57 protein-coding genes (2 of these 57 cut by a window edge) are annotated in these 57,671 nt (G+C 41.8%); 35 read left to right on the forward strand and 22 right to left on the reverse strand.

What is annotated here, in order from left to right; translation table 11 throughout:
* Positions 1 to 486 carry the 3' end of an MFS transporter gene (locus tag B1K71_RS05380; protein ID WP_077324964.1) on the forward strand. Its footprint begins 813 nt before the window's first position, so only the last 486 of its 1,299 coding nucleotides appear in the window; its start codon lies off the left edge, out of view; the stop codon is at positions 484 to 486.
* Between the two features lie 79 nt (positions 487 to 565).
* On the opposite strand, the gene B1K71_RS05385 is transcribed toward B1K71_RS05380, so the two are convergent.
* Entirely contained in the window at positions 566 to 1,483 is a 918-nt protein-coding gene (locus tag B1K71_RS05385) for a zinc dependent phospholipase C family protein (RefSeq protein WP_077324965.1), read from the reverse strand.
* A 239-nt stretch (positions 1,484 to 1,722) separates the two neighbouring features.
* Between B1K71_RS05385 and fumC the strand changes: the two genes are divergently transcribed.
* Complete coding sequence (gene fumC, locus B1K71_RS05390; RefSeq protein ID WP_077324966.1) at positions 1,723 to 3,108, forward strand: class II fumarate hydratase; 1,386 nt, start codon at positions 1,723 to 1,725, stop codon at positions 3,106 to 3,108.
* 266 nt (positions 3,109 to 3,374) lie between these two features.
* Complete coding sequence (locus tag B1K71_RS05395) at positions 3,375 to 3,578, forward strand: alpha/beta-type small acid-soluble spore protein (protein ID WP_077324967.1); 204 nt, start codon at positions 3,375 to 3,377, stop codon at positions 3,576 to 3,578.
* A gap of 122 nt (positions 3,579 to 3,700) precedes the next feature.
* On the opposite strand, the gene B1K71_RS05400 is transcribed toward B1K71_RS05395, so the two are convergent.
* On the reverse strand, positions 3,701 to 4,798 hold the full coding sequence (locus B1K71_RS05400) for an ABC transporter ATP-binding protein (RefSeq protein ID WP_077324968.1): 1,098 nt from the start codon (positions 4,796 to 4,798) through the stop codon (positions 3,701 to 3,703).
* Between the two features lie 117 nt (positions 4,799 to 4,915).
* Entirely contained in the window at positions 4,916 to 5,791 is an 876-nt protein-coding gene (locus tag B1K71_RS05405) for a PucR family transcriptional regulator (protein WP_175631840.1), read from the reverse strand.
* Positions 5,792 to 5,947: 156 nt separating this feature from the next.
* On the opposite strand from B1K71_RS05405, the gene B1K71_RS05410 reads away from it, so the two are divergent.
* Together B1K71_RS05410 and B1K71_RS05415 are read left to right on the forward strand one after the other, a co-directional pair.
* Positions 5,948 to 6,310: a YlbF family regulator gene (locus B1K71_RS05410; protein WP_077324970.1), complete on the forward strand. Its 363-nt coding sequence runs from the start codon at positions 5,948 to 5,950 to the stop codon at positions 6,308 to 6,310.
* A gap of 72 nt (positions 6,311 to 6,382) precedes the next feature.
* Positions 6,383 to 7,153: an enoyl-CoA hydratase-related protein gene (locus B1K71_RS05415; protein ID WP_077324971.1), complete on the forward strand. Its 771-nt coding sequence runs from the start codon at positions 6,383 to 6,385 to the stop codon at positions 7,151 to 7,153.
* An 83-nt stretch (positions 7,154 to 7,236) separates the two neighbouring features.
* On the opposite strand, the gene B1K71_RS05420 is transcribed toward B1K71_RS05415, so the two are convergent.
* Complete coding sequence (locus B1K71_RS05420; protein WP_077324972.1) at positions 7,237 to 7,422, reverse strand: YhzD family protein; 186 nt, start codon at positions 7,420 to 7,422, stop codon at positions 7,237 to 7,239.
* 170 nt (positions 7,423 to 7,592) lie between these two features.
* On the opposite strand from B1K71_RS05420, the gene B1K71_RS05425 reads away from it, so the two are divergent.
* The 5 genes from B1K71_RS05425 (at position 7,593) to B1K71_RS05445 (ending at position 13,732) form a co-directional block, all read left to right on the forward strand.
* Positions 7,593 to 8,828: a metallophosphoesterase family protein gene (locus B1K71_RS05425; protein WP_077324973.1), complete on the forward strand. Its 1,236-nt coding sequence runs from the start codon at positions 7,593 to 7,595 to the stop codon at positions 8,826 to 8,828.
* A gap of 1 nt (position 8,829) precedes the next feature.
* On the forward strand, positions 8,830 to 11,793 hold the full coding sequence (locus B1K71_RS05430; protein ID WP_175631841.1) for an ATP-binding protein: 2,964 nt from the start codon (positions 8,830 to 8,832) through the stop codon (positions 11,791 to 11,793).
* Positions 11,794 to 11,868: 75 nt separating this feature from the next.
* The gene (locus tag B1K71_RS05435) at positions 11,869 to 12,420 is read left to right on the forward strand and encodes a GbsR/MarR family transcriptional regulator (protein ID WP_077324975.1); all 552 of its coding nucleotides are present in this window, start codon (positions 11,869 to 11,871) and stop codon (positions 12,418 to 12,420) included.
* Positions 12,421 to 12,501: 81 nt separating this feature from the next.
* A complete protein-coding gene (yhaM, locus tag B1K71_RS05440) occupies positions 12,502 to 13,446 on the forward strand; it encodes a 3'-5' exoribonuclease YhaM (protein ID WP_077324976.1) in 945 nt (314 codons plus the stop codon).
* Positions 13,447 to 13,528: 82 nt separating this feature from the next.
* The gene (locus B1K71_RS05445; protein WP_077324977.1) at positions 13,529 to 13,732 is read left to right on the forward strand and encodes a sporulation YhaL family protein; all 204 of its coding nucleotides are present in this window, start codon (positions 13,529 to 13,531) and stop codon (positions 13,730 to 13,732) included.
* A 39-nt stretch (positions 13,733 to 13,771) separates the two neighbouring features.
* On the opposite strand, the gene B1K71_RS05450 is transcribed toward B1K71_RS05445, so the two are convergent.
* From B1K71_RS05450 to B1K71_RS05460, 3 genes are all read right to left on the reverse strand, one after another.
* Positions 13,772 to 14,659 carry a peptidylprolyl isomerase gene (locus B1K71_RS05450; RefSeq protein WP_077324978.1) on the reverse strand — a complete coding sequence of 296 codons (888 nt, stop codon included), beginning with the start codon at positions 14,657 to 14,659 and terminating at the stop codon, positions 13,772 to 13,774.
* Positions 14,660 to 14,758: 99 nt separating this feature from the next.
* The gene (locus tag B1K71_RS05455; protein WP_077324979.1) at positions 14,759 to 14,944 is read right to left on the reverse strand and encodes a hypothetical protein; all 186 of its coding nucleotides are present in this window, start codon (positions 14,942 to 14,944) and stop codon (positions 14,759 to 14,761) included.
* Positions 14,945 to 15,148: 204 nt separating this feature from the next.
* The gene (locus B1K71_RS05460) at positions 15,149 to 15,694 is read right to left on the reverse strand and encodes a DUF3267 domain-containing protein (RefSeq protein WP_077324980.1); all 546 of its coding nucleotides are present in this window, start codon (positions 15,692 to 15,694) and stop codon (positions 15,149 to 15,151) included.
* A gap of 168 nt (positions 15,695 to 15,862) precedes the next feature.
* On the opposite strand from B1K71_RS05460, the gene B1K71_RS05465 reads away from it, so the two are divergent.
* Complete coding sequence (locus B1K71_RS05465; RefSeq protein WP_077324981.1) at positions 15,863 to 16,216, forward strand: DUF1878 family protein; 354 nt, start codon at positions 15,863 to 15,865, stop codon at positions 16,214 to 16,216.
* Here the strand turns inward: B1K71_RS05465 and B1K71_RS05470 are convergent, their stop codons facing one another.
* Positions 16,217 to 16,687 carry a GbsR/MarR family transcriptional regulator gene (locus B1K71_RS05470; protein WP_077324982.1) on the reverse strand — a complete coding sequence of 157 codons (471 nt, stop codon included), beginning with the start codon at positions 16,685 to 16,687 and terminating at the stop codon, positions 16,217 to 16,219.
* Between the two features lie 457 nt (positions 16,688 to 17,144).
* On the opposite strand from B1K71_RS05470, the gene B1K71_RS05475 reads away from it, so the two are divergent.
* From B1K71_RS05475 to B1K71_RS05485, 3 genes are all read left to right on the forward strand, one after another.
* On the forward strand, positions 17,145 to 18,359 hold the full coding sequence (locus B1K71_RS05475) for a quaternary amine ABC transporter ATP-binding protein (protein WP_077324983.1): 1,215 nt from the start codon (positions 17,145 to 17,147) through the stop codon (positions 18,357 to 18,359).
* Complete coding sequence (locus B1K71_RS05480; protein ID WP_077324984.1) at positions 18,352 to 19,197, forward strand: ABC transporter permease; 846 nt, start codon at positions 18,352 to 18,354, stop codon at positions 19,195 to 19,197. Before B1K71_RS05475 ends, B1K71_RS05480 begins: the two co-directional genes overlap by 8 nt.
* A gap of 83 nt (positions 19,198 to 19,280) precedes the next feature.
* Positions 19,281 to 20,228 carry a glycine betaine ABC transporter substrate-binding protein gene (locus tag B1K71_RS05485; protein ID WP_077324985.1) on the forward strand — a complete coding sequence of 316 codons (948 nt, stop codon included), beginning with the start codon at positions 19,281 to 19,283 and terminating at the stop codon, positions 20,226 to 20,228.
* Positions 20,229 to 20,393: 165 nt separating this feature from the next.
* Here B1K71_RS05485 and B1K71_RS05490 read toward each other — a convergent pair whose 3' ends face one another.
* Both B1K71_RS05490 and B1K71_RS05495 read right to left on the reverse strand, forming a co-directional pair.
* Positions 20,394 to 20,753, reverse strand: a complete 360-nt coding sequence (locus B1K71_RS05490) for a YtxH domain-containing protein (protein WP_077324986.1) — start codon at positions 20,751 to 20,753, stop codon at positions 20,394 to 20,396.
* A 289-nt stretch (positions 20,754 to 21,042) separates the two neighbouring features.
* A complete protein-coding gene (locus B1K71_RS05495; RefSeq protein WP_077324987.1) occupies positions 21,043 to 21,468 on the reverse strand; it encodes an HIT family protein in 426 nt (141 codons plus the stop codon).
* A 429-nt stretch (positions 21,469 to 21,897) separates the two neighbouring features.
* On the opposite strand from B1K71_RS05495, the gene B1K71_RS05500 reads away from it, so the two are divergent.
* Together B1K71_RS05500 and B1K71_RS05505 are read left to right on the forward strand one after the other, a co-directional pair.
* A complete protein-coding gene (locus B1K71_RS05500; protein ID WP_077324988.1) occupies positions 21,898 to 22,641 on the forward strand; it encodes an ABC transporter ATP-binding protein in 744 nt (247 codons plus the stop codon).
* Positions 22,634 to 23,845 (forward strand): ABC transporter permease, encoded by a 1,212-nt coding sequence (locus B1K71_RS05505; protein WP_077324989.1) that lies wholly within the window; start codon positions 22,634 to 22,636, stop codon positions 23,843 to 23,845. Before B1K71_RS05500 ends, B1K71_RS05505 begins: the two co-directional genes overlap by 8 nt.
* A gap of 241 nt (positions 23,846 to 24,086) precedes the next feature.
* On the opposite strand, the gene B1K71_RS19825 is transcribed toward B1K71_RS05505, so the two are convergent.
* From B1K71_RS19825 to B1K71_RS05520, 3 genes are all read right to left on the reverse strand, one after another.
* The gene (locus B1K71_RS19825; protein WP_077324990.1) at positions 24,087 to 24,269 is read right to left on the reverse strand and encodes an aromatic amino acid lyase; all 183 of its coding nucleotides are present in this window, start codon (positions 24,267 to 24,269) and stop codon (positions 24,087 to 24,089) included.
* Positions 24,270 to 24,609: 340 nt separating this feature from the next.
* Positions 24,610 to 25,785: a M20 family metallopeptidase gene (locus tag B1K71_RS05515; RefSeq protein ID WP_077324991.1), complete on the reverse strand. Its 1,176-nt coding sequence runs from the start codon at positions 25,783 to 25,785 to the stop codon at positions 24,610 to 24,612.
* A 171-nt stretch (positions 25,786 to 25,956) separates the two neighbouring features.
* Entirely contained in the window at positions 25,957 to 26,391 is a 435-nt protein-coding gene (locus tag B1K71_RS05520; RefSeq protein ID WP_077330049.1) for a ferritin-like domain-containing protein, read from the reverse strand.
* Positions 26,392 to 26,492: 101 nt separating this feature from the next.
* Here B1K71_RS05520 and B1K71_RS05525 point away from each other — a divergent pair, with 101 nt between their 5' ends.
* The 6 genes from B1K71_RS05525 (at position 26,493) to B1K71_RS05550 (ending at position 30,708) form a co-directional block, all read left to right on the forward strand.
* The gene (locus B1K71_RS05525; protein WP_428848856.1) at positions 26,493 to 27,140 is read left to right on the forward strand and encodes a phosphatase PAP2 family protein; all 648 of its coding nucleotides are present in this window, start codon (positions 26,493 to 26,495) and stop codon (positions 27,138 to 27,140) included.
* Between the two features lie 88 nt (positions 27,141 to 27,228).
* Positions 27,229 to 27,990, forward strand: a complete 762-nt coding sequence (gene liaF, locus B1K71_RS05530; protein ID WP_245799364.1) for a cell wall-active antibiotics response protein LiaF — start codon at positions 27,229 to 27,231, stop codon at positions 27,988 to 27,990.
* A 14-nt stretch (positions 27,991 to 28,004) separates the two neighbouring features.
* Positions 28,005 to 29,042 (forward strand): sensor histidine kinase, encoded by a 1,038-nt coding sequence (locus B1K71_RS05535; protein ID WP_077324993.1) that lies wholly within the window; start codon positions 28,005 to 28,007, stop codon positions 29,040 to 29,042.
* A 15-nt stretch (positions 29,043 to 29,057) separates the two neighbouring features.
* Positions 29,058 to 29,696 (forward strand): response regulator transcription factor, encoded by a 639-nt coding sequence (locus B1K71_RS05540; protein WP_077324994.1) that lies wholly within the window; start codon positions 29,058 to 29,060, stop codon positions 29,694 to 29,696.
* Positions 29,697 to 29,780: 84 nt separating this feature from the next.
* The gene (locus tag B1K71_RS05545) at positions 29,781 to 30,209 is read left to right on the forward strand and encodes a disulfide oxidoreductase (protein WP_077324995.1); all 429 of its coding nucleotides are present in this window, start codon (positions 29,781 to 29,783) and stop codon (positions 30,207 to 30,209) included.
* 1 nt (position 30,210) lies between these two features.
* Positions 30,211 to 30,708, forward strand: a complete 498-nt coding sequence (locus B1K71_RS05550; RefSeq protein ID WP_077324996.1) for a thioredoxin family protein — start codon at positions 30,211 to 30,213, stop codon at positions 30,706 to 30,708.
* A gap of 24 nt (positions 30,709 to 30,732) precedes the next feature.
* Here the strand turns inward: B1K71_RS05550 and B1K71_RS05555 are convergent, their stop codons facing one another.
* From B1K71_RS05555 to B1K71_RS05580, 6 genes are all read right to left on the reverse strand, one after another.
* Entirely contained in the window at positions 30,733 to 31,731 is a 999-nt protein-coding gene (locus B1K71_RS05555; RefSeq protein ID WP_077324997.1) for an aliphatic sulfonate ABC transporter substrate-binding protein, read from the reverse strand.
* Between the two features lie 63 nt (positions 31,732 to 31,794).
* A complete protein-coding gene (locus B1K71_RS05560; RefSeq protein ID WP_077324998.1) occupies positions 31,795 to 32,562 on the reverse strand; it encodes an ABC transporter permease in 768 nt (255 codons plus the stop codon).
* Positions 32,552 to 33,334 carry an ABC transporter ATP-binding protein gene (locus tag B1K71_RS05565; RefSeq protein WP_077324999.1) on the reverse strand — a complete coding sequence of 261 codons (783 nt, stop codon included), beginning with the start codon at positions 33,332 to 33,334 and terminating at the stop codon, positions 32,552 to 32,554. Before B1K71_RS05565 ends, B1K71_RS05560 begins: the two co-directional genes overlap by 11 nt.
* A 392-nt stretch (positions 33,335 to 33,726) precedes the next feature.
* Positions 33,727 to 34,329, reverse strand: coding sequence for a DNA-3-methyladenine glycosylase (locus tag B1K71_RS05570; protein ID WP_077325000.1), 603 nt, complete (start codon positions 34,327 to 34,329; stop codon positions 33,727 to 33,729).
* Between the two features lie 166 nt (positions 34,330 to 34,495).
* The gene (locus B1K71_RS05575; protein WP_077325001.1) at positions 34,496 to 34,795 is read right to left on the reverse strand and encodes a hypothetical protein; all 300 of its coding nucleotides are present in this window, start codon (positions 34,793 to 34,795) and stop codon (positions 34,496 to 34,498) included.
* A 115-nt stretch (positions 34,796 to 34,910) separates the two neighbouring features.
* The gene (locus B1K71_RS05580; RefSeq protein WP_077325002.1) at positions 34,911 to 35,411 is read right to left on the reverse strand and encodes an antibiotic biosynthesis monooxygenase family protein; all 501 of its coding nucleotides are present in this window, start codon (positions 35,409 to 35,411) and stop codon (positions 34,911 to 34,913) included.
* Between the two features lie 157 nt (positions 35,412 to 35,568).
* On the opposite strand from B1K71_RS05580, the gene B1K71_RS05585 reads away from it, so the two are divergent.
* The 4 genes from B1K71_RS05585 (at position 35,569) to hemY (ending at position 41,194) form a co-directional block, all read left to right on the forward strand.
* Entirely contained in the window at positions 35,569 to 37,698 is a 2,130-nt protein-coding gene (locus tag B1K71_RS05585; RefSeq protein WP_077325003.1) for a transglycosylase domain-containing protein, read from the forward strand.
* Between the two features lie 101 nt (positions 37,699 to 37,799).
* Entirely contained in the window at positions 37,800 to 38,834 is a 1,035-nt protein-coding gene (gene hemE, locus B1K71_RS05590; RefSeq protein ID WP_077325004.1) for a uroporphyrinogen decarboxylase, read from the forward strand.
* A gap of 27 nt (positions 38,835 to 38,861) precedes the next feature.
* On the forward strand, positions 38,862 to 39,800 hold the full coding sequence (hemH, locus tag B1K71_RS05595; protein WP_077325005.1) for a ferrochelatase: 939 nt from the start codon (positions 38,862 to 38,864) through the stop codon (positions 39,798 to 39,800).
* Positions 39,797 to 41,194, forward strand: coding sequence for a protoporphyrinogen oxidase (gene hemY / locus B1K71_RS05600; RefSeq protein ID WP_077325006.1), 1,398 nt, complete (start codon positions 39,797 to 39,799; stop codon positions 41,192 to 41,194). Before hemH ends, hemY begins: the two co-directional genes overlap by 4 nt.
* Positions 41,195 to 41,415: 221 nt before the next feature.
* Here the strand turns inward: hemY and pepF are convergent, their stop codons facing one another.
* Entirely contained in the window at positions 41,416 to 43,227 is a 1,812-nt protein-coding gene (gene pepF, locus B1K71_RS05605) for an oligoendopeptidase F (protein ID WP_077325007.1), read from the reverse strand.
* Positions 43,228 to 43,802: 575 nt separating this feature from the next.
* Positions 43,803 to 43,931, reverse strand: coding sequence for a protein YhfH (gene yhfH, locus B1K71_RS05610; RefSeq protein WP_077325008.1), 129 nt, complete (start codon positions 43,929 to 43,931; stop codon positions 43,803 to 43,805).
* Between the two features lie 107 nt (positions 43,932 to 44,038).
* Here yhfH and B1K71_RS05615 point away from each other — a divergent pair, with 107 nt between their 5' ends.
* From B1K71_RS05615 to B1K71_RS05630, 5 genes are all read left to right on the forward strand, one after another.
* Positions 44,039 to 44,770 (forward strand): MBL fold metallo-hydrolase, encoded by a 732-nt coding sequence (locus B1K71_RS05615; protein ID WP_077325009.1) that lies wholly within the window; start codon positions 44,039 to 44,041, stop codon positions 44,768 to 44,770.
* A gap of 140 nt (positions 44,771 to 44,910) precedes the next feature.
* The gene (locus tag B1K71_RS05620) at positions 44,911 to 45,906 is read left to right on the forward strand and encodes a lipoate--protein ligase (protein ID WP_077325010.1); all 996 of its coding nucleotides are present in this window, start codon (positions 44,911 to 44,913) and stop codon (positions 45,904 to 45,906) included.
* Between the two features lie 269 nt (positions 45,907 to 46,175).
* Positions 46,176 to 47,714, forward strand: coding sequence for a fatty acid--CoA ligase family protein (locus B1K71_RS05625; RefSeq protein ID WP_077325011.1), 1,539 nt, complete (start codon positions 46,176 to 46,178; stop codon positions 47,712 to 47,714).
* A gap of 90 nt (positions 47,715 to 47,804) precedes the next feature.
* Positions 47,805 to 47,942 carry a hypothetical protein gene (locus B1K71_RS19830; RefSeq protein WP_175631842.1) on the forward strand — a complete coding sequence of 46 codons (138 nt, stop codon included), beginning with the start codon at positions 47,805 to 47,807 and terminating at the stop codon, positions 47,940 to 47,942.
* Positions 47,943 to 48,066: 124 nt separating this feature from the next.
* The gene (locus B1K71_RS05630; RefSeq protein WP_245799172.1) at positions 48,067 to 48,600 is read left to right on the forward strand and encodes a competence protein ComK; all 534 of its coding nucleotides are present in this window, start codon (positions 48,067 to 48,069) and stop codon (positions 48,598 to 48,600) included.
* On the opposite strand, the gene B1K71_RS05635 is transcribed toward B1K71_RS05630, so the two are convergent.
* Entirely contained in the window at positions 48,548 to 48,937 is a 390-nt protein-coding gene (locus B1K71_RS05635; RefSeq protein ID WP_077325012.1) for a hypothetical protein, read from the reverse strand. The genes B1K71_RS05630 and B1K71_RS05635 overlap by 53 nt on opposite strands.
* A gap of 200 nt (positions 48,938 to 49,137) precedes the next feature.
* On the opposite strand from B1K71_RS05635, the gene B1K71_RS05640 reads away from it, so the two are divergent.
* From B1K71_RS05640 to addA, 4 genes are all read left to right on the forward strand, one after another.
* Positions 49,138 to 49,788 (forward strand): TVP38/TMEM64 family protein, encoded by a 651-nt coding sequence (locus tag B1K71_RS05640; RefSeq protein WP_077325013.1) that lies wholly within the window; start codon positions 49,138 to 49,140, stop codon positions 49,786 to 49,788.
* Between the two features lie 56 nt (positions 49,789 to 49,844).
* The gene (lepB, locus tag B1K71_RS05645) at positions 49,845 to 50,396 is read left to right on the forward strand and encodes a signal peptidase I (protein WP_077325014.1); all 552 of its coding nucleotides are present in this window, start codon (positions 49,845 to 49,847) and stop codon (positions 50,394 to 50,396) included.
* 84 nt (positions 50,397 to 50,480) lie between these two features.
* On the forward strand, positions 50,481 to 53,981 hold the full coding sequence (gene addB, locus B1K71_RS05650) for a helicase-exonuclease AddAB subunit AddB (RefSeq protein ID WP_077325015.1): 3,501 nt from the start codon (positions 50,481 to 50,483) through the stop codon (positions 53,979 to 53,981).
* A protein-coding gene (gene addA, locus B1K71_RS05655) for a helicase-exonuclease AddAB subunit AddA (protein ID WP_077325016.1) crosses the window boundary here: on the forward strand, positions 53,981 to 57,671 show its 5' portion. It continues 29 nt past the right edge of the window; only the first 3,691 of its 3,720 coding nucleotides appear in the window; its start codon is at positions 53,981 to 53,983; the stop codon falls past the right edge of the window. Before addB ends, addA begins: the two co-directional genes overlap by 1 nt.

Genomic DNA, 57,671 nt, shown 5'->3' on the forward strand with positions numbered 1-57,671 from the left:
GCAGCATTATTGATCACACAATTTGTTGGAATCCCATGTACTATTTTTTTCGGCTGGCTGGCAAAGAAGATTACCCCGAAACGTGCATTGTATATAACGCTGTATGCTTATTTGTTTATTGTTATACTTGGTTACTTCATGTCTTCTGCGCTCCATTTTTATCTGCTTGCAATATGCGTCGGGTTAGTGCAAGGCGGTGCTCAATCACTGAGCAGGTCAATCTTTGGCCGTATGGTACCTGAAAATAAACACGCTGAATTTTACGGTTTTTACGGTATCTCTTCCAAATTTGCTGCTATTTTTGGACCGTTTTTGTTTGCGTTCGTTGGCCAGTTGACTGGTTCGAGCCGATTGGGAATTGTTTCCCTTGTTATCTTTTTCATCGGCGGTATCATTCTGCTTCGTTTTGTCAATATTGAGCAAGGAATGCTGGAAGCACGAAAACAGTCAACTCCATCCGGTAAAGCTGGGGTAAACCCTGAATAGGATTTTGATAAGGAAAGAAACTAAAGAGGCTGAGAGCTCCGAAACGTTATTGATGTCTCAGCTTCTTAGTACCACAAGGTTATACAATCGGGTCGCTGTAATGGTTTTCCAGATTTAGGCTTAGCGGCTTCCCGGTATCATAGGAAATATTACCGATTAAATCAGCCAGGCGCTGTCTTGTTTCTTCAGCCGGTGATTTCCAGTATGAAAGCAATTCCGTCATGATCCCGATCCCTTCCGTTCGTGCTTGCTCATATAGATCAATAAAGCTTTTTGTGCTGGAGACATTTGTTGCGGGATGATGCCATGTAGCATGCTTTACATTTAAATAGTCAATATTATTTTTAATTGGTTGATGGGAATAGGAACCAATCAACGTTTTCAGTACTTTGTTCTTCCATCCATATGGATCAGCAAGCAGTTTCAATGCACGTTTCATATCTTTGTATGCCTTTTGAATGTATCTATCTGTTTCCGGTTTGATACCCGGATAGTATTCCTGGATGGTTCCATCCAATAAGCCTGTTATTTCTTTATTGAGGTTGGCTCCGACATCAATTTCCTTGTAGACCGGTACTTTCCATGTTTTTAGATTGCAGCACTTTTCCATCATCAATGTATCAATCAAGACTTCCAGCTTTTGATGATTGCTGCCTGCATATCCGGCACGATAATGAATATATGGATGTGTATTTCTGTCCAAAATATGATGCGTGACAAAACCGAATACATATGCCTGCACCTGTTTATCACAGCGTCGGGCTTTCTCAATTAAATCCATCAAAAAGGCGCCGCACTTCTCCGTGTGCAGGGCCATTCCTATTTCATGAACCGGCTCGTTTTTTATCCAAGGCCAGAAATTGTAATAAAAGAAAGGATCCGGACCTTGGGACCCTAATTTCATATAAGGTTCCAGTTCAGAAAGTGAATATGGATTATCGATGACAGCATCCACCACTTCCTCACTGAAAAGCATATGTGTCCATATGTTTGGCAATGTGAAATCCCCCTTGAATCAAGACGCTTATTAAAGAAGGTTTCTGTACGCAGCTAAAGGTTGTAATCGCGTCTCTCCACATCATACGTTATTTAATTGTATTATAATAGAAAAACGCTTGCTGTGATGGGCTGAGTCAGTAATATTTTGTGAATGAATCATGTTTCAATAACAACACACCGGATTGTTTTGGTACAATGGAAAAGGGTAAATTATTCATACATAAGGAGGCAATCATAATGGAATACCGGATTGAAAAAGATACTATTGGTGAAATAAAAGTCCCTAACGATAAATACTGGGGAGCTCAAACCCAGCGAAGCAAGGAGAATTTTCCGATCGGTGATGAGAAAATGCCGGTTGAGGTCATCAGGTCCTTCGCTATTTTGAAGAAAAGTGCAGCGAAAGCAAACAGTGAACTTGGGCTTCTTGATGCAAAAAAGGCTGAGGCTATTGCGTATGCAGCTGACCAGATTATTGAAGATAAGCTGCCTGAGCATTTCCCGCTTGTTGTATGGCAGACCGGAAGCGGCACGCAATCAAACATGAACGTCAATGAAGTGATTGCACATGTCGGGAACAAATGGCTTGAAGAACAGGGAAGTGAACTATCCCTGCATCCTAATGATGATGTCAACAAATCACAAAGTTCCAATGACACATATCCGACAGCAATGCATATTGCAGCTGTTCTGAAACTTGAAGATACTGTCCTGCCAGCCGTTAAAACATTGAAAGGCACGTTGAAGGAAAAAATGGATGCTTATCAGGATGTTGTGAAAATCGGTCGTACACACTTGCAGGATGCGACTCCACTTACACTTGGCCAGGAAATCAGCGGCTGGCACCGTATGCTTGAAAAATCGGAAACGATGATTGCCGAAAGCGTACAGCATGTGAAAGAACTTGCAATTGGCGGAACAGCGGTTGGAACAGGACTGAATGCGCATCCCGATTTTTCGGAAGAAGTATGTAAGGAAATAAATAATGTCACCGGCAAAGAATTTATTTCCGCGCCTAACAAGTTTCATGCGTTGACAAGCCATGATGAAACCGTTTATGCACATGGTGCGCTGAAAGGACTTGCAGCAGACATGATGAAAATTGCTAACGATGTACGCTGGCTGGCAAGCGGTCCTCGTTGCGGTATCGGGGAAATTATCATTCCTGCCAACGAGCCAGGCAGTTCCATTATGCCCGGTAAAGTAAATCCGACTCAGTGCGAAGCGGTAACAATGGTAGCGGCGCAGGTAATGGGAAATGATGCTTCGATTGGTTTTGCAGCAAGTCAGGGGAACTTTGAACTGAATGTGTTCAAGCCGGTTATTGCATACAATTTTCTGCAGTCCAGTCAACTCCTTGCAGACAGCATATTGTCATTCGATGAGCGTTGTGTACAGGGACTTGAACCAAACTATGAACAGATTGAAAAATATCTTAAAGATTCGCTGATGCTTGTTACGGCATTGAACCCGCATATTGGCTATGAAAATGCAGCTAAAATTGCCAAAAAGGCATACAATGATAATTCAACTTTGAAAGAAACAGCAGTTGAACTTGGTTTGTTGACTGAAGACGAATTCGAAAAATATGTAAATCCAAAAGAAATGACATATCCAAAATAAATGAAAAAGCCCACTGCGCTGTGCAGTGGGCTTTTTTGCCTGATAAATCCTTATAAGTGCCTGATAAATCCTCATAAGTGCCTGATAAATTTGTAAAGTGCCTGATAATACCTCCAAAGTGACTGATAAAGTCATCAATGTGGCTGATAAATCTAAACCATAACAGCAAACTTCCTGTAACCATATTTTTAAGCAACAATTACCAGTGAAAATCAGTGATAAGTTTTGCGGAATTGCTAACAATATGATTACAGGAGGTGATAAACATGGCTAGCAACAATTCAAACCAAATCCTAGTTCCTGGAGTGGAGCAGGCATTGGATCAAATGAAAGTTGAGATTGCACAGGAATTCGGCGTTAACCTTGGTGCTGATACTACTTCCCGTGCTAACGGATCTGTCGGTGGTGAAATCACGAAGCGTCTTGTATCAACTGCTCAACAACAATTAAGCGGACAACAACCTAAATAAACCCATGGCCTCTAAGGGGAAAACCCTTTAAAACAAGAGGGAAGTCGTAATGACTTCCCTCAAATTTTTGTCTTCTTCTATTGGTATTTTTTACATTTTCCGGAAAAGTATACATATGGAATTTAGCGAATCCGCTGTTCCGTTTCAGCGTCAAAAAATAGTGCTTTATTCATGTCAAAAGCAAGGCTGACCTCTTCACCGCCAGTTATATCAGATCGTGAGTCGACGCGGGCAATGAAGTCCTGCTCACCCAATTTTGAATAAAGATAGGACTCTGCCCCCATTAGTTCAGCAACATCAATAATAGCTGTGATTTTTGTATCCGGTGTTGATTCAATGAAAACCGGTTCGTCATGAATATCTTCCGGACGAATACCGAGCACAACCTCTTTGTTCAGATAGTTTTGTTCCCGCAATGCCTTCATTTTGCCTTCAGGAACTTTAACTTTCGTATCTCCCATTACAAAATTACCGTCCTCCAATGTGCCTGTTAAAAAGTTCATGGAAGGGGAGCCGATGAATCCGCCGACGAATATATTTTCCGGCTGATCGTAAACCTCTTTTGGTGCACCAACCTGCTGAATTACACCGTCTTTCATAACAACCAGTCTCGTAGCCATTGTCATCGCTTCAGTTTGATCGTGTGTTACATAAATTGTTGTCGTCTGCAGACGCTGGTGCAGCTTTTGAATCTCTGCACGCATTTGCACACGCAGTTTTGCATCAAGGTTGGAAAGCGGTTCGTCCATTAAAAAGACCTTGGCGTCACGGACAATTGCACGTCCCAGCGCAACACGCTGACGCTGTCCACCGGATAAAGCTTTTGGTTTTCGGTCCAAATATGCTTCCAGTCCAAGAATTTTCGCGGCATTTTGAACCCGCTGCTCAATTTCATCTTTTTTGAACTTCCGCAGTTTCAGCCCAAATGCCATATTGTCGTAAACGTTCATGTGCGGGTACAATGCATAGTTTTGGAAAACCATTGCAATGTCACGGTCTTTTGGAGCGACATCATTCATTTTGCGGTCATCAATATAAAGGTCGCCATTTGTGATTTCCTCCAGACCCGCAATCATGCGCAGCGTAGTGGATTTACCACATCCGGAAGGGCCGACAAAAACAATAAATTCCTTGTCTTGAATGTTCAAATTAAAGTCATCTACGGCGATAGCCTTTTTGTCATAAGATTTTTGGATATGTTCCAATTGTAATTCTGCCATAATTTCTCCTCCATTTATGTAAGCGTTTCATTTATTGTAGCGAATTTTCGTTACATTGGTAAATGGCAAACATGCACAAAAATTAAAGACTTCGTTGTGCATGTTTGGAACATGGCATTATTTTTTGATGGAGAGGATAGCGAGATATGCTGTTATTGCTTCGTGAAACTGTCTGATATCAATACCGGTTTTATCAGTGAATTTGTCCAGCCGGTATTGCAGACTGTTTCTGTGCATATACAATTCTTTTGCAGTAACGGAAATATTCAAATTGCACTTGAAAAACATCTCAATCGTTTTCAGAAGTTCTTCATCGTTTCTGAATTCCCCTAAAATAAGTGATGCGGTGTCCTCAAGGAATTGTGGGTCTGCCTGGTCCAGCACTATATAGGGAATGGCCTCAGTGTGGGAAATAACCGCTTTTTCTATATGTGGAAAAGTACTTGCTGCCGCATGCACGAGCATGTCATAATACTTTTTTGCATGGGCAAGTGAATCATGGAGCGCCCCAATCATAAACTTAATTTTCACATAAAGGTCACTCATGAGTACATCGATGATTTGTTCATACGAAAGGTCTTCATCCGGATCCGTCTCTACAATAATGCCTTCATGTTCATTCGTCCAGATGATTGGTATCTGTTTTGCAAAAAATGCCTGAATTGCTTCATTAAAAGATGCGGGTTCAAGCTGGTGTCTGGAAAAAGAGAAATAAATAAACCGAAATGAATCTGCCTCCATGGTTATTGGATAATTGGAATGAAGCAGACTATGCCATTTCTTTTCTTCGGCAGACATCTCAGGTGTTGTAATATGGTATGGACGTAAAAGAGCATTCAGAAGAGAAAGGTCCCTTTCACTTAGTTCTTCCTTGGCAATGCCGATGAGTTCATGATCATTTGTAAGGAACCAATTGTAGTTTTCAGTGTCTTCCGGATATATATCTTCAAAAAAAATTAATGAATCATAAATTTTACGGAGTTTTTCAATCATAAAATTGCCTCTTTCCATAGTCTTTTTTTCATTATAGCAGTATACTTTGTATCGAAAAACCGATTTTGAGTCTTTCGCTCGTTTCATATATGGGTATACAGGATTTCCTGCGTCTGATATAGTTGTTTTAGTTAGAATATTGAAGGAGGACATAACGTGGCAAATATTTATGATAGCGCGTACGATTTGGAAAAGGCAATTCGCGGCAGCGAGGAGTTTCAAAACCTGAAATCCGCTTACGACGCTGTAATGGCTGATGAATCTGCTAAGCAAATGTTCGATAATTTCCGCAACACACAAATGGAATTGCAAGAAAAGCAAATGCAAGGCCAGGAAATTACGGAAAAGGAAGTTGAAAAAGCACGCCAGGTTGTTGAACTGGTTCAACAGCATGAGGATATTTCCAAACTGATGGAAGAGGAACAGCGACTGAACGTGGTAATTAATGATGTCAGCCGTATTATTACAAAACCTTTGGAGGAACTTTACGGAAATCCTGACAACGAATCAAATGAATAATGAATTATCAGCTCGTATCTAACATGTTACGGGCTTTTTTTGGCATTTAAGATATGTAAGGGGGATGCAGGTATGCGTACTGTACAATATGAAAGTAAAAATAACATTACATATATTACGTTAAATCGCGCGGAACGGTATAATGCGTTGAACAAGGAAATGCTTGTAGAACTTCTGGATGCTTTGGAACAGGCGGAAAAAAATCATGATCGGACAGTTATTCTCAGCGGTCAGGGGAATGCTTTTTGTGCTGGCGGTGATATCGGCATGATGACTGACTTCGCTGATAAAGAATTTTATGAGGAAGTTATGAAAACCATTGAAGCGGTTGTTGTAAAGTTATATATGATGCCGAAGATTGTTATATCAGCCATCCAGGGATCGGCAGTTGGTCTTGGTTTAAGTATAGCCTTGACAGCAGATTATGTTGTTGCACAAGAAGAAGCGGCTGCAGGCATGCTGTTTGCCGGGGTTGGGCTTGCTCCTGACGGTGGAGGACATTTCTGGCTGAAAGAACGGATGGGAACCCATAAAGCAAAGCATTTTACTTGGGGAATGCGTCAGGTAAGCGGTGCTGAGGCGAAAGCAATGGGATTGTTTGATATTGTGACAAAGGAAAGCGCGCTTGATTATGCAAATAGGGTGGCTGAGCAGATGAGGCGTCAACCGCATATTGCAATGCTGAAAACAAAAATGATGTATCATAACCGAAACCTGGAAGAACTTCAATATTACTTGGAGTCTGAACGGAAATCGCAATGGGATCTCCGCAACACCGAGGATCATCAAGAGGGAGTCAGTGCCTTTTTGGATAAACGCAAACCAGTATTTAAAGGGAAGTAATATAATTTAAAGTTTAACCATATAAAAGTGGCAGATCCTCTGCTTGCGGAATAAGGATCTGCCACTGCCTTTTACAATTGGAACTAACGGTGGAACAGCACCAGTTTTGCTTCAGGTGAGACACAGCGGTGTGTATGTTCACTGTAGCCTTCCTCTTCTAGCCGAGCCTGCCCTACCTTTTTTGCTTCATCATTGTTAGCGGCCTCAAATGATTCATCCAGCAGTTTTTGACCGGATTTATCAAAAACCGTCAAATTATACGTTTTCATAACCAGATTCCTCCCCGAAGAATTAATTCTGTATCATTACATTTAACGTACCACAAAAATTTCATAGTGGGAAGTTTGATAAAAGGCTGTTTTTTGACCATTAGTCGAACGTGCATTCGTTTTTGTTATCTGATAAGATGAAAGTACAGAAGGAGAAGGGGACGAATCAAATGACGGAACAAATCACTTTTATTCATGCAGCAGATTTGCATTTGGATAGTCCGTTCAAAGGCCTATCCCACATACCGGAGCACATTTTTCAGGAAGTCAGAAAAAGTACATTCGATGCATTAACCAAACTTGTTCAAACAGCAATTGTCAGGCAGGTTGACTTTGTTCTGATAACTGGTGACTTATTCGATAATGAAAAGCAGAGTTTGAAGGCCCAGGTCAGGTTAAAGCGGGCATTTGAGGAGTTGCAGCGGGAGCAAATTGCCGTTTATTTGTCTTACGGGAATCATGATTTCATCAACGGAAATGTTCATCCTATCGAATATCCGGAAAATGTGTGCGTTTTTCCAGATGAAAAGGTCCGTGATTTTATTTTTGAAAAAAATGGTAAGCAGATGGCCTCTATTTATGGGTTCAGCTATGAAAACAGGTCAGTGACTGAAAATAAAGTTTCTGAATATCAGCCTATGAACGATTCCGTTCCATTTCATATTGCGATGCTTCACGGCAGTTTACATACGAACACAGACCATGATGTGTATGCACCTTTTCATATTAGTGATTTGGTTGAGAAAAACGTTGACTATTGGGCGCTTGGACATATTCATGTACGGGAAGTACTGAAAGAAAGCCCGGCAGTAGTATATCCTGGAAATATTCAAGGGAGGAGTCGAAAAGAATCCGGCGAAAAAGGTTGTTACCACGTGGTTATGAATGATGAAGGTACAACGATGAATTTTGTGCCGCTCCAGGCGATTCAGTTTAATGAACTCCATATCGATGCTGCGGAATTTACAGATCCACATCAATTAGAGACGAAGTTACAGCAGGAAGTAAATGATTTTCCTGGTAATACACCACAGCTTTTACAGTTGAATCTGAAGGATAGTGATCAAAAGCTGGGAAGGTGGGAAAATGATGGTTATATTGCGGATGTTATTGATCTTGTCAATGAATCAAATTCCAACCAGTCCCGCTGGAAGCTGATTTATCACTATCAGGTGGAAAAGACTAAATCGTATGATGAATCACAGCTTTCGAAGGGCCATCATTTTGTTGGTGAGGTTATCAGACATATTAATGCAACAGACATACAGAATCAATTAACGGATTTGTATCGAAATAAGCTGGCCAGAAAATATTTACAGTCTCCGCAGGCGGAAGATAAACAGGATATTAAAAAAAGGGCAAAACAACTGTTGATTGATGAACTGCTGAAGCATGGGGGGGATTAATGTGGAAATCAAACATGCACACATATACGGTTTTGGAAAATGGACCGATGTCACGATTGACCTTTCAACTGCTCCATTTATTTGTCTGTATGGTAATAATGAGTCCGGTAAATCAACAATCCAGCAATTTTTAATGTTTATGCTTTTTGGATTTCCACCGAAAAAACGTGCTTTCTACCGGCCAAAAAAAAGCGGGAAAACGGGTGGAAGGCTTACATTGTATGACGAGGATGCAGGGGAGTTTACGATTGAACGGATTGATGGCGTACGAAATGGTGCTGCCCTATGCTATTCACCTGATGGTCAATCTTTTGATGAAAAGTGGCTGCAGGAACGTTTATTTGGAATGACCCATGCAGCCTATCAGAGAGTTTTCACCTTTTCCGCTATGGATTTAACGGCATTACAGGATATGAAGGAAGAAGACGTTGGTGAAATATTACTAGGAATCGGACTTACAGCTTCTGCTAACCTACATGCAATTGAACGGGCACTAGACAGTAAAATTGACGCTTTATTTAAGCCCAGTGGAAGGAAGCCTGAGATTAATCGACAGTTGCAGGTACTTGATGATCTCGACAGATCCCTGAAGACATATGCCAATTCGGAGGAAACATATCGGGAAAAACAAGCTGCAGTAAATCAGCTGACCGAGGAAATTGAAAAACTGCAGTATTCTGTACAGCAAGATAAACGGAGGCTGACCCGGATTGAGCGGCAAAAACAGGCATTGCCAATTGTACAGGAATATCGGGAGACCAGGAACCATCTCACCCAATTACCGGAATCCATTCCATTTCCGGAAAATGGGTCGGAAAGGCTGAAAGATTTAAATTCAGAACTGCTGCCTCTAAAGAGTGAATTATCAGTTCTACAGGTTAATGAAAAAAAATATAAGGAAAAATTGAACTCGATTCGCACCGGTTTTTATGAGAAACATATATATTTGGAGGCCGATAAACTACTGAAAAAAGAGCAGTTGTTTCTGGAAATAAATCAATCCATGAAAGCAAGCCATGATTCAATCAGCAAGCTTGAATCTCAGTTGGATATCGAATTGGAGCAGCTGCAAATTGGAATTGGCCAATCAGATCTGGCCGGTTTGACATTGCCATTTCATCTTGAAAAATCATGGAGTCAATTGAAAGATAATAAAAAACAACTGGATAATGAAACAGAGCAGCTTTATGAGTCAAATAAGCAGATGAAAGCTAACCGTAACCATCTTAAGGAACAGGAATCCGAATTAACAAAGAACCTTTTACCGGGATCGAAACAAACGGAATTGGAAAACAAATTAAATGCTTACAAAGAACGGCAGTTAATGGAAAAAATGAAACAGGATGCAGTCCAGCAGCAAAATAGTTGGAAAAAGATGAAGGAAAATCAGGAAAAACAGGCCCGTCTTTGGTTGTCCGGAAGTATTGCAGCTGCAATTATATTTGTTCTTGTCGGTGCCCTGGCCGGAGAAACGATGTTTTATTTGATAGGTGCAGTAATAGCATTGCCTGGTATTTTACAGTGGTGGCTTGGAAATAAATCAAATGTGGAATTGGAATCGACTGTACCAAATAATGAGGTGCCATCAGTACAGGTTAGTGATATGGAAAAAGAAGAGGCGGCGCGGGTGCTTTCGAATCAGGAGCAACTAAGAAAGGAATTAACAAACGTTCAGGACAAGCTGCGTGACTTGGATATTACGCTGCTGCAGTGGAATGAAAAAAAACATGGCCTTGAACGGCGGAGAGAACGGATGGAAGAGCAAATTGCTATGCAACAAGAAGATTATCCTTTTTTGAGGCAGGTTGACCCCGATTTTTGGCCGGAACTGTATACTAAATTGAAAACGGTGTTGAATATTTATCGCGACCTGAAATTATCCGAGCAGCAGTATACGAAATTATCAAAAGAAATACAGCACTTGGATGACCAGTTAAACGGGTTTTATCAAACAACGAATTGGGTATCGGCAAAAAAGTCACTGGAAACGAAATTTCACGAGATGGAACAAGTTTTGGAAGACTATAAAGATAAATGTACCCTGGCCGCGCAGTATGAAAAATGGATAAAAGACAATCGTGAGCAGCAGCAGCAGATGACACAAAAAATGCGTGTTTATCATTCGAGTATAGAAGAATTATTTTCAATTGCCGGCGCAGTTGATGAAGAAGATTTTTTGAAAAAATCGAAGCTGTTGGAGGGGAAACAGCAAAATGAGGAAAAAATCAGGCAGCAAATGAGGCAGTTACACGCATTTATGGGGCAAGCGGAACGGAAATCATTATTGGAAGGAAATGTGCAGCACGAAGATCTGGAGCGGGAATATGAATCAACTGCAAGTAATATCGCCTCCATTGAAGAAGTTATTCATAAAAAACGCCAGAAACAGGCTGAAATCCATGCTGAACTTTCCGGAATGGAATCATCCGAATCCCAATCAGATTTGCAGCACCGGTTTTCGATGGAATCAGAACAACTTAAAAAGCTGGCACATGAATGGTCTGTATATAAAACTGCCAAAGAAATGCTTGCCGAATCGAAACGTAATTATCGCAATAAATATTTGGATGAAGTCATGGAAAGGACGGAAACTTATTTCGGAAAGATAACAAATCATTATTATCATGCTGTATATTTGCCATCCAGTGCAACACCGTTTCAAGTGGAGGCGAAGGATGGAATACGGTATACAGCCCGTGAGCTTTCAAAAGGAACAATTGATCAGTTGTATGTATCACTTCGTCTGGCGATTGGCGAGGTGATGAGTGAAAAGCATAAATTGCCCTTCATTATAGATGATGCTTTTGTGCACTTCGATGCAGTACGTACAAAACAGCTTATGGACATACTGACGGAAATTTCGGATTCACGTCAAATTATCTTGTTTACATGCAACAGAGATATTTCGGAAGCCGCACAGGAAATAAATGTCATGGAATTGAATAATTCTGTTCGCATAAATTAGTCATTAATGATAAACTGTTTTCAGATAAAATCGCGTGGGATATCGTGAAGAAAACTGCACGTGGAGGGACTTCCATTGCCAAAAAAAGATGCCAAAACTGATATTGAGTTATATGAAGAAACAATTGAAAAGTTCATTCAGGTAATCGCCAAAAATATGACATTGTACGGTATTACCCCTTCTGTTGGCAGATTATACGGAGTGTTGTACTTCTCTGATCAGCCGATGACACTTGATGATATGCGGGACGCACTTGAAATGAGCAAAACAAGCATGTCCACCGGTGTCCGTACATTATCAGAAATGAAGATGGTGGAATCTACGTTTAAGCGCGGAATCCGCAAAGACCTATACGAGTCGGAAGAGGACTGGTATAAGTCATTCACCTCTCTTTACGGAAATCGCTGGCGTCAGCATACGGAAACAAATATTGAGGAAGCCGATGAGGCGATTTGGGAATTAGAGGAGATTTTACAGCGTTCCACTGACGAAACGCTGCATGAAAAAATACAGCATGATATTGAACGGCTCCGTTATGCCCGGAATTATTATGAATGGCTGATGAAGTTTATTCAAGTAATTGAATCCGGTGAGATTTTTAATTATATACCAAAACATAATAAATAAAACAGAGCGAAAGTGGTTGGCACAAGATAAAAAATAGGGATTCTTTTGTCAATCCTTTTTCATACCCGGGGAGGATTCAGAATGAAAAAAGGGATAGGTCACCACAATATCGGAGATGCCTTTGATAACTTTATTTTGATCAAAGAAGCAACAAGGGGAGTGGCAAGTAATGGGAAGCCGTTTCTGACACTCATTCTGCGTGATACATCAGGTGAAATCGATGCAAAGCTTTGGGATGTGTCAAAAGAGGATGAAGAAGTGTTTGTCGGGGAACAGATTGTGCGAATATCCGGTGAAGTAAATCAGTTTCGCGGAAGGGCACAGCTGAAAATTCTTTCGATTCGTCCTGCACAGCCAACTGACGGTGTGAAAGTTTCGGATTTTGTGGAAAAAGCTCCCGTTGAAAAAGAAGAAATGATGGGAAAGTTAACGGAGATTATTTTTGAGATGAAAAATCCGGTAATTCAGCGGATTGTACGAGCATTTATTAAAAAATATCAGGAAGCGTTATTGACATATCCCGCTGCAACGAAAAATCACCACAATTATGTGTCCGGTCTTGCCCATCATATTGTCAGCATGCTCAGTGTAGCAAAAGAGCTGCACAAACTATATCCCGAATTGAACCGAGATTTGCTGTATGCTGGAATCATTCTTCATGATCTCGGCAAATTGAAGGAGTTGTCCGGAATTATAACAACTTCCTATACACTTGAAGGTAAACTGCTTGGACATATTCCAATGATGGTTGAAGAAATTGGACAAATGGCCAAAGAACTGCAGATTGATAGTGAAGAAGTTTTGATTTTACAGCATATGGTATTGAGTCACCATGGAAAAGCGGAATGGGGCAGCCCGAAGCCTCCGCTTGTCCGTGAAGCAGAACTTCTGCACCTTATCGACCTCATTGATGCCAAAATGAACATGCTCAACCGCTCCCTGGATAAAATAAAACCCGGGGAGTTTACGGAGCGTATATTTGCAATGGATAATCGATCATTTTACAAACCAACTTTTGAGAAATAAGACTGGAATAATCTTTTCATTCATGTTTTGTGCCCATCTGTCATATATTTGTGATAGATAAGATGGACAAGGGGGGCAGAACATGATTTTAGGAGTGCCTTGGTGGGTATTTTTGATGATTATTTTCATTTTTATTAGTGGATACATGGCATTTCGAGCCATGCGTGCTGAGCGGGAACTGGAATATCAGTTTATTGAAAAAGAAGGAAAAGTATACATGGACCGGCTGGAAGAACTTAGGGAAGAAAAATCCAGCAAGGAACGAAACCAGCATGGCTCTGAATAAAAAAGCGGCTAGTCCACATATGTGAACTAGCCGTAATTTTTATCCTTTTGCGTTTTGCTTTTTCTTATCCTGTTTAAACATATCTTCCAGACCATCAATTTTTACATCAATATCTGCGTCCTGCAGGATATTATTTATTTTTTCCCGTGCTTTGTTGACATCCATTCGCTTGTTCAGAATATCACGCCGGATGTCATCTTTATTCTCTTTAAAGGATCCGATATCTTCTTTCTTTTCCCTTTTGTCGGTAACTTTGATGATATGATAACCGAACTGTGATTTGACTGGATCACTGACTTCTCCCTTTTTCAGGTTGTAAGCAGCATCCTCAAATTCCGGTACCATATCACCGGTTGAGAAGTAACCCAGTTTTCCGCCTTTTTTCGCTGTGCCTTTATCTGTGGAGTATTCTTTTGCAAGTTTGGCAAAGTCAGCACCATTTTTCAGCTTCTTTTCCACTTCCTTAGCAGTCTTTTTATCCTTGACTAAAATATGCGATGCCTGAATCTCAGTTTTCATCCGTTCATATTTTTGTTTTAATTCTTTGTCAGATATTTTAATTTCCTCTGCGACAGCTTCTTCCTGAAGCAGGCTCAATTTTATAACGTTCCGGAAAGCATCTTCACTGTTGTACCCTTGCTGTTTTAAAACCGTTTCGAAATTATCCCCTAAACGTTCTTTTACTTTATTAACCTCTTTATCAACGTCTTCTTTGGAAACATCATACTTGTCATCAAGTACTTCAATGGTAACCAGTTCACGAAGAACAGTCTCACCATAACGATCTTTCATTGCTTCATAAAATTGGTCCTTGGTTACTTTACCTGCTTCAGTTTCTACCACGGCTTCCGAATTGTCGCCGGATGAACAGGCGGAAAGGCTGAAAACGGCTGCTGTAATTGTTGCAGCGGCAATTAATTTTTTCATGCATGAACACTCCCAATTTTTTTCTTTTATTTTTATATAATTGTTGAGTTGCCTTACAAAGATTTTTGGTTAAAACGAATGTAAACCAAAGCGTTCCAATCAGGTAATTTGATTCATCACTTTAACATAGGAAGAGATGAGCAGAACGAGTATCATAATATTAATGACCCGGAATACTGATGATTGTTTCTTATCTTTCATTTCCATTTTTGTGCAGAATTGCTGTGTCAGCGAATTAAAGATGAGTAAAATAAACACTGCATAAACCGGAAATAGTAATGACATTCCAAAACCCCCTTATCAAGCATACCACATAATCCATATTTAATACTTTATCAAAACTTGTCCATAATGAACAGACCTAAATTGAATCAATATCGGGATGTTCAGGTATATCTTTAGTCCTTATTTACAGTTACACGAAATTATAGGTTGTGCAGAAGAAATAAATAAAGACAGCCATCGGCAATAATTGCCGATGGCTGTCTTTTAGTCATGTGCCTTGATCAGAATCGATATTTCATCGTTGGAATTTTCAATATAGGAATGCTTCGGTGCTTGCAATATATTGATCACATAAAGGAAATCTGTAAACGTAAATCCTATGTGAACAGCTGTAAATACTAGAAAATATACGTAATAGTCGGCAAAAAGAAAACTGCCCATCAATCCCGGAATCGTCAGAAGTAACGTCGGAGCCATGGCTACCACGATTGATGCTTTTTTTGTTAAATGTTTTTTAGTATAATAGGTTACAATCGGAAACCATTTATTTTTTCGTTTAAAAATTAATTTCGCACGCTTATTCATCATGATTAATGGTAAAATATGCATGAGCGAATGAATCGTTGGCAAACTGAATAGAGCAATAATTAACGGAATGATGCCAAAGTCTTTATTTGCCGTTTCGCCGTGTATCATGGAAAAGGGCATATACAGAAATATAAAAGCAGCCAGACTGATCAAAAATGACAACAAGTATAACCGATTTAAACCGAATTCTTTATTAATATTAATGGATTTCCAACAGTTCATTTTTGATCCCTCCAGTTCATGTTTCAAATCTGAATCCCTCAAGAATAATAGTATGTTTTCACAGGAAAATCAACCGTTTTTTAAAAGTTTTTATATGAAATTTTAAATACACTTTGAACGCCGGTATTAAAGGGTTTTGCAAGCGTTTTTTTAAGGGAGGTCATTTTGTTGAACGGGGAAATTAATGATACAACATCATTTCATTTGCAGTTGCTTTCAAAAGTAATTGATATGCAGCAATATCCAATGATTAAGCTGATGATCGAAAATAATATTACGGAGGCGGAATTTAATCAGCTTCTACAGCTCCTGGCTGATTTGAATGAAAAATTTGAAATACAGAAGGAAGAAGGTTTATTGGATTTCACCCCGCTGCTTATTCATTTTGCCGGAATGCTAAACGAAAAGCTGGACCCGGATACAACAATTTTGGCACTAAAAAAAGAAGGACATTATCCTTCTTTAATGAATGCATTTATTGAAGTGCTGAATGAAAGCAAAGAATCGGAGCTTAGAAGATAATCAAATCTGTTTAATTTCACGTAAAGACTTTTCCAGCTGCTGATGGAATTCAATGATATTTAACAGACGATTATTAAGTGAAGAGCTGGGAATGTTTGCGTTCTCAAATTGTTCCTTAATATTATTCAAGGAATCTTTTTGATGATTTGCAGCATCAATCCACCTGCTCAGATAGGAATTCATAAACGTTTTAAAGATCTGTTCATTCGCTTCATATAAATCTTTTCGAACCCCTTTTTTCCAGACACGTGTAACAAGATTAAAGTCTGACAAGCTTCGGATACTTGTGCTCATTGATGTCTTGCTTTTCCCCATAGCTTCACTCATTTCGTCCAGAGTCATTGGGGCTTGTTCTAAATACAAATAGACAAATAGTCTCGCTTCCAATGTTGAAAAGCCAAACATTTCAATTGTTTTTGAGAACTCCGTAATAATTTTTTTGGTCAAATCCTCTGTGTTAGATTCAAGCATAAAATCCTCCTAAAACACTGCTATATTAAGATTACATCAAAATGTAATTTTTTTAAAATCAATGGTTGGTAAGTAAATGGGAGTAATATAGAGAAAATAAAAGAATACAGCATTAAAACTTCGTACAGAATAAACTGTACGAAAAAAACATACTAAATTTATGGTATTTAATGTTTGAAATGTAACTGTAATACGTTATATAGTAATTAGAGTGAGTGATGGGCGTTTGGTTTCATATTGAAGTACTTGAATGCCAGGAATTGATAGATTCCTATATATTTATGGGACAAAACTAATAATTTAGTTGCAAGACTTTCGTCACTCTTTTGGCCGGATCGGTGAAAAAACAATGGAACAATAAGTGATGGCCATTTTACAGCAGCATTGTGTTTACTAACGAAATGAACATGTGCGGCAATTGTAAAGTAAAAAATAACGTGTTAAGAGAGGTGAGATAATGAGTAAAATAAAGGTTGACAAATTAACAAAAATATTTGGCAAACGGCCGAAACAAGCTGTTAAATACCTTGAGGAAAACAAATCAAAAGATGAAATCCTTGAGATGACGGGAATGACGGTCGGTGTTAATCAGGCTTCCTTTGAAGTAGAAGCTGGAGAAGTCTTCGTTATTATGGGACTTTCCGGGAGTGGGAAATCCACGCTTGTCCGTATGCTGAACCGACTTATTGAACCAACATCCGGCAGCATCGTTCTTGATGATGAGGACGTTACAAAGATGAATAAGGAACAGTTACGGAATTTAAGAAGAAAAAAAATGAGTATGGTTTTCCAAAACTTTGCACTGCTTCCTCATAAAACAATTCTAAAGAATACCGAATTTGGTTTGGAAATTCGGAAAACAAATCCACAAGAGAGTGAAAAGAAGGCGCGTGAAGCGTTGGAATTAGTTGGCTTAGGCGGGTATTTGGATAAATATCCAAACGAGCTTTCCGGCGGTATGCAGCAGCGTGTCGGTCTGGCTAGAGCACTTGCCAATGACCCTGATATTCTTCTGATGGATGAGGCGTTCAGTGCATTGGATCCATTAATCCGTAAAGATATGCAGGATGAATTAATGGATTTGCAGCAATCCGTGCACAAAACCATCGTGTTTATTACGCACGATTTGGATGAAGCACTTAGGATTGGTGACAGAATTGCATTAATGAAGGACGGAAGCATCGTTCAGATTGGAACAGCTGAAGAAATTCTTATGGACCCGGCCAATGACTATGTGGAACGTTTTGTTGAGGATGTTGATTTATCCAAAGTACTGACTGCCGGTCATGTTATGAAGCGGGCAGAACAAGTTACAGTGGATAAAGGTCCTAAAGTTGCTTTAAAACTTATGCGTGATAATGGGGTTTCTACGATTTATGTTACCGACAGTAAACGGAAACTCCTTGGCTATGTCACCGCTGATGATGCATCAGAGGCGGCGAAGAACAATAAAGAATTGAAAGATGTTCTGACTACAGATATTCCAAATGTAACACCGGATGTTTTATTGGCTGATCTTTTCGATAAAATAACCGAAGCAAAAGCACCATTATCTGTTGTAGATGATTCCGGAAGACTGGTCGGTTTAGTTGTACGGGGAATGGTGTTAGGTGCACTTGCTGGCGACGACACACTGATTAATGGAAATGGGGGTGACGAGTTAGATGGATAATATGCATAATTTATTTCCAAAACTCCCGTTGGCAGAATGGATTGAGTCGTTTGTTGATTTATTGACAGATACGTTTGAAGCGTTCTTTGAATCAGTGGCAAACGGGATTTCCTTCGTATCGGAAGGACTGGTTACATTAATCGGATTCATTCCGGCTTTGGTTTTTGTTGTACTGATTGCTTTGCTTGCATGGTGGATTGTTAATTGGAAGCTTGGTCTTTTTACATTGATTGGAATGGGATTAATCAATAACCTTGGCTATTGGCCGGAGACGATTGAGACAATTTCGTTGATTGTTATTTCCGTTTTAATTGCGATTATTATTGGGGTGCCAATCGGCATCTGGATGTCACAGAAAAGTACGGTACAGTCGATTATTACACCGATACTCGACTTTATGCAGACGATGCCAGCCTTTGTATATTTGATTCCGGCAGTTATCTTCTTTGGCGTCGGAATGGTTCCTGGTGTTATTTCAACAATTATCTTCGCGATGCCGCCAACTGTTCGACTGACAAATCTCGGTATCCGTCAAGTAGATGAAGAACTGATTGAAGCATCCAATGCATTCGGTTCATCTACAGGTCAACGCCTGACTAAAGTTCAAATTCCATTGGCAATGCCTACAATGATGGCAGGGATTAACCAGACAATAATGCTATCCCTTTCCATGGTTGTTATTGCATCACTTGTTGGTGCTCCGGGTCTTGGTACCGTTGTTTACCGTGCCATTACACAAATTCAGATCGGGACCGGTTTTGAAGGCGGGCTTGCCCTTGTTATTTTGGCTATGGTGTTGGACCGTATTACACAGGGAGCAAACAAAGGAAACAAATAATTGTATTTCAAAAAACCTGCCGCATAATTGGCGGCAGGCTTTGGAAAAATAAATTTACTATTTAACAGGAGGTATAAAACACTATGTTTAAGAAGTTTAGATTTATCGGCCTGGCCATGGTTGTTGCTTTGGCAGTTGTTTTGGCTGCATGCGGCAGCGGAAGCGACGAAAGTTCGGACTCATCCAACAGTGGTTCAGAAGGAGATTCAGGCAGCAGCAGTGGTGTTGAACTTGGTGAAAAAGAACTGACAATTCCTTATGTTGCATGGGCTGGCGCAATCGCTCGTACACATTTGATTGCACAGGTTCTCGAAGAAGCCGGCTATGAGGTGGAAACACCGCAAGTTGAAGCCGGTCCAATGTGGTCAAGTGTCGCAGACGGATCCGCTGATATTACGGCATCTGCTTGGCTGCCGACAACTCACCAAAGCTACTGGAAAAAGTATAAGGACAGTGTTGAATCCATCAACACCATTATTGATAAAGCACCACTCGCACTGACAGTTCCTTCTTATATGAAAGACGTTAACTCTGTTGAAGATTTAAAGGGTAATACGGAGCTTGGTGAAGCAACTGACTGGACAATTATTGGTATTGACCCAGGCGCAGGAATCATGCAAAACACACAGAAAGCATTGAAGGAATATGGTCTTGACAAGTGGACCTTGACGCAAAGCTCAGGTTCAGCAATGCTTTCACAGCTTCAGAAAAAAATGGAAGATAAAGAGAAAATTATTGTTCCACTTTGGAAGCCACACTGGGCTTTTGCAAAAATGGATTTGAAAATGCTTAAAGACCCTAAAGGAGTTTACGGTGGTGACGGTGATCACATTGATATCGTAGTTAACAAAGAACTAAAAGATAAGTCGCCGGCTGCATACCAAATCTTGAAGCAATATACAGCTGACTATGAGCAGCTAAACTCACTAATGGGTAAAATCCACGATGGTGCAGATCCTGAAGAAGTTGCAGCTAAATATTTGGAAGAACACCCTGATAAGTTAGATAAATGGTTAAAAGGTTTAAAATAAGAAACATACGTAAAAAGACTGCCTGATGTAATGGGCAGTCTTTTTGCATTGGGTGTGATTGAATTTAAAAATAGGTGAGGCGGCTTACAAATCAACAAATAATTGGTCATTCCAGGCTGGTCTGCTTTCCATACAAAAAAACCCCTCGGGATAGAGGGGATCCTGTTATTCCTTATTAATTTTTTCTTCCAAATCTTTCAGGCTTGATTCAATTTGCTCCAGATATTCATAAATGTTTTCTTGATGGGGTTCAACAGCCGTTTTCCATTCTTCCACAGAGTTTTTCATTTCCTGTGTAAGTTCTTTCACTAATGCGGCACCTTCTTTAGAAGTTTCCGTAATTTGATCCTTTAATCGAAGTCCGTCCCGTTTTAGATTTTCTACCATATCCCGCCATTCAAGGCCTTGCTCTTTGGCACGGCTGCGCAGGTCTTTTCCTGAATATGGCGCGCTGAGCAGTGCAGTGGTAGAACTGATTGCTCCGCCAACCAACACACCAAGCAGTAGTGATTTTTTATTTATCATGTAAAACGCCCCTTTCGTCACTAGTATAACCTTTCCTGTTTTGCGGAGGAACTAATCCACAAATTACTCATTTCCTCGAAAAATCCTCTGACAGAAATGCCAGAGGATTGAGTTATTGAGTCTTTATGGCATGGATAGTCGCCTTGTCATTTTCAATACGCGCCATAATATTCAGCGCTGACAAAATAATCAAAATCCCAGTATTTACTTGTTCTTTCGTATCAAGGCTATACAAATCCATTATATCAGATATACCCATAAATCAAAAGTGATAATATTCTAAAAACAACTAGATGTTCCCTTGAATATCAGCGGCAATTTGCTGAAGATCTTCGGTCGAATAGTTGTCGCCATGTGTCGTCCAATTGGATGAAAAGCCATCTCCGTCTCCGTATCTTGGAATGATATGAATATGCAAATGAAAGACCGACTGATCAGCTGGTGCTTCGTTGTTGTTCAGCAGGTTCATGCCAATCGGCTTAAAACGCTCTTTAATGGCAGCGGCAATTTTTGGAACTCGGGAAAATAATTTGCTGGCTATTTCCGGCGGTGTTTCATAAATATTTTTGGTATGTGTTTTTGGAATTACAAGTGTATGTCCTTTTGTTACCTGGCTGATATCCAGAAAAGCATAAACAGCTTCGTCTTCATATACTTTTGCGGAAGGGATGTCCCCATTAATAATTTTGCAGAAAATACAATCCTCATGACCCATATGAAATCACTCCTAATTGTCTTTTCATTAATTGTATAGACATAAAATAAACAGGTCAAGCCCGCAGATGCGGACCTGCCTGTTTGAGAAGCAAGAGGATGACTCTACATTCTAATGTTGGGGACTTTGTAATGATTGTTAACGATAATCGATTAACGTTGATTACAAAAAAACTTATTTTGGCAGCATCCCTTTTTACGGGGATACACTGGCAAAAACGTTTATTGCATTAGATTGCCTTTCACAGACACCTCATTTGTTTTACAAATTTGTATGACAGTGATACATCCTCGCAACTTCATTTAATATTGTGGATGTTCCGGGCAAATTTTATACACACAAAATGTCGAATAACCGGGAAGAGTTTGTTTTGGCATTGTTATGTAAACATGGTAAAATTTTATCAAGTGACGTTTAGGAGGAGAATCTGTGGAATCATTGTTGCATATTGAAAATCTGCACGGCGGATATACACATAAAAATGTACTGCACGGAATTTCGTTTGATGTTTTTCCAGGTGAAATCGTTGGACTGATTGGACTAAATGGGGCCGGGAAAAGTACGACAATAAAGCATGTGATTGGGTTAATGCAGGCTAAAAAAGGTACTGTGTCCGTGAATGGAAAAACGTTTGCGGAAAATCCGGAAAGTTATCGGAACCAGATGGCTTACATACCGGAAATGCCAATTTTGTATGATGAGTTGACATTGTATGAGCATTTGAGACTTACTGCGATGGCTTATGATATTCCGGAAGATGTATTTGAAAAAAGGCTGCAGCCGCTTTTGAATGAATTTCGGATGGAGAAAAAACTGAAATGGTTTCCGGTTCATTTTTCAAAAGGGATGCGGCAGAAAGTCATGATTATGTGCGCTTTTCTGATTGAACCGCCATTGTATATTGTGGATGAACCCTTTGTGGGGCTGGATCCGCTTGGCATCAAATCATATCTTGAATTAATGGATGGTATGAAATCCAATGGTTCGGGTGTGCTGATGTCCACCCACATACTGGCGACCGCGGAACGGAATTGCGACCGGTTTGTCATTCTGCATGACGGGGAAATACGGGCCGCCGGAACATTGGACGAGCTGCGGAAAGATTTTGATATGCCGGATGCTGCGCTCGATGATTTATATGTGCAGTTAACAAAGGAAGATAGCCATGTTTGATGCACATGATTTTTTTAAAAAGCGGCTGTCTTCCCATTTTAAGGAACTGGGAAGATACACCCGCTACATATTTAATGGCCATATTGCGTTTGCCATGATGTTTTTTGTTTCGGTTATGGCTTACTACTATCAACAGTGGCTGAAGGACCTTCCGGAAAATTTCCCGGTTGCCATCATTGCAGGGGCTGTGTTGGGATTATTAGTCAGCTACAGCCCGGTGCGCACATTGATTCAGGAACCGGACCTTGTTTTCCTGATTCCGGCCGAAACGAAGATGGGCCCATACTTTCGGGATGCCATCATCTATAGTTATGTTGTTCAATTGTATATTTTGCTGCTTGCAGGAGGGGCATTGGGACCACTTTATTTTGCAACATACCCTGATCGTGCGGGAAATGTTTACTTACTGACACTTGTAGTGGTTCTGATTTTTAAGCTGTGGAATCTGATTACCAACTGGAGAATGCTGAAAATCAGGGAACCAGGTATTCGCCAAGTGGACATTCTTGCACGTACGTTAATTAACATGGCTGTTTTTTATTTCCTTGTGAAAGGTGAACTGTTGCTTGCGGGTATTACTACAATTCTGTTTCTGTTCGTGTTTGTGTATGATTTTATGATTTCCCGAAAGCAGGCAGGGGTTCTGTGGGATGTTCTTCTGGAAAAGGATCAGAGCCGGATGCAGACATTTTACCGGATTGCCAATATGTTTGCGGATGTTCCGCATCTGAAAAATCGGGTAAAAGGACGGCATTGGCTTGTTTCGTTGGTCAGTCGTGTGCCGTTTACCCAAAAGCATACATTTGATTATCTGTACCGGATTTCGGTCGTCAGAAGTGGTGATTATCTTGGGATGTATGTACGGCTGATTGTTATTGGCGGTTTATTCATATTTTTCGTACCAAACCTTTGGATGAAAGCCATTTTTGCATTGTTGTTCATTTACATGAGCAGCTTCCAGATGATGACACTGTATCACCATCATCGAACGGTTATGTGGCTTGATTTGTACCCCGTTTCCACAAAGGTTCGGCAGCAGTCATTAATCAAATTACTATTCCAGTTGACATTCCTGCAGACAATTATTTTTACAGTACTGCTGCTCGTGATGGGTGTTTGGCTTGGTGCAGGGATTGTCTTTGCCGGAGGGATAGCATTTAATTATCTTTTCCAGAACGGGTATGTAAAAAAGAAGATTGCATAAAGTGTAATATTCTAAGGAAAACCCGAACAACTAATTTAAATTAAGCGAAGGAAATATACTAGGCTTTCACTGCCAGCATAAGTGCGACATCTGCTCAAGCAAGCTTTCGCAGTGTCTTCTTTACCGCGGGCGGGTACTGGGTCTCCTCGTGCTTGGTGCCCGTCGTGTTGCAAGTGTTTCAATGAAGCTCGCAACTTGAAGGATAATCGGGGGAAGTATTGCTCGTCGTACTGCGGGGGTCTCACCTATGCCTTTCCTCGACATCACTGAACTTCCTAAAACCTGTATTAATGCCATAATACATGGTCTGTTTTTCAGCCAGCATCCTTTCAGCTGTCTGCCTGCTGGTCATGATTCTTTCCCGTGATGACCCTGACAGGAAAATCAGTTCATGGTCAAAAACAACACGGCGAACCTCTTCCATTGTTAATGTCTCTCCTGCTGAATGCAAGAGTGGATTAAAATTGGGGGGTTTTGAACTTATAATTGTGAACATTATCATATCGATTGTGAACTTTAGCATTTTGACCATGAACTTTAGCATTTCAGCTGTCAACTTTAGCGAAAACGCCTTCTGCTTTATCATTTCAGTGCGGCCAGCAAAAAACTGCCCGCTCCCCTTTCAGGAAGCAGACAGTCACGCAACTGCCGAACAAATTCTATTCCTCTTTTTCAGCGACCGGGTCTTTCCTTCCGCTGGAGTCTCCGTATATTTCCCGAAAATAAACGGGCGTTCAAACGGGAATATGGTCTTTCAGCAGACCCTATCCATATTGCTCCTGAAACTCAAAATAAGCGGCAATCAATGTTTTAGCGGCTACTGGTAAGGCTCGTTCGTCAATATCAAACATTGGATGGTGGTGTGGATAGGTGTTACCTTCAAGTTTTGCACCGGTAAAGAAATAAGCTCCCGGTTTTTCCATCGTGTAGTAGGCAAAATCTTCTCCAGCCATCACCGGCTTTACGACTTCCGCTTTTTTCACTTCAGGTACCTTTTCACTTGCCTGCAATAAAAGATCAGTCTCAGACGCGTTGTTGATAAGCGGTGGATAACCTTTTTCATAGTTCAAAGTGTACGTAACATCGTTTCCAACGCAGATCCCTTCGATGATTTTCTCAATTTCCGTGACGATTTGATCCCTGACCTCTGTATTCAAATGCCGTACAGTACCGACCAGTTTTGCCGTATCTGCAATGACATTGAATGCTGATCCTGCCTCGAACTGCCCAATTGTAATAACTGCAGTTTCCAGCGGATCAAGTCGTCTGCTGATAATTTGCTGCAACTGTGAAACAATTTGTGAGCCAATTACAATCGCATCTTTCGTTTCATGCGGATATCCTCCATGGCCGCCTTTTCCCTGAATAGTCACATCAAACCGATCAGCGCCGGCCATGAATGCATGCCTTGATGTCTGCAAAACACCAAACGGAGTTGTTGCCCAAAGGTGTGTGCCAAAGACAGCATCCACATGGTCGAGTGCACCGGATTCAATGATTGGCTTTGCTCCGCCGGGTGCATATTCTTCGGCATGCTGATGCAAAAACACAATCGTTCCAGGAAGCTGTTCTTGGAAGTTTTTCATCGTTTTGGCAAGTATAAGCAGGCCGGCTGTGTGCCCATCATGCCCGCATGCGTGCATGACACCGTCGATCTTTGATTTGTACGGAACATCTTTTTGATCCTGAATCGGTAGTGCATCAAAATCCGCCCTTAGTGCAACAGTTTTCCCGGGTTTACCACCTTTAAGTGTTGCAATAACACCGTTCCCGCCAACATTTGTCTGGCAGGGGATGTCCAGTTCCTGATAAAAATCAGCGATATATTTTGCCGTTTTTGTTTCCTGAAATGAAAGTTCCGGATACTGGTGAAGGTAACGCCGGATTTCCACCATCTCGGAATAGTGTTCATCCAGTTTCTTATGTATTTCTTGCAGCATGTAATCAACCCCTTGTTTTTTTTATATAATTATATAATTATAACATTAAATATAATTTTAAAAAGTCAGGAAGGGGAGCGAATATATCAATAGAAGAAGGCAGGCATATCAATCCGCACAAATTAAAAAGGATTGCTGCTCACTGCAGCAATCCCCGTGTTCAACTTTTAATCAGGAAACTCGCGGATCTGATAGTAATCGTTCAATTTCTTCTTTATGGTGTGTTTCATCAGCAATCATATCTTCCAGCTTGACAACCAGCTCGGTATAGCCGAGGCCATCAGCCTGTTTTTTGCGTTTTTCATAGCGCTCGATTGTATCTTTTTCTGATTGTAATGATGCTTCAAGTAAATCTTTTACTTCTGTAGGCTGTGGGATTTCGGCTGCCTTCGTTGTTGGTGTACCGCCGATATTATAAATTTTTTCGGATAAATAAAGTGCGTGTCCCATTTCATCGTTTATTTCATCCTCAAAAAATGGCTTTAAGGCCGAGCGGTACAGCCCCGTTACAACCGATGCACTGTACGTGTATTGTATTGCTGCGGCATATTCATGTGCGAGGTCTTCATTAAGACCATCTATCAAATTTTTTAAATCCTGATCCATTGTATCCCAACCTTTCATTAATTTCATCATATACATACAGTTCCCTAAATCGTTTTTTTAAAACCTGTTATAAGGTATGATGAAAACAGGAGGTTATGTACGTGCGAAAGAAAGGTTATTCCTTATTTCTTATTTTGTTTAGTATAATGGCAGTACTAATCGGAATCTGGGTGGTTAAACTTGTGAGCGGCAACGTACTGTATGTCGATCAGTGGACCAGAGCATTTGTCGATGATCTGGCAGGTTCACAAGTGTTTATTATATTCCGATGGATAACGGAGCTTGGTTCCGGGACGTTTTTGACTCCATTTACTATAATTATGGCATTTGTTTTGTGGCGTTTGTACAAGGAATTGCTTCCGGCTGTTATTTTTGGATTGGGGACGTTTTCCAGTCATTTGCTGAATGTTGCGATAAAGGTTCTTGTAGAGCGGGAGCGCCCCAGTATTTTTGCGGCAGCAGATGCGGAGGGATACAGTTTCCCGTCCGGTCATGCGATGATCTCTACCGTATGTTACGGGTTATTGTCTTATTTTATTGCAGGAAAAATAAAGAACAGGCGTACACAATATTTATTACACGTAGGCTTCGCATTGCTTATTCTGTTGATTGGCATCAGCAGATATATCATAAATGTTCATTATCTGACCGACGTGCTGGGTGGTTTTTTCTTCGGTGGAATTTGTATAGCTGTGCTTGTTCTCTTGTACAGATTTGTGAAAAAGAAGCAGGAAATGTCTCCGTCTTGAGTCGGAGATAAAAACATTCCGGAGGTCATTCCATGCTTACAGACAAACCGTTACAATAAGGGTAACTTAACTTTAGAGGAAATGAGTGATGGCAATGGGCGGCGGCTTTTTAAGATTTTTGTTTGCTGTGGTACTGATTTTGGCCGGTGCAGGACTGGTTTTGGCAAATATAGGTGTAATGGACATGAATATGGATAATGCATGGCTGTATATTTATCCTTCCATTTTTGTTTTGTTCGGATTGAAATGGATGATTGATAAAATCCGGCAAAAAGGTGGCAGTTGGATTTTTGGGTCATTCTTCTTTATTTTTGGTTCATTGCTTTTGCTTGATCGGTTCGATGTGATTGCGTTTCAATTTTGGGATGTTTATAAGTTGTGGCCATTATTGATTATTTATATCGGTTTTTCATTTATCCGTAAGCCGAGCAGAATTAAAGTAACCTACACTTCAGACGGTAATAGCAAGGGCGAAACTGAATATGACAACAGTTATTTCTCGGTTGGAGAACATGATTACAGTCAACCGAACTGGAAAGTGGAACCAATGAATCTGAAAAGCATGGCCGGGGATTTTTACATGGACTTTTCCAAAGCATTTATTCCGGATAAGGAAACCCCTATAACCATTAAGTCTTTGGCAGGTGATGTGAACATTCTGATTCCGGAAAATATCGCTTTTCGGGTTGATGCATCTGCTAAAGCCGGGGATATTGATGTTGCCGGACAGAAAGCGGAAGGGATTAACAGAAGGGTGCGGTATGAAACAGACGATTATGCAACAGCAGTTAAAAAACTTGATTTGATGATTAATATGAAAGCAGGATCCATTCGGATTGTAACTGTTTAAGAGGGGGCGGGAAAATGTTACACAAAATGAGCAGCATTCGTTTTATATATATTCGCTCCCATCTATATGCTGTATTTCTTACAACGGTCATTTTATTGTCGCTTCTTTTATCCATTTACGTATTAGGTTCTCCCGATTGGCTATCAGCACTCGGTATATTTATTTTCATATTATTATATATTCTGGTTGGTGTGTTCATTTCATTCTATGCCGGTTTTAAATCGGGTGGTGAGATGAAGGAGCGGCTTGATTATTTATCCGGACTTATTACACAATTTTCCAATGGGAATTATCATTCAAAAATTTATTTTAATGAGAACGATGAAATTACTCGTATTGGCAATGAAATGAATGAGCTTGGGGGAAAATTACAAAATCAGGTGAAATCATTACAGCGGATGGCGGATGAAAAGGCCGATTTCGCTAAATCAGCGCACAAGGCAGCTGTGATTGAGGAGCGGCAGCGGCTCGCCCGGGATTTACATGATGCAGTCAGCCAGCAGTTGTTTGCGATTACGATGATGTCAGAAGCATCACTTCGGCAGCTGGAGATTGATCCGGCCGTCGCAAAAGAGCAGCTTAGGGATATTGCCGAAAGCGCTTTGAAGGCACAAACCGAAATGCGGGCACTGCTGCTGCATCTGCGTCCGGTTCATTTATCGGGTGAACCATTGAGGGAAGGTATCAAAAAACTGATAGACGAACTGAAACAGAAAACAGCGCTCGAATTCAAAGTCGCTATGAATGATAACATTGAGTTATCTGATACAGTTGAAGAGCATGTGTTTCGGATTATCCAGGAAGCGCTTTCCAACACATTAAGACATTCGAAAGCGACAAATGTTACAATTGAAGCTTTCATCCGGTCTGATGAGTTATTTGTACATATCAGCGACAATGGGGAAGGCTTCCATGTGAAAGAGGACACCGGACGCAAGACGTCGTACGGGCTTAAAACAATGCGGGAGCGCACAGAAGAGCTCGGCGGCACATTTGCCATCCGGTCGACAAAAGGGGAAGGAACATATATTGATCTTCGGATTCCATGTTAAAAAGGGGGAAATCTTATGGTTCGCGTAGTAGTAGTAGATGATCATGAAATTGTCCGAAAAGGAATTGTTTCGTATTTACGGACAGAAAAAGATATAGAAATTGTCGGGCAGGCATCAAGTGGCAATGAAGGGGTAAATGTCATTCTGGATACTGTCCCCGATGTTGTGCTGATGGATCTTATGATGGAGAATGGTACCGGTATTGAGGCCACGGAACAAGTTATGGGGGAACTTCCCACATGTAAAATCATTATTTTGACCAGTTATTATGACAATAAACAGGTGATTCCTGCCATTGAAGCGGGTGCATTCAGTTATATATTAAAAACATCATCGGCCCAGGAGATTGCTTCAGCCATCAAAAAGGCTGCCGCAGGGGAAAATGTGATTGAACCGAAAGTTGCCGGTCAAATGATGACCAATTTCCGCCGCGGACCAAAGCAGCCGCATGAAGAGTTAACGGAGCGTGAACTCGAGGTACTGCTTTGCATCGGAGATGGTCTGACAAACCAGGAGATTGGGGAGAAACTGTATATTGGTATTAAGACCGTGAAAACCCATGTAAGCAATATTCTTTCCAAACTTGATGTACATGACCGCACACAAGCGGCTGTATATGTTCACAAAAATGACTTATCCCGCGAGAAAAATTAGGTCTTTTGGAATTTCTTTTTTGATTTTTTCGTAGAATTCACTGTATACTATTGAAGAAAATTAATATGAGGAGATTTATAAAACATGGGAAATTCCAAATCGAACGAAACATTGCTGATGCTTATATGGGGACAGGCGTTTATTGCAATGCTCGGAAGTTTGTTTTACTCGGAAATTATGGGCTATGTCCCATGTGAATTATGCTGGTATCAACGAATATTAATGTATCCGCTTGTTATTATCTACGGAGTTGCCGCAATCAAAAAAGATATAAGGGTGGCACTGCCTGGACTGATTTTAAGCGGAATAGGTGTGTGTGTGTCCATTTATCATTATCTGGTGCAAAAATTGCCCGCATTGGAAGACGCCGGAAATTCATGCGGCTTGGTTCCCTGCAACGCCGAATACGTAAATTACTTTGGATTTATTACGATTCCTTTTATGGCCGGGGTTGCATTTATTGTAATCTTTGTTTTGCATATTATCCTGATGAAACAGCAAGGGGGAAACTAAGATGAAAAAGAAAATGGTTATTTTTGGGATTGTCATTGTAGTCTTGTTTGCAGGACTTTATTTTGTTATTGATTTCAAAAATGATAAGGCAATGGAAGACAATCCGTATGGAAAAGAAGACCTGCATCAAGCAACTATCGATCAGTTGGACAGCCCGTATTACGGAAATCAGATTCTGCCGGATGAACTCGGGAAAAAAGTGGACAGCGGAGAAAGTTTATTCGTTTATTTCTACAGCCCGACATGCCCGCATTGTAAAAAAACGACACCGATGCTGGCACCACTTGCAAAGGATATGAATGTGGATATGAAAAAGCTGAACCTGATTGAATTTCCGCAAATGGCTCCAAAATATACGATAATGAGTACACCTACACTTGTTTACTATAAAAACGGTAAAGAAGTTGACCGTGTAACAGGTTCACAGTCAAAAGAATTATTTACAGCATTTTTTAACGAATATAAAGATGGAACAGATAAAAAGGCCAGCAAGGGATAACCCAGCTGGCTTTTTAAAATTTTCTTACTGAATAAAACTAGTATCAACCAATCCATCTAAATCAGGTTTCTCTTTTAAAAATTCAAGCTGATAGGAGGAATTTGCGAAATCCTGCAGCACATCACCATCAATTTTATATGTGAAGCTTATGCGTTTCCATGCATTGTCAATTACTGATTTTGAAAGTTTCTGATCCGTAATTTCGCTGATTTTTTTAATTGCAATCTTTTTGGCTTTCTCGGGATTATTTTGAATAAACTTCGTCGCTTTTTTATGTGCGTCAACAATATGTTGAACCATTTCCGGGTTGTTTTTGACCAGGTCCTGAGACGTTACAAACACAGCTGCCGGCAGTGTTTGCCCATATGCTACGTTCTTGGTGTCTACAAGTACTTTCCCGCTCCCTTTTTCCTGAATGACAGATGCCCATGGTTCCGGTACAGTAGCCGCATCGACTTTTCCCGCTTTAAACAAAGCGTTATAGGTTGCTGGTTTTCCTGTGACATGTTTCATAGTTCCGCCGACCCGTTTGGAGGTGATGCCGTACTCTTCTTTCATCATTGTTTCAAACTGGACGTCATGGGTACAGCCCACTCGTGGTGAAATAAACGTATTTCCTTTTAAATCTTCTGGTTTGTCGATGTTGGTGCCTTTTCGGGCCATAATTACGGTGCCGCCTGTTGAACCAGCAGCAACGACATTAATCTTTGCCCCGCTTGTGAAATGATTCATTGCCGGTCCGGGGCCGACAAGTCCGCCCTGAATGTCGCCGGTTTCAATGGCGGTCATAAATGCTGAACCATCTGGAAAGTATTGATAATTAACCTTTGTTCCATCTGGTAACGTTTTGGAATATAATTCTTTTTCTTCCGCCACCATCCCGGCAACATGGTTAATATTCGGGAAATATCCGATGGTGATTTCCTTTGCTCCATCGGCACTTTTCGCTCCATTATTTCCTCCGCAAGCAGATAATGTAAGACTGAATGCAGTAATAATCGCCAATAAGAAAACTTTTTTCATGTATCCTCTTCCTTTCTATAGGGGAGGGCTGCTCCCTCGTATTTACATGCGGTAACCGGGCTTCTATGTTTTTGTCCGTAATCCCCAGCGTTGCATTACATTCTTCTCCAATTTGGAAAATACGAGCTGATCAACGACTGCACCGATAACACCGATAATGATAATAATTCCGATTACCTGATCCATTCGGGCGTAATCTTGTGCATATCGTAATGAATAACCGAGTCCGGGGCCGTTACTAAGCAATTCACCTGCCATTAATGCCCGCCAGCTGAATGCCCAGGCAAGTCTGAGTCCCTGCATAAAATAAGGAACGCTGGCAGGGATTTCAACACGGCGGAATAATCCGAACCCGCTTGTGCCCATTGTTTTAGCTGCCCGAATCAGCTGTGGCGAAACATTATGAATAGCCGTCCTGACATTAAGCGCCATCACAAATGTACCACCTAGCACAACAACAAAAATAACTGCAAACTCGGTAAAACCAAACAGCATGATAGCAAGCGGCACCCAGACAATGCTTGGGATACTTTGCAATGCGACCAGGTACATACCGGCTGTTTCATCCGCCTGATTGGATTTGCCGAAAATAACCCCTAAAATGGTACCGAATATAATGGCTAACGATAACCCAATTAATAAGTGCTTCAGACTCGCTCCCAACGCTTTTACTAAACTTCCGCTGGCAAACCCTTCATATAATGCAGTGCCAATTTGTTCTGGTGAAGGAAAAATAATATCCGGAAATAGATTCATTGTAAAAATCAATTGCCATATTACGATGACAGCAATTAAAAATAGTATTCGCTTTACGACCAGGTTAATTTTCATGGGATAACTCTTCCTTTAATACTTTATCAATTTCACCTTCAAGCAAATGCATCACCTTTTTTTCTATCTCGATCACCTGATGGTCTTCACGCTTCCTTGGCCTCGGTATATCCACGTTAATGTCAGCAATAACACGTCCAGGCAGTGTTCCCATCACAATGACACGATCTGATAGTTTAACAGCTTCCTGAATGCTGTGAGTAACGAAAAGGATTGTCTTTTTGGTTTGTTGCCAAATTTGGATTAATTCATCATGCAAAATATGTCGTGTTTGTTCATCCAGCGCCGCAAACGGTTCATCCATTAATAAAACTTTTGGATCCATGGCAAGTGCCCGGGCTATTGCGACACGCTGCTGCATCCCGCCGGAAAGTTCATAGATGTAATTATCTTTAAAATGACTTAAGTGGACCATTTTTAAAAAATAATCCGCACGCTCATTCGCTTCATGTTTACGCATGATTCCTTTGAGCGGGAATGTCACATTATCACGGACGTTTAGCCACGGAAATAGGGAAGGCTGCTGAAAAACCATTCCGCGCTCCCGACCAGGCTGAAAAATTTTTTTGCCTTGAAGTGAAACCGAGCCATTCGTAACATTTTCAAGTCCGGCAACCATCGATAATAATGTGGATTTTCCACATCCGGATGGCCCCAGAATGGATAAAAATTGATTTTCAGGCACGTTTAAGTCGATATCCGAAAAAACTGTAAAAGGCTGTGAATCACGCCCAGTAAAGCTTTTACTGACACTATCCATCTGAAGAAACATTAAAACCCTCCTTAAACAACATTATTCCGATAAAAAAAGTGTGTTTTAAAAAGTATACGCAGTCAAAGCCAAATATGTCAATGTCTTTTCCAGGCTGTTGTAATCTATTTGAGGAGGATTGATAGATTATAAGAGTTAACTTGGGTGGGGGGCGTTCGTTTCAAGCCGCAAAACAAAAGCCGCTGCCCGCTGAACAAACGTCCGAAGCCACCGAATAAAAGTCGAAATCCGCTGAACAAACGCCCGCAGCCGCCGAATAGAAGCCGAAATCCGCTGAACAAACGCCCGCAGCCGCCGAACAAAAGCCTAAACCCGCCGAACAAAAGCAGAACTCCGCTTTACAACTTCCCCCAATCCCCCGTGCCAATATATATCACACCACAGTCTCTCAGTTATCTGGATACATAAGCGTTTCCTTTAATCCAAAATCTCCATGGATAATCTTTGGCTTCTCCGGAATTGTCAATGCCGATTCGAGGTCCTGTCACAATATCGTTCACATTAATTTTCCGTCCGCACGTAATCCAAAGTGGTGGCGTATCAAGTGAGTGACCATAATCAGCCATTGAAATCCCAAGTGCTTTTGTTAGTTTTCCCGGGCCGTTTGTCCATTGCCGCTTGTTCTTTGCTTTTGGTCTTCTCGCTTCTATTAGCTCCTGCCCAATATATGGCTCAATACCTCTGATAAGGATTGACTCCGGTTGTTCTATTTGCCCGCTGACAACATTAATCAGGCAATGTGTATGCATAAGGTGGGTATAGGCATGTCCGGGTTCGCCAAACATGATTTCTGTTCGCTTCGTGCGCCGATTGTTAAAACTATGTGCAGCCCTGTCAAGCGGCCCCATGTACGCCTCCGTTTCAACGATGAATCCAGCCGCTGTTCCCTCGCAAGTTTCTTTTATAAGCAGGCAGCCAAGCAGTGATTTTGCCAGTTCAAGTGTCGGCTGCCGGTAAAATTTTTTATCAAGTGGTTTTGCATCAAAAATAGACATTATAAGATTCCTTTGGTGTATTATTTTGTTTCATCTATGACCAACTTCACATTATTTTAAATATCTGCAGAATCAGAACGCGGAATTCCTGTTAATTAATTCCGCCTGTCAGCCTGTCTTCCTTTAAGGGCGAAGTCACAATGGGAAAGCAGCATTTCATGTAATTCTATTTTTTTGGATCCTGTCCAATCAATAACGGGCCCATTTTCATAAAATGAATGGAACATCCAGTAAAGGAGGGGTTCTGATGTGCTACCACGATCCCTATAAAAAGAAACACTGTCATCATTGCCAAAAAGACGACGACTGCTATTATGATTTTTTCCACAACAAGAAAAACAAGTCCAATTGTCGGCACTGTGAATGTTGCTGCATCTGTAATAAAAGCAATCGTGACCACCATTGTCAAAAACATCGCCATAATGACTGCTTCAACAAGAGAAAATACGATGTACAATCTTCCCAATGCTTTTATCTTTTCAAGGTGAGGGATGATGAAGATTATTGCAGCTGCTGTGGAAGGTATTATTAAAAAAGCTGCAGCATGATAATCGCTGCAGCATAATTATAAATATTACTATTTATTCATTCGGATCAATCATATGGTAGCTTGTTATGAACGGACGGTCAGCAAAATATGCTGGCTGTTTTACATTTCCTTTGTTATGCGCTTTTTTAAATTGGTCTGAATTCTTCCATGCCTCAAAGTCCTCTTTTGACGCCCATTGGGTGAGAACAACATACTGGTTGCTCTTTTTCGGACGGAGGAGCCGGAATGCCTGAAAACCTGCGAACGAATCAACATGCTGCTGTCGGTTCCGGAAATTTTCCTCGAAAACGGCTCTCCCTTCGTCAGTTACCGGTATATTGTTCATGACGACATACCCTTTCTTTTTCAGCTGGCCTTTTTCAATAATTGCCTCAAAATCACGTCCGGAAGCAAAGATACTTTTCTTTTGATCAGACTCGTAGTATACCAGTGTGCTGCCGTCTCCGTTCATATAAAACAAGTCAAGGTCCGGATGTTTGTCCTTCAGATTTTTTAAAAAATCAAATGTTCCTTTTGTCATGAATGCATTCATACAGCTTCCCCTTTCTGAATTGCTATATTTTCATAATACCCTCATTCCTGCGTGGTTAGTCAATTATAATGATTATTAATTTATAGTAGGTATTATTGCTTTTTTAATGACGAAATCTGTCGTATACTATACAAGGAATCTTATTTGAGGTGAATACATGAAAAAAATAAAGTGGCTGGTACTTTCGTTCAGTATTATTATTGTACTTGGACTGCTTGGCTATGCTGCTGTCTTGTTCGGTGGCGCGCTTGTTGTCGATAAGGAAGATCTGACACTTGATGCGACAACGACCATTGAAACATCTGACGGAAAAGTAATCGGCAAATTATATGAAGAAAATCGAATTCCTGTCAGTATTGAAAAAATCCCCGACCACGTACAGGAGGCCTTTGTTGCGATTGAAGACAGACGGTTTTTTGACCATCAAGGTGTGGATTTCAGGTCTGTTGTCCGCGCCATCGTAGAGGATATTGTCGCTGGAGCAAAGGTTGAAGGGGCAAGTACGATTACAATGCAGCTTGCGAAGAACCTTTTTCTCCATAATGATAAAACCTGGATGCGAAAAACAAAAGAAGTAGTGGCTGCCATTCATCTTGAACGTGAGTTGTCAAAAAAGAAAATTTTGGAATTATATTTAAATGAAATTTATTTTGGACAAGGTGTATACGGGGTGGAGGCTGCATCGCAATTCTATTTTTCAAAACCGGTGGAAGATCTGACCATTGCTGAGGGTGCATTGCTGGCAGGGATGGCTAAAGGGCCGAATGGTTATTCACCGATTGATCATCCTGATAAAGCGGTTGCCCGCAGGAACTTGGTATTGCAGGTGATGCATGACACTGGAAAAATTACAGATGCAGCACACAAGAAAGCACGGCAAACATCATTAGGATTGAAGTTGAACGAAACGAAACCAAATCCGTGGGCAGACGGATACATTGATCTTGTTCTGGAAGAATTACAGGAAGAGCATGATTTATCCATTGATGAAATGAAGCGCGGCGGCTACCGGATCATCGTCAACATGGATAAGGAAGCCCAACAAACAGCTTACAAGCTTTTCCGGCAAGACAGTTTTTTTCCGGGCAATACGGAAGGTGTCCAAGGTGCATTTGTACTGATGGAAAAGACCTCCGGAAAGATTGCGGCTGCAATTGCCGGCAGAGATTATCAGCTTGGTGACTTGAATCATGTAACTGTCAAACGCCAGCCCGGATCGGCAATGAAGCCGATTGCCGTTTATGGGCCGGCAATGATGAAGGAAATGTATCAGCCATATTCGTTAATTCCAGATCAAAAAATGGAAATAGATCACTATACTGCAACAAATTACGATGATCAGTATGCCGGTGCGGTTTCCATTTATGATGCATTGGTAGCATCGAAAAATGCGCCTGCAGTATGGCTGCTGGATCAGATTGGGATTTCATATGCTAAAGATTACTTGGAGAAAATGCATCTTAATATAAAGGATGATGGCTTGGCGATTGCGCTTGGCGGCTTGAGCAAAGGACTGACACCGCTGCAGATGGCTGAAAGCTTTCGTGCATTTGCAAGCGGCGGGAAAGTCATCGAGTCGACATCCATCAATCGAATTTACAACAGGGAGCAAGAAGTGATTTTCAAGGCAAATCCGAAAGAAAATAAGGTGTTCAGTCCTCAGGTGGCATGGAATATGACTGAAATGCTGACCCAAGTGGTGGAGCGGGGAACCGGCAATGCCGGCGAATATGGGAAAGCACTTGCTGGCAAAACCGGTTCCACGCAACACCCGTACGTAAAAGGTGAGTATAAAGATGCGTGGTTTGTCGGGTACACTCCGGAGTATGTCAGTGCATTATGGATGGGGTATGATACCTCTGACAAAAATCATTATCTTACTGCCGGAAGTTCGTATCCGACCCGTTTGACCAAAGCAATCCTAACTGAATTGGATAAAACGAAAAATCTGGCAGCATCTTTCACAAAGCCAGAGAAAGTGAATGACTTGCCTGAACCAATTGAACTTCCGGAGAATATTAATCTCCAGTCAGAACTGGCATTTGGCGGTTTTTCCCTGTTTAAAGGAAGATTGGAGTGGAGCAGTGCTGCGGATAATCGTGTCGTCTACCATATCTACCGTGAACAGGAAGGTATTGATAAGCGAATCGGGGAAGTCAAAGGCAAATCAGAGTTTTTCATCGGCAGTGTAAATGTATTCAATCCTTCTTCGTATTATGTGGTACCATACAATCCATTGACAAAAGTGGAAGGGAAAAAGTCGAATACCGTCAGACTGGCTCTGTAATTTAAACAAATTGATGACAATCATTGCCGTTTGCTATACACGGGATATGGAAATCGATATAGTAATAGCAGACTGTTCAGCAGATAAAAAGGGTGAAATAAATGTCAAGAACGATAAACGATTCAATCATTAAGGCGTATAAGGGAGAATCAACTGATTATACGCCTGCATGGTATATGCGGCAGGCGGGCAGATCGCAAAAAGAGTACAGGGAATTAAAAGAAAAGTATTCCCTTTTTGAAATCACACATCAGCCGGAACTTTGTGCGTATGTTACAAGACTTCCGGTCGAGCATTATGGTGTTGATGCAGCTATTTTGTATAAGGATATCATGTCACCATTACCGGCACTTGGTGTTGATGTGGAAATCAAATCGGGAATCGGTCCGGTCATACACAATCCTGTATCAACCTTTCACGATGTGGAAAACCTTGGATCAATTCATCCGGAAAGTGATGTTCCGTACGTATTGGAAACGATTCGCCTGTTGAGTGAAGAACAGCTTGATGTTCCACTGATTGGTTTCAGCGGTGCTCCATTCACATTGGCAAGCTATATGATAGAAGGCGGCCCATCAAAAAATTATGCCAAAACAAAAGCTTTGATGTACAGTAAACCGGATGTCTGGTTTGCTTTAATGGATAAATTGGCTGATATGACGATTGCATATGTACAAGCCCAAGTCAACGCTGGAGCAAGGGCTGTTCAGATTTTCGATTCCTGGGTCGGTGCTTTGAATGCCGCTGACTATCGTTTTTATATAAAACCGGTAATGAATCGGATTTTCACAGAATTGCGGAAAGAAAATGTTCCGCTGATTGTATTTGGTGTTGGGGCACGGCACTTGCTTCTGGAATGGAATGACTTGCCTGTGGATGTAATTGGTCTGGACTGGCGCACATCCATTTCGGAAGCACGGGATATGGGAGTTGCAAAGGTTTTGCAGGGCAACCTTGACCCTGCGATATTGCTTTCCGACTGGGAAACGATCGAAAAGCGAACAAAAGGAATTTTGGATGAATCGATTCAGGATGGCAATCATGTGTTTAATCTGGGACATGGCGTAACACCTGAAGTAAACCCGGCAACACTGAAAAAACTGACTGAATTGATTCACACGTATTCGAGACGATAATTTTTTGAAACAAAAGAGGTGGCTGACATGGAAAAGAAAAAAGTTGGATTACTGGTAATGGCATATGGAACCCCGAATAAGGAAGCGGATATTGAGCCGTACTATACGCATATCCGACATGGACGAAAGCCGTCGGAGGAAGCACTGCAAGATTTGAAAGACCGCTACAAAGCGATTGGCGGAATTTCACCATTGGCCAAAATTACACAGGAGCAGGCCAAGGCATTGGAGATTAACCTAAATGCAATTCAAGAAGATGTGGAATACAGCGTATATGTCGGGTTGAAACATATCGCTCCATTTATCGAAGATGCTGTTCAGCAAATGGCGGAAGACGGTATAAAGGAAGCAGTTTCGCTTGTACTCGCACCACATTATTCGACATTCAGTGTTAAAGCCTATAACAAACGTGCCGGAGATGAAGCTGAGAAGCATGGCATTACAATTGAATCTGTTGAAAGCTGGTATAATGAACCAGGATTTATCAAATACTGGGCGAATCAGATCAGCGATGTTTATGACGGAATGTCTGCTGAAGAACGTGCAAAAGCTGTTCTGATTGTTTCCGCACACAGTTTGCCGGAGAAAATTTTACAAAACGGTGATCCATATCCGGATCAGTTGAAAGAGACAGCAAACCTGATTGCGGAAGAAGCAGGTATTAAGGATTATGCCATCGGATGGCAGAGTGAAGGGAATACCCCTGATCCTTGGCTTGGACCGGATGTGCAGGATTTAACCCGTGAGCTTTATGAAAAAGAAGGTTACAAGTCCTTCGTCTATGCACCAGTCGGATTTATTGCCGACCACCTGGAAGTATTGTATGACAATGATTATGAATGTAAAGTGGTTTGCGAAGAAATTGGAGCGGCATATCATCGTCCGGAAATGCCGAACGTGCACCCGCAATTCATCGAGACATTATCAAATGTCGTACTGAAAAAAGTAAAGCGTGAGGTTCAATGAACGAAATGAAAAAAATCGCAATTATAGGCGGCGGAATAACTGGGTTATCTGCTGCCTATTATTTGCAAAAAGAAATAAAAGGGAATAATTTGCCATATGAAGTCAGGTTGTTTGAGGCTGATTCCCGGCTGGGCGGAAAAATCAAAACAGTGAAACGTGATGGTTTTACAATTGAACGAGGTCCGGATTCATTTTTATCGCGAAAGCAGCCTGCTGTGAATTTGACCGAAGAACTTGGTATGGGTGAAGAACTGGTACGAAATGGTACAGGCCAATCTTATATTCTCGTGAAAAATAAATTGCACAAGATGCCGAAAGGGGCCTATATGGGGATTCCTGTCAATGTTCGGCCGTTCTTGTTTTCTAAAATGTTTTCCCCGACAGGAAAGCTTCGTGCGGGAATGGACTTTGTGCTGCCGAAGGGTAAAAAAGGTGATCAGACACTGGGCGGATTTTTCAGGCACCGTTTCGGTAATGAACTGGTTGAGAATCTGATTGAACCGCTGCTTTCCGGAATTTATGCGGGGAGCCTTGACAATATGAGTCTGCTGGCAACATTTCCGAATTTTTATCAACTGGAACAGGAACATCGAAGTCTGATTAAAGGGCTGCGGAAAACCACCCCGAAACCAAAAAAATCTTCCGGCAAGAAGCCTGGCGCGTTCTTTTCATTTACAGGCGGTCTGGAGTCGATGGTTGACCGGCTTTCCGAGGAACTCGGTTCAATTGTTTCATTGAATACAGCAATAGACCACATTGAAAAGAAAGATCATGGCTATCACCTGCTTCTTAGTGACGGGGAAGTTTATAAAGCAGACACAGTCGTTATGGCAACTCCACATTACACAGTTCCGAAAATGTTCAGCCAGTATGATTTTTTTGATGTGTTTAATGATGTACCAGCAACGTCTGTCGCCAATGTTGCACTGGCATTTGATCAATCTGCCATCAAGAGGGATATTGACGGAACCGGATTTGTTGTCTCCCGCAACAGCAACTTCCGGATTACCGCATGCACCTGGACACACAAAAAATGGCCAACTGCTGCACCAGATGGAAAAGTCCTCCTGCGCTGCTATGTCGGACGCCCTGATGACCAGGCCGTTGTTGATCTGAGTGACGAAGAAATTACAGATATCGTTCTGCGTGATTTGAAGAAGACAATGAAGATTACCCAGCAGCCTGAATTCAGTGTTATTACGCGCTGGAAAAATGCAATGCCGCAATATACTGTCGGACATAATGAACGGATCGCTAACGTCCGTGCCGACATGGATCGTGAGCTGCCGGGTGTTTATCTCACCGGAAGTTCATACGGAGGTGTCGGTGTTCCGGATTGTATTGGACAAGGTGAACAAACTGCAGAAGAAGTGCTGGCGTTTTTACGTGGGTAAAATGGGTGTGCGCTGAATGATTTTAACATCAATCAGCGCATTCTGGTATTTGCCGGGTAAAAAAATCGGTGGAAACGTGAATGTATCGACAGAACCAGAATTATATCGATAGAACAAGGATTATATCGACAGAATAAAGATTATATAGATAGAACAGCGAACATATCAACAGAACGACACTAATAATGTGCTCCTAGTTAATCAGGAGCACATTTGTCATGTTAATCATAACTTTTTTCCAGTTCATCCACGAGCTTTCCGACATATGCGACTGCTTCTTTGATTGCATCAGGTTTTGTCATATCAAGACCGGCTTTTTCAATAAGTTCCTGCGGCTTCATGGAACCTCCCGCTTTGAGAACAGATAGCCACTGGTCAACAGCAGGCTGTCCTTCTTTCTTGATTTTTTGTGCGACTGCGGTGGATACAGTCAAGCCGGCAGAGTACGTATATGGATACAAGCCCATATAATAGTGCGGCTGTCGCATCCATGTCAGCTCAGCACCTTCATCCAGAACGACATCATCACCCCAGAAGTTTTGCAGTGCTTCCCTTTTTTGTTTGGATAAGACATCTGCTGTGAGTGGAATGCCTTCTTCAGCAAGGGAATAAACACTGCGCTGAAATTCGCCTTCCAATAAGTGCGTCACGAAATTATGATAATATGTTCCGAGCAATTGGCTGATTACCCAGCGTTTCATTTGTTTGTCGTCTGTTTTTTGCAATAGATGATCTGCCAGCAGCAGCTCATTGATTGTTGATGGCGCCTCGACAAAATACGTGGATTGCCCCATATTGGATAAATTCTGATTCTGGCCAGCGAGATAGAAATGCCCGGCATGTCCAAGTTCATGTGCCAAAATGAAAGTACCCCGCATCGTGTTCGTCCAAGTGATTAAAATATACGGATGCACACCATACGGACTGGAACAAAATGCTCCGGTGGCTTTCCCGACATTATCAGCCCGATCCACCCAGCGATTGTAGAGGCCTTGCTTCATAATTTCCGTGTATTCCGGTCCCATAACCTGCAATGCTTCCAGAATGGTTGATGCCGCTTCATCGTATGTTGTTTCCGGATTGAAGTCCGGATCAAGCGGTGCTTTCAAATCATAGAAATGCATGTTATCCAGTCCAAGCTTTTCTTTCTTAAGCCGTGCAAAACGCCGCATGTGTGGTGCCAGCTCTTCCTGAATGATATCCAGCTGATTGTGGTACATTTCTTCGGTAACCTGCTGTTTTTGAAGCAGCATTTTGGTTGCAGAATCATACGACCTAAGACGTGCCATTGTTGTCTGTTCCGTAATTTCCGTTGCATAGGTCGCGGCATACGTATTTTTGTACCGGTTTAATGTTTTGATAAAAGAATCATATGCCCGCTTGCGGATTCCGGCATCCGGTGACAGTTCATAACGATCCTCGTATAGTGCAAATGACATCGGCAGGGATTCGCCATCGTCATCGGTGATGGATTCAAAATCCATATCGGATGATTTGCTCCGCTGATAAATCATATATGGAGCATTATGTACCTCACTTAGGGCCGCCAATGTTTCTTCAATTTCTGGTGCGAGTGAAAATGGCTTTTTTTCCAGAATATCATCAAGCATTTTTCGGAACTTTTCCAGCTTAGGTTCCTTCTCCAAGAAATAATCCACGTCATCTTTGCTCAGCTCGAGAAGCTCTGATTCAACAAAGGAGAGTTTGGAACTGATTCCGGCAAGTACCGAGGAGATTTTTGCTGAGTCACCTTGATTTTTTGGGCTTGCTCCATCTGCCGCAGCTTTTAAATTGGCGTATGCTGCAACACGTATCAGTCGTTGTTGAAACTGTTCCAATGCATGAAGACACTTCAATAGGGTGGATGGTTTTTTTGTCATTCTCCCTTTAAATTGTGTTACTTCGCTTATATGCGCCTGTAGTACGGATACTTCATTTTCCCAGTCTTCATCTGTTGCGAAAAGATCTGCCAGGTCCCACGTTTGTTCTGTTGGCACATCCGTGCGTTTCATACGTTCAGCTGTTTTTACCATAATATTACCTCCTGCATTTGATTACAATTCCTACTAATAGTATAAAATAAGTACAGGCAGAATGATATGATTTTTCAGAAATGCGTGCATGAAACAAAAGCGTAAGCGCCCGTTTAGCAACGTACAAACTGCGCCATGCCATTTAGTGTGGGTCGGCGTTGCCGCGCAAAGCGGCGGTTTTAGCCGATCTTCCTCCAATCGCAATGAGATAAAGGAAACACGCCCCTTCATAGGGGTGTGCCGACGTTGGCCGCAAAGGCCGGTTTTAGTCGGCCTTTCTTAAAATCCGAACCGATGTTGACTTTCACCACAAGGGTATAAGTGCGACTAAGCCTCTGGTTTCACCAATCGGCAAGTCTTCTTTATCGGAGTGGAGGAGTGTGAAGTTTGCTAGTTGCTGGGCACTGGAGCTGGACGCAGCTAATCAGATAATGTTAATTATCCTCAGGTGAAAATTCTGTAATTTCCTGGACTGCAAAAAAATCGCGTGTCAAATGAATGGCACGCGAAATTATAAAATGTGTTATAGTACAATTTAAATAAGGAACATGTTTTGAAACCGTTCAAATCGAATATTATCTTGCCGGATGATCACATTCGTCACAAAGGTTACCGTAGCAATCTGCTTTTTCATGCATAGCCTTACCGCAGTTATGACACTTCTTCTTGGGCAAATTTCTGAAAAACTCAACGACGTTATTCATGTGAATCCTCCTCTGAAGTATTTATTGAATACATTGTATTATAACAGTATGCTGAATGTCAACACTGTGTTACAACAAATTTTAAAAAATAATTGAGGTGATCTTTTATGAAGTTAACCATTATTGGGCAATGGGGCGGATATCCCGCACCAGGCGGGGCTACGTCAGCTTATTTAATCGAAAAGGATAACTTTTCATTACTGGTGGATGCAGGCAGCGGGTCATTATCCAATTTGCAGAAATACAAAGAAGTGATGGATTTGGATGCTGTTGTACTATCACACTACCACCATGATCATGTTGCCGATATTGGAGTGTTACAATACGCTTGGCTGGTGAATTCATATGTTACAGGACATGATGAGATTTTACCGATTTACGGTCATGCTGAAGACAAAAAAGGGTTTGAATCATTAACACATAACTGTACAGAAGGAATCGCGTATGATCCGAATGAAGAATTGAAAATTGGGCCGTTTACACTTGCATTCCAGCGGACAAAGCATTCTGTACCATGTTTTGGCATGCGCATTAGCGATGGGGAAAGTGAAATTGTATATACAGCGGACACTACTTTTACGGAAGACTGGTATGGTTTTGTGAAAGATACAGACCTGCTTATCACAGATTGCAATTTTTATGCCGGTCAAGATGGATCAAAGGCCGGTCATATGAACAGCAGCGACGGCGCAACAATTGCCAGGGAAGCAGATGCGGGGGAACTTATACTCAGCCATTTGCCGCAATATGGCAATAATAGTGATTTGGTCAATGAAGCGAAAGAAATTTTTACAGGAATAGTTCATCTGGCAGAAGCGGGTTTGACGTGGGAGAAATAGGACTGAATGATATATTTCTCCCAAAACATTTATCTATGTCTTAATCGTCTCAATCCGTGTCATGCCGGTACTTTTTTTTTTGCCGGGGAAGGGGATTTCCATTACAATAAAGTTAGGATAAACTTTTGGGAGGTCACAACATGAAATTTATTGATAATAAAGGCATAACAGATCCAACCATAAATCTTGCACTGGAAGAATATGTGCTGCAAAACTTTGGTGAAAAGGATACATATTTGCTGTTCTATATTAACAAACCGTCCATCATTATCGGGCGAAATCAGAACACAATTGAAGAGATAAATACCAATTATGTGGATGAGAACGGGATAAAAGTGGTTCGCCGTCTGTCCGGCGGCGGTGCTGTTTATCACGATGAAGGAAACCTTAACTTCAGTTTCATTACAAAAGATGACGGCGAAAGTTTTCAGAACTTCGCTAAATTCACGAAGCCGATGGTTGAAGCGTTAAACAATCTTGGCGTGCCAGCAGAATTACAGGGGCGGAATGACCTTGCTGCGAACGGACGGAAAATTTCGGGGAATGCGATGTTCTCCACAAAAGGACGCATGTTCAGCCATGGCACACTAATGCTTGATTCGGAAATAGAGAACGTTGTTTCCGCATTAAATGTGAAAATGGAAAAAATAAAATCAAAAGGAATCAAATCCATCCGCAGCCGTGTAGCAAACATTTCCGAATTTATGGATGAAAAAATCACGATGCATGAGTTCAAAGAAATGATTTTACGTTATATCTTTGATGTGGAAGATGTAAAGGATGTTCCACGTTACGAACTGACTGATGAAGATTGGGAAAATGTTCGTCAGATTTCCAAAGAACGCTACCAGAACTGGGATTGGAACTATGGAAAGTCACCGAAATTTAATATCCAGGAGTCCCATAAGTTTGATGGGGGGCTTGTTGATGTTCGGCTGGATGTGAAAAACGGTCTTATTGAAAACTGTAAAATTTATGGGGACTTTTTCGGGGTTGGTGAAGTTAAAGACATTGAACAGAAGCTTATCGGTGTGCGTCACGAACGAAAAGCGATTGAAAAGGCACTGGCTGATGTTGATGTTCCGCATTACCTTGGAAAAATTTCCAAAGAAGAATTTGTTAACTTGTTATATTAAATTCATTAAGCAGTTCACCGAATATATTGGTGAACTGTTTGTTTTTCCAATCAAAAACATACCCCTCCGCCGGGGATTCAGGTTATGGTTTTAAACAAGAATGTCAGCGCTTCCACTTGTAATATGTCCAATGCTATTTTATACTTTAAATAGTTTAAAAATTATAAAGTTTGCCGAAAAAGAAAAAAGACTAAGGGGTCTTTTTAAATTTTTTACCCATGAAATGAATGGCTATTCATTCATATATCAGGCAGAGGAGAGAAGATACGATGAATATTACAGAACAACTGAGTGTAACAGCAAAAGAGCATCCGCAAAAAAACGCATATGTATTTCAGGATTCTACGACTAGTTATATGGAACTGGAGGGGATGGTCTCCAAGTTTGCATCCAGCCTGCATGATCTAGGCTATCGGAAAGGGGATCATATTGCGCTTGCAGTTGGAAACAGTCCGTATTATGTCATTGCAATGTATGGTGCACTGCGGATTGGAGCGATTGTTATACCGATTAACCCGATGTACATGCCGAGTGAGCTTGGCTATATTTTAAAAAATGGTGATGTCAAGGGTATAATTACGATGGATATACTGATGGAGAAGTTCGAGGGAATCGCGGATCAGTTGCTAAATGTTGAACATTACATCGTATGTGATACCGGATCAAGTAAATCGTTTGCTGAAAGTTCACTTGCCCTGAAAATGAAATCATTTACGGAATTAACCAAGGCGGGAAGCATGAACGTTGATTTGCCGGAAATGGATGATGAGGACACAGCGATCATTCTGTATACATCCGGAACAACAGGTAAACCAAAGGGTGCGATGCTTTCCCATAAAAACATTTACTCCAACGCAAAAGATACGGCGGATTATTTGTCGATTAATGGGGATGATTGTGTCGTTGCAGCATTGCCAATGTTTCATGTGTTCTGTTTAACCGTTTCGTTGAATGCCCCTCTAATGAACGGCGGAACGGTACTGATTATGCCGAAATTTTCACCGCAGGAAATATTCAGGGTTACTTCTGACCAAAAGGCAACCATTTTTGCCGGTGTCCCAACTATGTACAATTATTTATTGCAAAGTGCTGAAGGCCATACGGACGATTTTGCCGGAATCCGGTTGTGCATTTCCGGTGGTTCATCCATGCCGGTTGCATTGCTGAAAAATTTTGAGGAAAAATTTAATGTGCGGATTTCTGAAGGTTACGGGCTGTCTGAAGCATCACCGGTTACTTGTTTCAATCCGCTGGACCGCCCCAGAAAGCCCGGATCTATCGGGCAGAACATCCTAAATGTTGAAAATAAAGTGATGAATGAATTTGGTGAAGAAGCAGCGGTGGGTGAAGTTGGCGAATTGGCTGTTCGCGGACCGAATGTTATGAAAGGCTATTACAAGCTGGATGAAGAGACCGATATGGCATTACGCGGTGGCTGGTTGTATACAGGGGATATGGCACGGATGGATAATGAAGGGTACTTCTATATTGTTGACCGAAAAAAGGATATGATTCTGGTGGGAGGTTACAATGTTTATCCGCGTGAAGTGGAGGAAGTGCTGTATGGCCATCCCGGTGTAGAGGAGGCAGCTGTAATCGGTGCCCCGCATCCGGAGACGGGCGAATCGGTTGTCTGTTTTGTCGTACCGAAAGATCCAGCATTGAAAGAAGTTGTTTTACACGAATTCTGTGAAGCGCATCTGGCAAAATATAAGGTCCCATCCCGTATTGAATTCATGGAAGAATTGCCAAAGAACACAACGGGAAAAGTGTTGCGGAAAAGCCTTCGTGACAAAGTGAACCAATAGTTGACTGGGTGCTCCTGATCCGGAGCATCTTTCTTTTTGCATAAATACACCGCCATCCAGGCATACTGCTACTAAAAAGGATGGTGCTGAATGAAGAAAGATCAAACGTTACCGGAACTGGCAACATTTACACTGTTGAATCCCGATTTCCATGCTCATGTCGATCAGGTGACTGAAAATCCTCAGGATGACACGCATGACAGCAGCAAAGATACGTCATCAGATTAATAATAGGAAAATATTATCAAAAATGTGTTGAAAATTGCAAAAACGATACCATTTCTGTGTAAAATCTGGTAAATTAGTAGTAGGCCTTTTTCTTTTTCCTGAAACAGGGAAAGGATGAATTCAGATGAGTAACATGGAGTTTAATGATTTTTATTCTCCGACACACGAAGTAACCCCTCTCACAATGGCAGTTTTGGCACAATTTGATATGGATGGAAACTCCAGGACGTGTGTATTGGAGGAGCAGACCGACTATACGGTACTAGTCTCTTCAAGCAAGATCATCGACAATGCGTGCAAATATTTCGGAGCAAGTCTCCGCGGCAGGCAGGACGGGACGCGTGATATCTGCGGCCTTACACACAAGGCCCCCATTGCTGTCGATCCTTCCAGTGGCATGTACTTTTTTCCAACAACCTCACCTGCAAATCCCAAATGCTCATGGATTGCCCATTCCCATATAGATCAGGTGTCGAAGGTGGATCAAAATGAGACAGAAATCCTTTTTAAAAATGGCAGACGAATTACAATTCCGGTTTCATATGGCTCCATGCTCAATCAGATACAGCGCACCGCACAGTTCAGATATCTGCTCGATAACCGGATTAAGTATTTGCTGAAGCAGAATGGTGAGATGGTGGCAGAGCCTTTTGCATAAGTTCCTGGATAATGACTTCCACCTTTTTACGGATAGCCGGATTGAAGTAATTCCGTTTTTCCTCGCGGCCATTACACAGAAAAAGAAAAGATGAAAATGAATCATTCTTATTTAATGTAACGACTTTCAGTTTGTGATTCTGCATGTCTTTTCGCAATTGTCTGCGTTCATTTGATGCTTCCGTATTCATTTTTTCCAGAAGTCCCATGTAGGGCTCCTTTATTTTAAACGATCCATTTTGGATATGTTGAATATCCTGCTGTATAACAACCATTGCCATCGAGAGAAACAGAAAGCGTGACGCCAACCGTAATTCTTCTTCATTAAGACAACGCATGATGACCCCTCCAATAATCGAACGTTTGTTCTAAAATTATTATATGATAAAACCACTAAAAAATACAATAAAAAAGTTTACGGAAAGAAAAAGGCCTGAATTTATTGCTATGCAGATGACAAGGTTTAATTTAAAATAAAAATAGATAAGCTAGACAATGCAGCATTTAATTGTTTCAGATGAATAGGGGACTTTGTCGAATGTATTTGTTTAATCTCAGCATAGCTAATTGGAGAACGTTATTGGAGCAGGACAAGCTTGATGAATATATTATGCAGTTGCTCCAACAGTATGAAAGTTTCGGACCACTGCCAGGGATTATTCTTCCGTTTTTGGAAGCTTTTTTGCCGTTTTTGCCGTTAGTCGTGTTTGTGTTTGCTAACGCTGCGGCATACGGGCTTCTGGAAGGCTTTTTATTATCGTGGGCAGGAACAAGCTCAGGAGCGATACTGGTGTTTTTAATTGTGCGAAGGCTTGGGGACAAAAAACTGTTTATGTGGATACGAAAAAATAAACAGGTCCGTAAAGTTACAGCCTGGGTGGACCGGCACGGGTTTGGGCCGCTGTTTCTGTTGATGTGTTTTCCGTTTTCCCCATCTTCCGTTATTAATGTTGTTTCGGGTTTGTCCAACATAAGCAAACAGCAATTTATTCTTGCGGTTTTACTCGGAAAGTCAGTGATGGTTTTTTCCATATCCTATGTTGGATCAAGCATATGGGAATTTGCCCAAAAACCGGTAAAAACGATTATTGTAGGTGCTTGTATTGTGTTGTTCTGGCTGATTGGAAAGTTTATCGAGAAACGGCTGCAGCATAAAGCTTTGGTCAAAGAACTGTCTGATAAGGATTAGAAATAGTTCGAATTGGGTATGATGGACAATGAGAAATGATTCTGGAGGAAAATCAAATGATACGAAAATTTTTTCTGAAAATCATACCCGTTGTCGTCTTGGCTGCTGCATTGGCATTTGTATTCAGATCTTATCTGTTTGCCAGCTATGTAGTAGAAGGTGAATCAATGGAACCGACGCTTTACGATGGAAATATGCTCATGGTAAATAAAGTGGTATACGATTTGTCGGATGTTGACCGCTTTGATGTGATTGTATTTCATGCCAATAAACAAACGGATTATGTGAAGCGGGTGATTGGTTTGCCTGGTGACAAAATTGTGTATAAAAACGATAAACTCTTCATAAATGGTGATTATGTGGAAGAAAAGTTTCTGAAGCCATATAAAAAGGTCAGTGCTGCGGAACCATATACGGAAGATTTTACATTAAAGGGAACTACCGGAAAAACAACCGTTCCCAAAGGCAAACTGTTTGTCATGGGTGATAACCGCGATAACAGTCTGGATAGCCGCAAATTTGGTTTTGTATCACAGGACACACTTGTTGGAAAGGTTGATATTACGTATTGGCCGGTTTCCCAGCTGCACTTATCATTTGCCGATTGACAGTAAAATAATTATAAGAAAGCCTCTATCTCTGTTAAAATAGGAGATAGAGTTTTTTTCGTTCGATAAAGGGAGGGAGCCACTTTGGGATTGCGATTTTTACTTGGCCGGGCCGGTACTGGAAAGAGCGGCCGCATCTTAGATGAGATAAAAGATAATTTGACGGATAACCCGCATGGTAAATCAATTTTTTATATTGTGCCTGATCAAATGACATTTCAGCAGGAGTATGCATTATTTAAGGATAATAAGATACATGGAAGTATCCGTGCACAGGTCGTGAGTTTTTCCCGCCTGGCCTGGCGTGTTCTGCAGGAAACAGGCGGAGGCACCCGCCAGTTCATCAGTTCAGTCGGGATTCAGATGATGCTCCGTAAAATTATCGAGGAAAAAGAAACGGATTGGCATATTTTTCAGAAGGCATTGGAAAAGCAAGGTTTTCTGCAGCAGTTGGAAGGAATGATAACTGAATTTAAGCGCTACCGGATTACACCGGATATGCTGGATGGGCAAATTGAACAGATCAATCAATTTGTACATAAAGAATCAGGGGAGGCTGCATTGACCGGTAAATTGCAGGACCTTGTCTACATATATGAACGGCTTACAAGCGCATTGAAGGATAACTATATTGATAGTGAGGATCAGCTTCAACTGCTTGCAGATAAGATTGCCGATACGTCTGTATTGCAAGACGCGGACATTTATCTGGATGGTTTTCACCGGTTTTCACCGAAAGAGCTGCTTGTTGTTGAAGAGCTCCTGAAGAAATGTAAATCGGTTACGGTGGCACTGACTACAAATACCCCTGTTGCAGATGGGATGTCCGAGCTGGACTTATTTTACCAGACGAAAGAAACGTATCAGAATCTCCGCGCGATTGCTCAGGAGAATGGAATTGGCATGGAAGATTCGGTAGTTATGGATGTGGAAAACGGTAAATTTAAAGATCGGCCATATTTTCAGCATTTGGAGCAAAACTTTGATGTTCGTCCCGCTCCGGAATACAGTGGGGACGTACCAGTACAAATTGCTGAAGCGGTGCACCCGAGAGCTGAAGTGGAAGGGGTAGCACAGGAAATATTGCGACTTGTCCGGGAAGAAAACTATCAATTTCGGGATATGGCCGTATTTGTCCGGCAAACTGATATCTATCATGATTTGATTGCGACTATTTTCAATGATTACGAGATTCCGGTGTTTCTCGATGAACGGCGTACGATGATGAATCATTCACTGATTGAATTAATTCGATCTGTACTGGATATTGTGGAAGGAAACTGGCGCTATGATGCTGTTTTTCGTGTATTGAAAACCGGATATATCCCTGCTGACAATCCTAAATACCCGCTTACCGATGATGCGATTGATGAACTGGAAAACTATGTGCTGGAATACGGTATTCGGTCACGCGAGCGGTGGATGAACAAGCAGGAATGGCTGTTTCAGCGTTTTCGGGGCTTTGAGCAATCGGCACAGACTGATACGGAAAAAGCAACACAGGAACGGATTAATACGTACCGGAATCAGGTGGTCCGGGCACTCCGGAAATTTGACCGGGATATACGGGATGCAGCAACAGTACAGGAACTGTGTGAAACGGTTTATCTGCTGTTGGAACAATTGGAAGTCCCGCAGCAACTGGAGAATATGCGTGAAATGTTCGATGATGCCGGTCAGATAGAGAAGGCACGTGAACAGGATCAGGTATGGAATGCGGTCATTCAGCTGTTTGATGAAATGGTTGAGATGGCAGGGAATGAACCAATGACACTGGAGACATTCCGTGCTGCACTTGATGCCGGGTTTGATTCACTGACATTTGCCCACGTCCCGCCAAGTATGGATCATGTTATTGCCGGTACGATTGATCGTTCCAGGATCAGCGGGATGAAATGTGCATTTTTGCTTGGCGTGAATGATGGAACATGGCCAATGAAGCCGCAGTCTGAAGGAATTATTAATGAACACGAACGGGAATTGCTTGCCGGTCACGGCGTACAGTTGGCTGAATCCAGCAAACGTCAGCTGTTGGACGACTGGTTTTATATGTATATTGCCTTTACTGCAGCAAGCGACTATCTTTGGGTCAGCTACCCGTTAAGTGATGAAGAAGGCAAGTCGAAAATGCCATCCCAGATGATCAATCGGATGGAGGACCTTTTCCCAGTCCTTCGTGATCACTTATTGCTGCAGGATCCGGATGAGTTAACGGAAGCAGACCGATTTATCACATCACCGGTTAAAACAAGGGCAGCTTTAACTGCACAACTGGCACGCAGCCGGAAAGGGTATCCGGTTAAACCTGTCTGGTGGCATGTGTTGAACTGGTATATACACCATCATCCGAAATACGGAACGACCTATACGATTCTCCAAAGTCTGTATTACCGGAACAGACCGGTCAATTTAACAAAAAGGACTACGGAGGAATTGTATCCGAAACAAGTGAAGGCTAGTGTTTCCAGGCTGGAAACGTATTATCGCTGTTCATATCAGCACTTTGCCAAATACAGTCTGAAGCTTGACGAACGGAAAACATATAAATTGGATGCACCGGACATCGGGCAGCTTTTCCATGAGGCATTGAAAAAAATTACCGAATGGATACAGGAAGAAGGCAGCGATTTTTCAAAGATTACGAAACAGGACAGTGCGGGCTATGCCAAAAAAGCGGTAGATAATCTGGCACCAATCCTGCAGCATCAAATTTTGCATAGTTCGAATCGTTATAAATATATTCAGCAAAAATTGCAGGAAGTCATTACAAGGGCCACGTATATTTTGAGTGAGCAGTCCAGACAGAGTGAATTTTCACCAGTAGGATTGGAACTTGGCTTCGGATTTGATGAGAAAACGGGAGGACTTCCACCGGTAACTTTGCCGCTTGAAAATGGATTTGAACTGATGCTGCGCGGCCGGATTGACCGTGTCGATAAAGCACTGAATCATGACGACCTGTTTTTGCGGATTATTGACTATAAATCCAGTGCCAAAGGATTGAATTTGCTTGACGTTTACTACGGTCTCGCCCTGCAAATGCTGACATACCTTGATGTTGTTTTATCGCATTCCGAAAAATGGCTTGGGGTAAAAGCTTCACCGGCAGGGGTGCTTTATTTCCACGTGCATAACCCGATGGTATCCGGCAAATTGAAAATGACAGACGATGAAATTGAAAAGGAAATCTTCAAGAAATATAAAATGCAAGGTCTGCTATTATCGGATGAAGAAGTTGTCAAACTGATGGATACGTCGCTGGATTCCGGAACAAGCAGAATCGTTCCTGCCGGTGTGAAACGTAAAGGCGGTTTTTATAACCATTCGAAAGTCGCTGACAATGAAACATTCAGCAGTCTACAAAAGCATATTCATCACCTGATGATGCAGGCGGGGATTGATATGACATCCGGCGGCGTGCATTTGAATCCGTTTCAGCATAAACAGAATAATGCGTGCACGTATTGCCCGTTTTTGTCAGTCTGTCAATTTGATCCGCTTCTTGAGGAAAACAATTACCGGAAACTGACCGACATGAAGGACGATGAAATTCTGGAGAAACTCCGGCATAAGGAGGAGATGTAATGGTTAAGTGGACAAAGGAACAGGAACAGGCGATTTACACAGCTGGCAGAGATGTACTTGTTGCAGCCGCGGCCGGCTCTGGAAAAACAGCCGTTCTGGTGGAGCGGATTATTCAAAAATTACTAAACCAGAAAAGTCCGGTTGACATAGATTCATTGCTCGTTGTAACTTTTACGAATGCTGCCGCACAGGAAATGCGGAATCGGGTTGGAAAAGCGCTTGAACATGCGCTGGCACAGGATCCGTCATCCAATCATTTAAAAAAGCAACTGTCCCTGCTGCAGCGGGCATCCATTTCAACACTTCATTCCTTCTGTCTGGATGTTGTTAAACAATACGCATACTTGCTTGATATCGATCCCGCATTCCGCATTGCCAATGACATGGAAGCAGACTTGATAAAGCAGGAAGTAATTGATGACTTATTTGAAGACTGGTATGGTGCAGACGGTCCTGAACAGCAGCGTTTTTTCTCGGTAGTCGACCGTTTTTCCAGTGACCGCAGTGATACAGATGTGGAGGAACTGGTACTGGATTTATATACATTTGCCATGCAAAATCCGTGGCCGGAGCGATGGCTGGAGGAGCTTGCAGAAGTCTATAATATCCCTTCTGAATGGAAGGAATCAGAATTATCCTGGCTTTCCATTATGAAACGTGAAGTGCGAAATCAACTGGAAGCGATGCGTGAAGAAGTGAACCTGGCCATGGAGCTTACAAAAGAAAGCGATGGTCCATACCATTATGCAGATGCGATTGAATCAGATGCGCTCAGCCTTGAGGAAGCATTAGCCAAGGTTGGTTCGTGGAATGATCTTCAGGCACACTTTTCGGATAGTTCCTTTGCGAAATTATCCGGCAAACGGGTGGACTGTGATGAAGCCAAAAAAGAACAGGTGAAAAACCTCCGCAACAGCTATAAAAAACGCTGGAATGACATGAAGGACAACTGGTTCAGCCGGAATCTGGAAGGTCATGCAGCTGACATGCAGGAGCTCGCTCCTGTAATTAAACAGCTAACTGAATTGGTGAAGCAATTTAAGGAAAGGTTTACCGAGCAAAAACGTGAACGTGGAATTGTTGACTTTTCCGACCTGGAGCATTACTGTTTGCAGCTATTATGTGACGATGCATCGACACCGGAAAATATTGTGCCGTCAGGTGTTGCCACAGCACTACAGGAACAATTCACCGAACTTCTTGTCGATGAATATCAGGATACAAACCTGGTCCAGGAAACTATTTTAACGCTAATCAGCGACCAAGCCGGCCCGGGGAATATGTTCATGGTTGGTGATGTCAAACAGAGTATTTACCGATTCCGTCATGCTGAGCCATCACTGTTTATCGATAAATATAAACGCTTTGCCGGGGAAGAGAATCCGGCAGAGCGCATTGATCTGGCCAGTAATTTCCGGAGTCGTGAACAAGTACTTGCCGGTGCCAATTATATTTTCAGGCAGATTTTAGATGAGGAACTTGGCGAAATTGCATATGATCAGGATGCCGAACTGATTTACGCCAACAAAATGTATGATTCACTGCCATATTCTGAACCGAAGCCGGAATTAATTGTGATTGACCGGGAAGCACCTGAAGAAAAAGAGGAAGTATCCCCGGAAGAAGAGGATTACCGGGATCTGGAGAAAGCACAGCTTGAAGCACGCGCCTATGCCGAAAAAATCAAAGCCTGGATCGGCTGGGAGGATACTGATTCGCTGCAGGTTTATGATAAAAACACGGACACACAGCGTGATATTCAATATCGTGACATCGTAATTCTGATGCGTTCGATGACATGGGCACCAACGATTGTGGATGAATTGAAAAAACAGGGAATCCCCGTTTATGCGGAGCTTTCCACTGGTTACTTTGAAGCAATTGAAGTGAAAATCATGATTAATGTCCTCAAAGTAATCGATAATCCAAGACAGGATATTCCACTTGCATCCGTTCTGAAGTCGCCGATTGTCGGACTGGATGAGGAAGAGCTGGCATCTGTAAGACTTGCTGATAAGCGCGGAAACTATTTTGATGCACTCCACGCTTATCAGAAAAAAAATACTGGAGCTACATCCAAAAAAATCAGCCGGTTTCTTGAACAGATGGAAAGCTTTCGGCTTGCAGCAAGACAAGGGGCATTGTCTGAATTAATCTGGCAAATATTCCGGGAAACCGGATATTACGATTTTGTCGGTGGTATGCCGGGCGGACGCCAGCGCCAGGCTAATCTTCGGGCATTGTACGATCGGGCAAGGGGTTATGAAACAACCTCATTCCGCGGTTTGTTCCGGTTTCTTCGCTTTATTGAGCGGATGGAAGAGCGCGGTGATGACCTGGGTGCAGCACGGGCATTAAGTGAACAGGAAGATGTCGTCCGGATTATGACGATTCATAAAAGTAAAGGACTTGAATTTCCGGTTGTTATTTTAGGAGCAATGGACAAACAGTTTAATCAGCAGGATTTGCGCCAGCGGTATTTGCTGCACAAAGATCTCGGGTTTGCAAGCAAGTATATTGATCCGGTAAAACGGATTACGTATCCGACGTTGTACTACCATGCTTTGCAAAAGGAGAAACTTCGTGAACTGCTTGCCGAGGAAATGCGAGTTCTGTATGTGGCAATGACCCGTGCAAAGGAAAAACTTGTCATGGTCGGCAATGTCGCATCATTCGAAAAGAAACAGCAGAAATGGGAGCGTATTTTAGACCATGCTGAGTGGATACTGCCCGCCCATTACCGGATTGAGTCGAAAACATATCTGGATTGGGTCGGACCGGCTTTAATACGACACCAGTCGAATGATGTTTTGCGAACGGAAGATGTGAAAGATAAAGTGCTGGAAGCAATCCGGATTGACCCATCCGAATGGAAGGTAACCATTGTACATGGCAGCTCACTGGTTAATTTGGATGAATCCGATGCAGAAGCGGAACTGGAACGGAAAGAAAATATAATCGGGTGGGAGCCATTGGATCTGGAGGACGAGGATCTTGACGAAGAGGTTAATAAGCGGCTTTCATACAGCTATCCATATCGGGAAGCAGCGATTTCCCGGGCCAAGCAAACCGTTACGGAAATTAAACGGCAGCGGGAGTTGAAGGATGAATACAGCTCGGATCAGCTGGTACAGCCATTCCGTCCACCGATTACCAGAAGACCTGCATTCATGCAAAAGCAGCGAACGATTACAGCCGCAGAACGCGGAACTGCCATGCATACTGTGATGCAGCATATCCCGATGAATAAGCCGTTGCGTGCAGCGGAAATTGAAGAATTTGTTGAAGGGTTGACTGCCCGCGAAATTTTGACACCGCAGGAAGCGGAAGTAATTGATACTGCGACGATTGAGCAATTTTACCAGACCGAAATTGCGGAACGAATCATGGATGCATCAAGCATCTACCGGGAAGTTCCATTCAGTCTGTCACTATCCGCTAAAGATGTTTATGCCAATTGGTCAAGTGATACGAATGAACAGGTGCTGGTCCAGGGTGTGATTGACTGTGTCATCCCTGCAGATGATGGCTGGATCATCCTGGATTATAAGACTGATGCCATTCATGAGGAAGTAAATGATCAAGTGAAAGAAAAACTGACCAAACGGTATGAAACACAAATGGATCTGTACCGGCACGCAATTGAACAGATCTGGAATGAACCGGTGAAGGAAACATATCTGTATTTCT

Origin of the sequence: Virgibacillus siamensis (genome assembly GCF_900162695.1) — a bacterium.
Lineage (GTDB): Bacteria > Bacillota > Bacilli > Bacillales > Amphibacillaceae > Lentibacillus > Lentibacillus siamensis_A.

What these genes read in the sequence shown, in the direction of transcription:
- fumC (WP_077324966.1), top strand. Translation starts at nt 1,723, where the DNA reads ATGGAATACCGGATTGAAAAAGATACTATTGGTGAAATAAAAGTCCCT.
- B1K71_RS05395 (WP_077324967.1), top strand. Translation starts at nt 3,375, where the DNA reads ATGGCTAGCAACAATTCAAACCAAATCCTAGTTCCTGGAGTGGAGCAG.
- B1K71_RS05400 (WP_077324968.1), bottom strand. Translation starts at nt 4,798, where the DNA reads ATGGCAGAATTACAATTGGAACATATCCAAAAATCTTATGACAAAAAG.
- B1K71_RS05405 (WP_175631840.1), bottom strand. Translation starts at nt 5,791, where the DNA reads ATGATTGAAAAACTCCGTAAAATTTATGATTCATTAATTTTTTTTGAA.
- B1K71_RS05415 (WP_077324971.1), top strand. Translation starts at nt 6,383, where the DNA reads ATGCGTACTGTACAATATGAAAGTAAAAATAACATTACATATATTACG.
- B1K71_RS05420 (WP_077324972.1), bottom strand. Translation starts at nt 7,422, where the DNA reads ATGAAAACGTATAATTTGACGGTTTTTGATAAATCCGGTCAAAAACTG.
- B1K71_RS05425 (WP_077324973.1), top strand. Translation starts at nt 7,593, where the DNA reads ATGACGGAACAAATCACTTTTATTCATGCAGCAGATTTGCATTTGGAT.
- yhaM (WP_077324976.1), top strand. Translation starts at nt 12,502, where the DNA reads ATGAAAAAAGGGATAGGTCACCACAATATCGGAGATGCCTTTGATAAC.
- B1K71_RS05445 (WP_077324977.1), top strand. Translation starts at nt 13,529, where the DNA reads ATGATTTTAGGAGTGCCTTGGTGGGTATTTTTGATGATTATTTTCATT.
- B1K71_RS05450 (WP_077324978.1), bottom strand. Translation starts at nt 14,659, where the DNA reads ATGAAAAAATTAATTGCCGCTGCAACAATTACAGCAGCCGTTTTCAGC.
- B1K71_RS05455 (WP_077324979.1), bottom strand. Translation starts at nt 14,944, where the DNA reads ATGTCATTACTATTTCCGGTTTATGCAGTGTTTATTTTACTCATCTTT.
- B1K71_RS05460 (WP_077324980.1), bottom strand. Translation starts at nt 15,694, where the DNA reads ATGAACTGTTGGAAATCCATTAATATTAATAAAGAATTCGGTTTAAAT.
- B1K71_RS05470 (WP_077324982.1), bottom strand. Translation starts at nt 16,687, where the DNA reads ATGCTTGAATCTAACACAGAGGATTTGACCAAAAAAATTATTACGGAG.
- B1K71_RS05475 (WP_077324983.1), top strand. Translation starts at nt 17,145, where the DNA reads ATGAGTAAAATAAAGGTTGACAAATTAACAAAAATATTTGGCAAACGG.
- B1K71_RS05480 (WP_077324984.1), top strand. Translation starts at nt 18,352, where the DNA reads ATGGATAATATGCATAATTTATTTCCAAAACTCCCGTTGGCAGAATGG.
- B1K71_RS05485 (WP_077324985.1), top strand. Translation starts at nt 19,281, where the DNA reads ATGTTTAAGAAGTTTAGATTTATCGGCCTGGCCATGGTTGTTGCTTTG.
- B1K71_RS05490 (WP_077324986.1), bottom strand. Translation starts at nt 20,753, where the DNA reads ATGATAAATAAAAAATCACTACTGCTTGGTGTGTTGGTTGGCGGAGCA.
- B1K71_RS05495 (WP_077324987.1), bottom strand. Translation starts at nt 21,468, where the DNA reads ATGGGTCATGAGGATTGTATTTTCTGCAAAATTATTAATGGGGACATC.
- B1K71_RS05505 (WP_077324989.1), top strand. Translation starts at nt 22,634, where the DNA reads ATGTTTGATGCACATGATTTTTTTAAAAAGCGGCTGTCTTCCCATTTT.
- B1K71_RS19825 (WP_077324990.1), bottom strand. Translation starts at nt 24,269, where the DNA reads ATGGAAGAGGTTCGCCGTGTTGTTTTTGACCATGAACTGATTTTCCTG.
- B1K71_RS05515 (WP_077324991.1), bottom strand. Translation starts at nt 25,785, where the DNA reads ATGCTGCAAGAAATACATAAGAAACTGGATGAACACTATTCCGAGATG.
- B1K71_RS05520 (WP_077330049.1), bottom strand. Translation starts at nt 26,391, where the DNA reads ATGGATCAGGATTTAAAAAATTTGATAGATGGTCTTAATGAAGACCTC.
- liaF (WP_245799364.1), top strand. Translation starts at nt 27,229, where the DNA reads ATGGCAATGGGCGGCGGCTTTTTAAGATTTTTGTTTGCTGTGGTACTG.
- B1K71_RS05535 (WP_077324993.1), top strand. Translation starts at nt 28,005, where the DNA reads ATGTTACACAAAATGAGCAGCATTCGTTTTATATATATTCGCTCCCAT.
- B1K71_RS05540 (WP_077324994.1), top strand. Translation starts at nt 29,058, where the DNA reads ATGGTTCGCGTAGTAGTAGTAGATGATCATGAAATTGTCCGAAAAGGA.
- B1K71_RS05545 (WP_077324995.1), top strand. Translation starts at nt 29,781, where the DNA reads ATGGGAAATTCCAAATCGAACGAAACATTGCTGATGCTTATATGGGGA.
- B1K71_RS05550 (WP_077324996.1), top strand. Translation starts at nt 30,211, where the DNA reads ATGAAAAAGAAAATGGTTATTTTTGGGATTGTCATTGTAGTCTTGTTT.
- B1K71_RS05555 (WP_077324997.1), bottom strand. Translation starts at nt 31,731, where the DNA reads ATGAAAAAAGTTTTCTTATTGGCGATTATTACTGCATTCAGTCTTACA.
- B1K71_RS05560 (WP_077324998.1), bottom strand. Translation starts at nt 32,562, where the DNA reads ATGAAAATTAACCTGGTCGTAAAGCGAATACTATTTTTAATTGCTGTC.
- B1K71_RS05565 (WP_077324999.1), bottom strand. Translation starts at nt 33,334, where the DNA reads ATGTTTCTTCAGATGGATAGTGTCAGTAAAAGCTTTACTGGGCGTGAT.
- B1K71_RS05570 (WP_077325000.1), bottom strand. Translation starts at nt 34,329, where the DNA reads ATGTCTATTTTTGATGCAAAACCACTTGATAAAAAATTTTACCGGCAG.
- B1K71_RS05580 (WP_077325002.1), bottom strand. Translation starts at nt 35,411, where the DNA reads ATGAATGCATTCATGACAAAAGGAACATTTGATTTTTTAAAAAATCTG.
- B1K71_RS05585 (WP_077325003.1), top strand. Translation starts at nt 35,569, where the DNA reads ATGAAAAAAATAAAGTGGCTGGTACTTTCGTTCAGTATTATTATTGTA.
- hemE (WP_077325004.1), top strand. Translation starts at nt 37,800, where the DNA reads ATGTCAAGAACGATAAACGATTCAATCATTAAGGCGTATAAGGGAGAA.
- hemH (WP_077325005.1), top strand. Translation starts at nt 38,862, where the DNA reads ATGGAAAAGAAAAAAGTTGGATTACTGGTAATGGCATATGGAACCCCG.
- hemY (WP_077325006.1), top strand. Translation starts at nt 39,797, where the DNA reads ATGAACGAAATGAAAAAAATCGCAATTATAGGCGGCGGAATAACTGGG.
- pepF (WP_077325007.1), bottom strand. Translation starts at nt 43,227, where the DNA reads ATGGTAAAAACAGCTGAACGTATGAAACGCACGGATGTGCCAACAGAA.
- yhfH (WP_077325008.1), bottom strand. Translation starts at nt 43,931, where the DNA reads ATGAATAACGTCGTTGAGTTTTTCAGAAATTTGCCCAAGAAGAAGTGT.
- B1K71_RS05615 (WP_077325009.1), top strand. Translation starts at nt 44,039, where the DNA reads ATGAAGTTAACCATTATTGGGCAATGGGGCGGATATCCCGCACCAGGC.
- B1K71_RS05620 (WP_077325010.1), top strand. Translation starts at nt 44,911, where the DNA reads ATGAAATTTATTGATAATAAAGGCATAACAGATCCAACCATAAATCTT.
- B1K71_RS05625 (WP_077325011.1), top strand. Translation starts at nt 46,176, where the DNA reads ATGAATATTACAGAACAACTGAGTGTAACAGCAAAAGAGCATCCGCAA.
- B1K71_RS19830 (WP_175631842.1), top strand. Translation starts at nt 47,805, where the DNA reads ATGAAGAAAGATCAAACGTTACCGGAACTGGCAACATTTACACTGTTG.
- B1K71_RS05630 (WP_245799172.1), top strand. Translation starts at nt 48,067, where the DNA reads ATGAGTAACATGGAGTTTAATGATTTTTATTCTCCGACACACGAAGTA.
- B1K71_RS05635 (WP_077325012.1), bottom strand. Translation starts at nt 48,937, where the DNA reads ATGCGTTGTCTTAATGAAGAAGAATTACGGTTGGCGTCACGCTTTCTG.
- B1K71_RS05640 (WP_077325013.1), top strand. Translation starts at nt 49,138, where the DNA reads ATGTATTTGTTTAATCTCAGCATAGCTAATTGGAGAACGTTATTGGAG.
- lepB (WP_077325014.1), top strand. Translation starts at nt 49,845, where the DNA reads ATGATACGAAAATTTTTTCTGAAAATCATACCCGTTGTCGTCTTGGCT.